Annotated in this window: 55 protein-coding genes (2 of these 55 only partly in view); 47 read left to right on the top strand and 8 right to left on the bottom strand. The window is 37.6% G+C overall.

What is annotated here, in order from left to right; all coding sequences use genetic code 11:
* Positions 1 to 759 carry the 5' portion of an A/G-specific adenine glycosylase gene (gene mutY, locus SFC32_RS01685; RefSeq protein WP_411049677.1) on the bottom strand. Its footprint begins 390 nt before the window's first position, so 759 of the gene's 1,149 nt are visible here — the first part of the coding sequence; its start codon is at positions 757 to 759; the stop codon falls past the left edge of the window.
* 1,172 nt (positions 760 to 1,931) lie between these two features.
* On the opposite strand from mutY, the gene SFC32_RS01680 reads away from it, so the two are divergent.
* The 12 genes from SFC32_RS01680 (at position 1,932) to SFC32_RS01625 (ending at position 13,241) form a co-directional block, all read left to right on the top strand.
* Positions 1,932 to 2,201: a DNA repair protein gene (locus tag SFC32_RS01680; RefSeq protein WP_093815079.1), complete on the top strand. Its 270-nt coding sequence runs from the start codon at positions 1,932 to 1,934 to the stop codon at positions 2,199 to 2,201.
* On the top strand, positions 2,188 to 2,772 hold the full coding sequence (gene lepB / locus SFC32_RS01675; RefSeq protein ID WP_074560873.1) for a signal peptidase I: 585 nt from the start codon (positions 2,188 to 2,190) through the stop codon (positions 2,770 to 2,772). Before SFC32_RS01680 ends, lepB begins: the two co-directional genes overlap by 14 nt.
* 58 nt (positions 2,773 to 2,830) lie before the next feature.
* Positions 2,831 to 7,774, top strand: a complete 4,944-nt coding sequence (locus tag SFC32_RS01670) for an InlB B-repeat-containing protein (protein ID WP_411049676.1) — start codon at positions 2,831 to 2,833, stop codon at positions 7,772 to 7,774.
* 62 nt (positions 7,775 to 7,836) lie between these two features.
* Positions 7,837 to 9,228 carry a SpaA isopeptide-forming pilin-related protein gene (locus tag SFC32_RS01665; protein ID WP_411049675.1) on the top strand — a complete coding sequence of 464 codons (1,392 nt, stop codon included), beginning with the start codon at positions 7,837 to 7,839 and terminating at the stop codon, positions 9,226 to 9,228.
* Between the two features lie 132 nt (positions 9,229 to 9,360).
* On the top strand, positions 9,361 to 10,263 hold the full coding sequence (locus tag SFC32_RS01660; RefSeq protein WP_142351880.1) for a class C sortase: 903 nt from the start codon (positions 9,361 to 9,363) through the stop codon (positions 10,261 to 10,263).
* A 172-nt stretch (positions 10,264 to 10,435) separates the two neighbouring features.
* On the top strand, positions 10,436 to 10,600 hold the full coding sequence (locus tag SFC32_RS01655) for a hypothetical protein (protein WP_020917425.1): 165 nt from the start codon (positions 10,436 to 10,438) through the stop codon (positions 10,598 to 10,600).
* Between the two features lie 205 nt (positions 10,601 to 10,805).
* Complete coding sequence (gene rpsF / locus SFC32_RS01650; protein ID WP_006531977.1) at positions 10,806 to 11,096, top strand: 30S ribosomal protein S6; 291 nt, start codon at positions 10,806 to 10,808, stop codon at positions 11,094 to 11,096.
* An 11-nt stretch (positions 11,097 to 11,107) separates the two neighbouring features.
* Entirely contained in the window at positions 11,108 to 11,614 is a 507-nt protein-coding gene (locus SFC32_RS01645; RefSeq protein ID WP_039696324.1) for a single-stranded DNA-binding protein, read from the top strand.
* Between the two features lie 60 nt (positions 11,615 to 11,674).
* Entirely contained in the window at positions 11,675 to 11,914 is a 240-nt protein-coding gene (gene rpsR, locus SFC32_RS01640; protein WP_000068664.1) for a 30S ribosomal protein S18, read from the top strand.
* A 146-nt stretch (positions 11,915 to 12,060) separates the two neighbouring features.
* Positions 12,061 to 12,585 carry a heme biosynthesis HemY N-terminal domain-containing protein gene (locus SFC32_RS01635; RefSeq protein WP_006531979.1) on the top strand — a complete coding sequence of 175 codons (525 nt, stop codon included), beginning with the start codon at positions 12,061 to 12,063 and terminating at the stop codon, positions 12,583 to 12,585.
* Position 12,586: 1 nt separating this feature from the next.
* Complete coding sequence (locus tag SFC32_RS01630; RefSeq protein WP_411049684.1) at positions 12,587 to 12,811, top strand: helix-turn-helix domain-containing protein; 225 nt, start codon at positions 12,587 to 12,589, stop codon at positions 12,809 to 12,811.
* On the top strand, positions 12,795 to 13,241 hold the full coding sequence (locus tag SFC32_RS01625) for a hypothetical protein (protein WP_411049674.1): 447 nt from the start codon (positions 12,795 to 12,797) through the stop codon (positions 13,239 to 13,241). The genes SFC32_RS01630 and SFC32_RS01625 overlap by 17 nt, the downstream gene beginning before the upstream one ends.
* 44 nt (positions 13,242 to 13,285) lie before the next feature.
* Here SFC32_RS01625 and SFC32_RS01620 read toward each other — a convergent pair whose 3' ends face one another.
* The gene (locus tag SFC32_RS01620; protein ID WP_074602836.1) at positions 13,286 to 13,942 is read right to left on the bottom strand and encodes a DUF1129 domain-containing protein; all 657 of its coding nucleotides are present in this window, start codon (positions 13,940 to 13,942) and stop codon (positions 13,286 to 13,288) included.
* A 345-nt stretch (positions 13,943 to 14,287) separates the two neighbouring features.
* Entirely contained in the window at positions 14,288 to 15,232 is a 945-nt protein-coding gene (locus SFC32_RS01615) for a magnesium transporter CorA family protein (protein WP_020917419.1), read from the bottom strand.
* Between the two features lie 296 nt (positions 15,233 to 15,528).
* Between SFC32_RS01615 and uvrA the strand changes: the two genes are divergently transcribed.
* The 4 genes from uvrA (at position 15,529) to SFC32_RS01595 (ending at position 21,405) form a co-directional block, all read left to right on the top strand.
* Positions 15,529 to 18,354: an excinuclease ABC subunit UvrA gene (uvrA, locus tag SFC32_RS01610; protein WP_411049673.1), complete on the top strand. Its 2,826-nt coding sequence runs from the start codon at positions 15,529 to 15,531 to the stop codon at positions 18,352 to 18,354.
* Positions 18,355 to 18,457: 103 nt separating this feature from the next.
* A complete protein-coding gene (locus SFC32_RS01605) occupies positions 18,458 to 19,714 on the top strand; it encodes an MATE family efflux transporter (protein ID WP_411049672.1) in 1,257 nt (418 codons plus the stop codon).
* 134 nt (positions 19,715 to 19,848) lie between these two features.
* Complete coding sequence (locus tag SFC32_RS01600; protein ID WP_411049671.1) at positions 19,849 to 20,910, top strand: M24 family metallopeptidase; 1,062 nt, start codon at positions 19,849 to 19,851, stop codon at positions 20,908 to 20,910.
* Between the two features lie 30 nt (positions 20,911 to 20,940).
* Positions 20,941 to 21,405: a deoxycytidylate deaminase gene (locus tag SFC32_RS01595; RefSeq protein ID WP_006531991.1), complete on the top strand. Its 465-nt coding sequence runs from the start codon at positions 20,941 to 20,943 to the stop codon at positions 21,403 to 21,405.
* Between the two features lie 38 nt (positions 21,406 to 21,443).
* Here the strand turns inward: SFC32_RS01595 and SFC32_RS01590 are convergent, their stop codons facing one another.
* Positions 21,444 to 21,758 carry a hypothetical protein gene (locus tag SFC32_RS01590; protein WP_411049670.1) on the bottom strand — a complete coding sequence of 105 codons (315 nt, stop codon included), beginning with the start codon at positions 21,756 to 21,758 and terminating at the stop codon, positions 21,444 to 21,446.
* A gap of 183 nt (positions 21,759 to 21,941) precedes the next feature.
* Between SFC32_RS01590 and efp the strand changes: the two genes are divergently transcribed.
* The 3 genes from efp to nusB all read left to right on the top strand — a co-directional run bounded on the left by efp (position 21,942) and on the right by nusB (position 23,392).
* Complete coding sequence (gene efp, locus SFC32_RS01585) at positions 21,942 to 22,502, top strand: elongation factor P (RefSeq protein ID WP_074560860.1); 561 nt, start codon at positions 21,942 to 21,944, stop codon at positions 22,500 to 22,502.
* Between the two features lie 79 nt (positions 22,503 to 22,581).
* Positions 22,582 to 22,971 (top strand): Asp23/Gls24 family envelope stress response protein, encoded by a 390-nt coding sequence (locus SFC32_RS01580; RefSeq protein WP_014335250.1) that lies wholly within the window; start codon positions 22,582 to 22,584, stop codon positions 22,969 to 22,971.
* Positions 22,964 to 23,392, top strand: a complete 429-nt coding sequence (nusB, locus tag SFC32_RS01575) for a transcription antitermination factor NusB (protein WP_006531995.1) — start codon at positions 22,964 to 22,966, stop codon at positions 23,390 to 23,392. Before SFC32_RS01580 ends, nusB begins: the two co-directional genes overlap by 8 nt.
* Before the next feature lie 80 nt (positions 23,393 to 23,472).
* On the opposite strand, the gene SFC32_RS01570 is transcribed toward nusB, so the two are convergent.
* Both SFC32_RS01570 and SFC32_RS01565 read right to left on the bottom strand, forming a co-directional pair.
* Positions 23,473 to 24,435 (bottom strand): LacI family DNA-binding transcriptional regulator, encoded by a 963-nt coding sequence (locus SFC32_RS01570; protein WP_074564370.1) that lies wholly within the window; start codon positions 24,433 to 24,435, stop codon positions 23,473 to 23,475.
* A gap of 1 nt (position 24,436) precedes the next feature.
* Entirely contained in the window at positions 24,437 to 25,876 is a 1,440-nt protein-coding gene (locus SFC32_RS01565) for a sucrose-6-phosphate hydrolase (RefSeq protein ID WP_411049669.1), read from the bottom strand.
* A 200-nt stretch (positions 25,877 to 26,076) separates the two neighbouring features.
* On the opposite strand from SFC32_RS01565, the gene SFC32_RS01560 reads away from it, so the two are divergent.
* The 14 genes from SFC32_RS01560 to SFC32_RS01495 all read left to right on the top strand — a co-directional run bounded on the left by SFC32_RS01560 (position 26,077) and on the right by SFC32_RS01495 (position 41,731).
* Positions 26,077 to 27,984: a sucrose-specific PTS transporter subunit IIBC gene (locus SFC32_RS01560; RefSeq protein WP_411049668.1), complete on the top strand. Its 1,908-nt coding sequence runs from the start codon at positions 26,077 to 26,079 to the stop codon at positions 27,982 to 27,984.
* Between the two features lie 154 nt (positions 27,985 to 28,138).
* Positions 28,139 to 29,020 carry a fructokinase ScrK gene (gene scrK, locus SFC32_RS01555; RefSeq protein WP_074560855.1) on the top strand — a complete coding sequence of 294 codons (882 nt, stop codon included), beginning with the start codon at positions 28,139 to 28,141 and terminating at the stop codon, positions 29,018 to 29,020.
* Between the two features lie 300 nt (positions 29,021 to 29,320).
* The gene (secA, locus tag SFC32_RS01550) at positions 29,321 to 31,843 is read left to right on the top strand and encodes a preprotein translocase subunit SecA (RefSeq protein ID WP_039696336.1); all 2,523 of its coding nucleotides are present in this window, start codon (positions 29,321 to 29,323) and stop codon (positions 31,841 to 31,843) included.
* A gap of 95 nt (positions 31,844 to 31,938) precedes the next feature.
* Positions 31,939 to 32,970 (top strand): 3-deoxy-7-phosphoheptulonate synthase, encoded by a 1,032-nt coding sequence (locus tag SFC32_RS01545; RefSeq protein WP_074564363.1) that lies wholly within the window; start codon positions 31,939 to 31,941, stop codon positions 32,968 to 32,970.
* 3 nt (positions 32,971 to 32,973) lie between these two features.
* On the top strand, positions 32,974 to 34,029 hold the full coding sequence (locus SFC32_RS01540) for a 3-deoxy-7-phosphoheptulonate synthase (protein WP_157629354.1): 1,056 nt from the start codon (positions 32,974 to 32,976) through the stop codon (positions 34,027 to 34,029).
* A 121-nt stretch (positions 34,030 to 34,150) separates the two neighbouring features.
* Positions 34,151 to 34,510: a holo-ACP synthase gene (acpS, locus tag SFC32_RS01535; protein WP_074564362.1), complete on the top strand. Its 360-nt coding sequence runs from the start codon at positions 34,151 to 34,153 to the stop codon at positions 34,508 to 34,510.
* 67 nt (positions 34,511 to 34,577) lie between these two features.
* Positions 34,578 to 35,684: an alanine racemase gene (gene alr / locus SFC32_RS01530; RefSeq protein WP_039696340.1), complete on the top strand. Its 1,107-nt coding sequence runs from the start codon at positions 34,578 to 34,580 to the stop codon at positions 35,682 to 35,684.
* An 85-nt stretch (positions 35,685 to 35,769) separates the two neighbouring features.
* Positions 35,770 to 37,785, top strand: coding sequence for an ATP-dependent DNA helicase RecG (gene recG, locus SFC32_RS01525; protein WP_411049667.1), 2,016 nt, complete (start codon positions 35,770 to 35,772; stop codon positions 37,783 to 37,785).
* Positions 37,786 to 38,287: 502 nt separating this feature from the next.
* Positions 38,288 to 38,755 carry a hypothetical protein gene (locus tag SFC32_RS01520; RefSeq protein ID WP_411049666.1) on the top strand — a complete coding sequence of 156 codons (468 nt, stop codon included), beginning with the start codon at positions 38,288 to 38,290 and terminating at the stop codon, positions 38,753 to 38,755.
* Positions 38,756 to 38,811: 56 nt separating this feature from the next.
* The gene (locus SFC32_RS01515) at positions 38,812 to 39,279 is read left to right on the top strand and encodes a hypothetical protein (RefSeq protein WP_074602805.1); all 468 of its coding nucleotides are present in this window, start codon (positions 38,812 to 38,814) and stop codon (positions 39,277 to 39,279) included.
* Between the two features lie 27 nt (positions 39,280 to 39,306).
* Positions 39,307 to 39,810: a DUF2975 domain-containing protein gene (locus SFC32_RS01510; protein ID WP_074560849.1), complete on the top strand. Its 504-nt coding sequence runs from the start codon at positions 39,307 to 39,309 to the stop codon at positions 39,808 to 39,810.
* A gap of 10 nt (positions 39,811 to 39,820) precedes the next feature.
* On the top strand, positions 39,821 to 40,030 hold the full coding sequence (locus SFC32_RS01505; protein ID WP_014335241.1) for a helix-turn-helix domain-containing protein: 210 nt from the start codon (positions 39,821 to 39,823) through the stop codon (positions 40,028 to 40,030).
* 58 nt (positions 40,031 to 40,088) lie between these two features.
* Positions 40,089 to 40,970: an ABC transporter ATP-binding protein gene (locus SFC32_RS01500; RefSeq protein ID WP_411216626.1), complete on the top strand. Its 882-nt coding sequence runs from the start codon at positions 40,089 to 40,091 to the stop codon at positions 40,968 to 40,970.
* A 2-nt stretch (positions 40,971 to 40,972) separates the two neighbouring features.
* Positions 40,973 to 41,731 (top strand): hypothetical protein, encoded by a 759-nt coding sequence (locus SFC32_RS01495; RefSeq protein ID WP_411049467.1) that lies wholly within the window; start codon positions 40,973 to 40,975, stop codon positions 41,729 to 41,731.
* A gap of 109 nt (positions 41,732 to 41,840) precedes the next feature.
* Here the strand turns inward: SFC32_RS01495 and SFC32_RS01490 are convergent, their stop codons facing one another.
* Positions 41,841 to 42,803: an asparaginase gene (locus SFC32_RS01490; RefSeq protein WP_006532010.1), complete on the bottom strand. Its 963-nt coding sequence runs from the start codon at positions 42,801 to 42,803 to the stop codon at positions 41,841 to 41,843.
* A 70-nt stretch (positions 42,804 to 42,873) separates the two neighbouring features.
* On the opposite strand from SFC32_RS01490, the gene SFC32_RS01485 reads away from it, so the two are divergent.
* Positions 42,874 to 44,277 carry a Cof-type HAD-IIB family hydrolase gene (locus tag SFC32_RS01485; RefSeq protein ID WP_411049468.1) on the top strand — a complete coding sequence of 468 codons (1,404 nt, stop codon included), beginning with the start codon at positions 42,874 to 42,876 and terminating at the stop codon, positions 44,275 to 44,277.
* A gap of 80 nt (positions 44,278 to 44,357) precedes the next feature.
* Here SFC32_RS01485 and SFC32_RS01480 read toward each other — a convergent pair whose 3' ends face one another.
* On the bottom strand, positions 44,358 to 44,810 hold the full coding sequence (locus SFC32_RS01480) for a universal stress protein (RefSeq protein WP_074560846.1): 453 nt from the start codon (positions 44,808 to 44,810) through the stop codon (positions 44,358 to 44,360).
* 319 nt (positions 44,811 to 45,129) lie between these two features.
* On the opposite strand from SFC32_RS01480, the gene SFC32_RS01475 reads away from it, so the two are divergent.
* From SFC32_RS01475 to yqeK, 13 genes are all read left to right on the top strand, one after another.
* Positions 45,130 to 46,896 carry a glycerophosphoryl diester phosphodiesterase membrane domain-containing protein gene (locus SFC32_RS01475; protein ID WP_411049469.1) on the top strand — a complete coding sequence of 589 codons (1,767 nt, stop codon included), beginning with the start codon at positions 45,130 to 45,132 and terminating at the stop codon, positions 46,894 to 46,896.
* A gap of 36 nt (positions 46,897 to 46,932) precedes the next feature.
* Positions 46,933 to 48,147 carry a pyridoxal phosphate-dependent aminotransferase gene (locus SFC32_RS01470; RefSeq protein WP_039696347.1) on the top strand — a complete coding sequence of 405 codons (1,215 nt, stop codon included), beginning with the start codon at positions 46,933 to 46,935 and terminating at the stop codon, positions 48,145 to 48,147.
* A 206-nt stretch (positions 48,148 to 48,353) separates the two neighbouring features.
* Complete coding sequence (codY, locus tag SFC32_RS01465; RefSeq protein ID WP_006532961.1) at positions 48,354 to 49,139, top strand: GTP-sensing pleiotropic transcriptional regulator CodY; 786 nt, start codon at positions 48,354 to 48,356, stop codon at positions 49,137 to 49,139.
* The gene (locus SFC32_RS01460) at positions 49,139 to 49,687 is read left to right on the top strand and encodes a cysteine hydrolase family protein (protein ID WP_199543128.1); all 549 of its coding nucleotides are present in this window, start codon (positions 49,139 to 49,141) and stop codon (positions 49,685 to 49,687) included. Before codY ends, SFC32_RS01460 begins: the two co-directional genes overlap by 1 nt.
* 177 nt (positions 49,688 to 49,864) lie before the next feature.
* Positions 49,865 to 50,167: an Asp-tRNA(Asn)/Glu-tRNA(Gln) amidotransferase subunit GatC gene (gatC, locus tag SFC32_RS01455; protein ID WP_006532958.1), complete on the top strand. Its 303-nt coding sequence runs from the start codon at positions 49,865 to 49,867 to the stop codon at positions 50,165 to 50,167.
* A complete protein-coding gene (gatA, locus tag SFC32_RS01450; protein ID WP_074602796.1) occupies positions 50,167 to 51,633 on the top strand; it encodes an Asp-tRNA(Asn)/Glu-tRNA(Gln) amidotransferase subunit GatA in 1,467 nt (488 codons plus the stop codon). The genes gatC and gatA overlap by 1 nt, the downstream gene beginning before the upstream one ends.
* The gene (gene gatB / locus SFC32_RS01445; protein WP_074560842.1) at positions 51,633 to 53,075 is read left to right on the top strand and encodes an Asp-tRNA(Asn)/Glu-tRNA(Gln) amidotransferase subunit GatB; all 1,443 of its coding nucleotides are present in this window, start codon (positions 51,633 to 51,635) and stop codon (positions 53,073 to 53,075) included. Before gatA ends, gatB begins: the two co-directional genes overlap by 1 nt.
* Positions 53,076 to 53,315: 240 nt before the next feature.
* Positions 53,316 to 54,224, top strand: a complete 909-nt coding sequence (locus SFC32_RS01440) for a DMT family transporter (protein WP_411049470.1) — start codon at positions 53,316 to 53,318, stop codon at positions 54,222 to 54,224.
* Positions 54,225 to 54,343: 119 nt separating this feature from the next.
* Entirely contained in the window at positions 54,344 to 54,871 is a 528-nt protein-coding gene (locus tag SFC32_RS01435; RefSeq protein WP_180366619.1) for a YqeG family HAD IIIA-type phosphatase, read from the top strand.
* Entirely contained in the window at positions 54,871 to 55,989 is a 1,119-nt protein-coding gene (gene yqeH / locus SFC32_RS01430) for a ribosome biogenesis GTPase YqeH (protein ID WP_411049471.1), read from the top strand. The genes SFC32_RS01435 and yqeH overlap by 1 nt, the downstream gene beginning before the upstream one ends.
* A gap of 114 nt (positions 55,990 to 56,103) precedes the next feature.
* A complete protein-coding gene (gene yhbY / locus SFC32_RS01425; protein WP_039696356.1) occupies positions 56,104 to 56,418 on the top strand; it encodes a ribosome assembly RNA-binding protein YhbY in 315 nt (104 codons plus the stop codon).
* Between the two features lie 66 nt (positions 56,419 to 56,484).
* Positions 56,485 to 57,123: a nicotinate-nucleotide adenylyltransferase gene (locus SFC32_RS01420; protein ID WP_006532948.1), complete on the top strand. Its 639-nt coding sequence runs from the start codon at positions 56,485 to 56,487 to the stop codon at positions 57,121 to 57,123.
* Positions 57,113 to 57,671, top strand: partial view of a bis(5'-nucleosyl)-tetraphosphatase (symmetrical) YqeK gene (gene yqeK / locus SFC32_RS01415; RefSeq protein WP_411049472.1) — the 5' portion only. It continues 41 nt past the right edge of the window; 559 of the gene's 600 nt are visible here — the first part of the coding sequence; its start codon is at positions 57,113 to 57,115; its stop codon lies beyond the right edge, outside the window. The genes SFC32_RS01420 and yqeK overlap by 11 nt, the downstream gene beginning before the upstream one ends.

Here is a 57,671-nt window from a genome sequence, read left to right as displayed (position 1 = left end):
ATTTCGAATGACAAACGCTTGAAGCTGTAGCGGCTTGGGCTTTTTCTTAGGCAGTTTAATTGGGTATTTGTCATAAGTGCCATGTAAATAAGCTGCGCTGAAAAAGCGAATCGGAGATTCATCAGGACGAGGATTTTTGGCGGATTCGATATCAGTCCCCAGATCCATCAGTGCTTGGTTGAAATCTCCAGGACGTTCTGGATCAATTAAGATTTCCATAATTGCCTGGAAAATCTTGCGATTTTTGGGATCACCAATATCATAGTTGACTTCAAAAAGGCGCGCCATGACTCGCATAACATTACCATCAACAGCAGGTTCAGCAAGTCCAAAAGCAATGCTTGAAATAGCACCAGCCGTATAAGGGCCGATACCTTTTAAAGAAAGAATATCCTTGTGATTATCTGGAAAAACACCATCAAATTTTTCCATGATTTCTTGAGCTGCTTTTTGCATATTACGCACACGGGAATAATAGCCAAGCCCTTCCCAAGCTTTTAGCAATTTCTCTTCAGGAGCATTTGCCAAATCTTCAATCGTCGGGAACCATTCTAAAAAGCGTTCGTAATAAGGAATTACCGTCACCACTTGCGTCTGTTGCAGCATAATTTCAGAAATCCAGATAAAATAAGGATTCTTAGCTCTGCGCCAAGGTAGGTCGCGTTTTTCATTATCATACCAATTGAGCAGGGTACGGCGAAAAGAAGCAATCTTTTCATCGTCCCACATCTCAATCCCATAATCAGTTAAATTAATCATATTTCCATTTTAGCAAAGTTCATATCTTAAGGGTAATAAAAGTTCTTGAAAAAAATTTTTAATAAAAAGCACATATCTCTTGACAAAAGGTAAGCGGTTACATTATAATAAAAGTGTAAAGAAGGATGACAAAAGAAACGAAGTAAGGAGGTAACAATTCTTATGATGAAACCACATGTCGCCCGGTATAAAAATGGTGATAAAGTCTCTAGTCGGAGTTAAGTAGGCACAGTTAACTTTACGTTATGGAGGTGGCGCTTATGTTGGAATTAAACTTAGGACGCTATAAAAATGGTGATTAGTCACTTTGATTAGCCATAAAGATTTATACCTCAAATCTCAAAAAAATTGTAACAAAAGAAACATCGGAGGAACGTCTTATGTTGATGATGAATGTAGGTCGTTACAAAAATGGAGACTAACAACTAGTTGAATTTAGGTCAATGAAGGAGTGATGTCACATTTTAGATGAAGATATTAATTGGAAGTGAACGATTAGAAATAGCTGGTGCAAGAAATAATACCGGTTGATCTTGTTGCTAGTAACAGTAGTAATCGAAAGGGCTTCTAATCATATTGCTTCCATGTTTGAAAAAAGCTTTTAATTTTTTAATGAAAGTTGTGATAGATGTGAAAGCAATCAATGTAGGCCGTTACAAAAATGGAGACTCAAAAAAGATATGGCGACGAGTCAATCGCCCTATCAAAGAAACAGAAAAAATTTGATTATTATCGTTGTTATGTGAGTATTTTCAATTAATGGAGGTATCTTATGAACGTAGCAAGATATAAAAATGGTGATACTTTAGCTAGTTGCATAAAATAGCTAAAGGAGTGATACCAATGTAAAAAAGTAGTGACTAAAAAACTCATGGAGGTATATGTACAATGCTGAAAATGAATTTAAATCGCTATAAAAACGGAGATAATAATCTAACAGCCTAACTCCTTATGAGAATGGTATGTTAGATGACATACGAAAAAATTTTTTGGAAGCTGAGACAAAGAGCTCAGCTTCTTTTTTGGCCTTTAAAAGATATTTTTTTCATAAAACCAAAATTGCCGAAATTTTTTAAGAAAATCTACAGAAAATAATTGAAAATCAAAGTCAAAAGTACTATAATAAGATTAAAGGAAAACGCTTAATAATAAGAAGAATCGAGGCGATTTATGTGAGTAGAAGTAATTTTCGAAGATTAAAACGTATCGAACTATATGAAATCATGCTAGCGCAGAGTAAAGAAATCGACCGATTAAGAGATGAATTGGCAAAAGCCAATGAAAAATTAGAAAATCAAGAGATAAAACTAGCCAACGCTGGTTCTATCGCAGAAGCTTCCCTTAGTTTGACAAAGGTTTTTGAAGAAAGCCAAAAAGCAGCAGACTTGTACCTTAAGAATGTCAAACAAATGAATGGAGAAGCGGAGTATGAAAAAGGATAACGAAATTACTCTTCCCACAACCAGTGAGATTGAAGAGTTATATAAAAAAGCGAAATACCGTAAACTTTTTACCGAGAAGATAAGAAGCACGGTTTTTATGTTAATTGTAGTAGCCGCCTTTGCGATTTTGGTAGCTATGCTTTACCTTCCAACCCTCAGGATCTATGGGAAATCCATGAAGGGGACGCTAGATAGTGGAGATGTGGTCTTGACAGTTAAAAGTAATCACTTTAGGACAGGAGACATCGTCGCTTTTTATTACAACAACAATATTTTGGTAAAACGAGTTATTGCAGAATCGGGTGATTGGGTTAACATCACCAAGGATGGAACGGTTTATGTCAATAGCAAAAAAATAAAAGAACCTTATATCGAACACAAATCTTATGGTGAGACAAACATTAAGTTTCCTTACCAAGTTCCAGAAAACCGTATCTTCGTTTTGGGAGATAACCGTAGCGTTTCGATTGATTCACGAAATACTTCTGTTGGTACAGTTTCTGATGAACAATTAGTTGGTAAACTAATTTTTAGGATTTGGCCTTTATCAGATATTGGTACTCTAAATTAAAAGTAATTGTCGACATATTTTCACTGATGTTTTAGGAGGGAAGGAGAGTGAAAAATCGATGAGAAATTTTTTTAGACGAAAAGATTTAATCAAGAATCATAAAAAACTCGCCACTTTCCTTGCCGTTATAGTAGCTCTGGTGACAGCTTATCTTTTGATTTTACCAGCTATCACTCTTGATAATGAGACTGCTTCGCAAGATCCTGGTATAGAAGTTGAACAAAGTAGTCAGTCGCCGCCATCGCTACCGGCACCACAGGATAATCAGTTAGGATCTACAACAGAAAGTTCCTCAGTTGATACGTCAAATAGCGGTGCTACACAAGCAGCAAGTGATGAGCCTGATTTGATCACACAAGCGACAACCTTGACAGCACAAAATCAAGATTACACGATTAAAGCTGATGTTGATGAAAAGGCACAGTTGCCTAAGGATACGACATTGACCGTCAAGGAAATCAAAAATGACGATGCTGCTTATCAAGCGAATTATGAAAAAGTACAAAATTCTCTAGTAGGAAAGAACATCGAAAGTGTTCTTCTCTACGATATTTCTTTTGAATCAAATGGTCAAAAGGTTGAACCAAAAGCTGACGTTAAGGTGACAATTACACCGAGCGAGGCTATGGCTGCTAAAGATAACTTTGATGTCATTCATTTCCCAGACGATGGTTCGCAAGAAAACATCACTCAAAAGGACGTCAAAGAAATTGACCATAAGATTACATCGGTTTCCTTTGAAAACAGTAAATTCTCAGCTTACGCTTTGGTCACTTCAAGCGACCCTAAAGATGACAAAGCAACTGACGATGCCAAACTTCAAGCTAAAAATACACCACGATCAGTAACTACTCACACTGTTACCTTCAAGTACACTGATAACAGCGGCATTGAACATGATATGACAACCGCTGAAGTTACCGATGGTGGAAAGATTGCAGTTTTCCCAACGCCGGTTTATCGTGAAGGTTATCGCTTTACAAGATGGAAAAACCAAGCTGATGATTCAACTGTTACAGAGGATACAACAATTACTAGTGATATGACAGTTGTTGCAGATTACTCTGAAATTAAGATTTACAATGCGACAATCCAATATTTCTATCACAATAATACGACTAACAGTGATACGGTCTTTGGTAATGATGTTCACCAAGTCGAAGCCAAAGATACACCATATCGTGTTACACCTCCACCTTCTGTAAGACCAGGTGATGATCCTAGTGTATCTCAAGATGAAGTCTACTATCCAAGCCAATCAATCGTTGAATTTGCTAACGCAGCAGATTTAGCGGCTAAGGATTCATCAGATGGTAACATTGACCAAAACATCACTATTAGAGTTGAATATGTAGCAGCAGATGCTACCTATAATGTTCACTACATGTTGAAAAATTTGAACAATGATAATTACAGTGAAATTGAAACTGTTCAAGCTCACGGTGTTATCGGTTCAACCATTAGACCGCAAGTTTTGACTTATGATTTTGCTGATTTTGAACGAACAAATTCAGTAACTCTTACCCAAGCTCAAGGTCAAGACCTATACGTTTACTACACACGTAAGACTTTTGAACTTAGCTACAATACCAACGGTGGTTATTATATCGAGCCAACAGAAGGTTTGTACGGTGAGTCTGTTGCGATTACAAGTAACGTGCCACAGAAAAAAGGTTACACCTTTGATGGCTGGTATGATAATCCAGAATTCAGTGGTAATAAGATTACAGGAAATGTCACACTTAATAATGACAAGACCTTGTACGCTAAATGGAAAGCAGATACAGTACCTTATACAATAGCTTATTATAAAGAAGTTTATGATAACGCGACAAATACCACACACTATGTTTACGATAGTGCTATCGTACGTACTGGTACGGTTGATACAACCGTAAATGCTTCAAGTGCTCCAAATCTATCTGTTGTTCCAAAAGGTTATGAACGTGAAAATGCATCTGGTGGACCAAATAGCACGTCATCTGTTGTCATAGCAGCGGATGGTTCATCTGTTTTAAATGTTTATTATAGTTTGAAACGTTACACCTTTATTTTTGACCTGAACCTCACTAGTTGGGGAAACTCATTAGGTCGTATCGATATAGGTGGACATACATATCAAGGCACTGAATATCGATTAACAAATATTGTTTTAGGTCAAGATGTGTCAAGTGTATGGCCAAGTTCAACATCAAATCCAAGAGAAGTATATTCGCTTAACTATCTTGGTCAGGTTTCAACAGAACGTTTCTTTGATTCTTGGGAAAATCAATATAAAACTAAACGTCAAGAAGTTACTCCTGAACTTTTACCAGATTCAGGAACAACAAGAACGTTCAAAGCCACTTGGACCAACCGAGGTAATACTTATACGGCTGAGTACTGGTTGCAACAACCGGATGGTTCTTATGTGAAGTCTAATAAGTATAGTCAGTCATTCATTTTTAACTCTGGTACATTTACTGCCAAGGAAATCTATGGTTATACTTACCGTACGGACCAAAGCTTTACTCAAAATGGTGTTCATTATGAAGGAACATCAACATCGGATAGGACTTATCGTTTCTACTATGACCGTGATAGTTTCCAAATTGACTACTATTATGGTAACGATGAGGTAGGTCACAAACTTAACATTCCATTTGAAGCTGATATTTCATCATCAGAGTATAATTACCAACCTAGCCGACCAGCTGGTGTTGATAGTGACTATACTTGGGGTGGTTGGTATGAGGATGCTGTGTTAACAACGCCTTATACCTTCAACACAATGCCAAACCACAATTTGGTCTTGTACGCTAAATGGAATGCTCCACGTTACAATGTGTCATTTAATTTGAATGGTGGTGAAGGAGCAACTCCACCGACACAATCTGTTGAAAAATATGTTACCGCGCAAGCTCCGGCAGATCCAACTAGAAATCACTATACCTTTGATGGTTGGTTCGACCAAAACGGTAAACGATTTGACTGGACTAAGCCAATTACATCAGATACTGTATTGACAGCTCACTGGAAATTAAATCCATTGACTTACACTGTTCAATATGTTGATGCTGATAATAACGAAAGTAAGTTAGCGCCAGATAAGGTGATAACAAGTCCTGCTCTTCAACTTGGTGATACCATTACTGAAACAGCTCTTGCTATCACTGGTTACCGTCCAGGTAATAACCAAAAATCAGTAACCCTTGGTTATGAAAATAATGTGATTACTTTCTACTATACTAGAAAACAACTTAGTGTAAATTATACCGTTCGTTACTTACTAGAAGGTACAGAGACCGCACTAAAAGATCCAGTCACTAAGACAGTTACTGGTGATACGGTTCGTGTTAAAGAAGTTGCTCCAGATGTTGGTAGTGATTATTACCCACTGGATGATACGTTAAGTTTGACATTGACTTCTAACGCGGCAAACAACGTCATTACTTTCTACTATAGTAAGAAAACAGATGGACACATTACTTTCCATTATCTTGATATGGATGGTAATCCAATCCCTGGTCAAGCACCAGTTGAAGAAACTTACCATGAAGGTGGTACTTGTAATACTCTCGACCATCATCTAGATATTTCAGGTTACACTTATCATTCAGGACAAGATGTCACAGATCATAATAATCCGACAAGTGTCAAAGATATTTACACCTTTAGAGGTGGTGAAAATATTGATATCAATCTTTATTATAAGAAAAATATTAATATCGTAGCGCATGATAAAGAAAAATCTTATGATGGTCAAGCTCTTAAGAGTAGTGGTCTATCGGATTTGACAGATGTTTATCGTCAATCCCTTCAAAGTGGTGATAAGTTAGCTTCGGTGACTTACTCAGGTTCACAAACTAACGCTGGAACAAGCAGTACAACACCAACAGCCGTTACCATTACCGATGACGATGGTAATAATCGAAATGATTACTACAATATCATCTATACTCCTGGTACCCTAACGGTTATTCCATTGTATGTTTCAGTTATCATTACTGGTGATACGATTTCTAAAGTCTATGATGGAACCTACTCAACAGTAGGCTACGAAGTGACACGTATCAGTACAAGTCTGTATTCAGAAAATAAAATTCAATTTAATGGTACTGAGTCATCTATTACTCAAAAAGATGCAGGTACTTACTTATTGAATATATCTAATAAGTTCACAAATACAGATCCTAACTTCGATGTTCACTTCCAAGTGTCAAATGGTGCTCTTACTATTTATAAGCGTGATGTTGTTTTGACATCTGCTGAAGCAACGAAGACTTACGATGGTACACCATTGACAGCGCATACCGTCACACCAAGTCCGATGACTGACACCGAAGGATTTATTTTAGGTGAAGGTGTTCAATCTTACAACTTCACTGGTAGTCAAACCTATCCTGGTACAAGTTATAACCGCTTTACTTATACTTTGTTACCAAATACTAAACCTACAAACTACAACATTTCCATTACACATGGTCACTTGATTGTTACGCCAACAATTAATTTACAAGTAACTGGAAGTGGCTGGTCACCCGCTCTTTCTGGTGGAAATTTCAAACTTGAAAAACGTGGTGCTGGTGTTTGGGAAGATATCAGTAACGAGTTTAATAGCTTTGATGTGACATCCACAGATGGTTTTAATATCAATGGATTAATGCCAGGACGTTATCGCCTCACTCAAAATTCTGCTCCAGATGGTTATAGAGTTATTAATAAATATGTTTGCTTCAATGTTCTTGAAGATCGTGATGAATTTGATAATTCTATTTATACCATGGAACTTTGTGATGAAGATGGTCACACTGTTTCTGCTGATGATAATAAGCGAATTGTGAATGGTATTGGAAATTACAACTACCGTCTTCAAGTCGTTAACCAAGCTGGTAGTGAACTACCAAGCAGCGGTGGTATCGGAACGAAGAAATTCATTATTGCAGGTATTATATTAATGGTTGTCGCTGTACTAGTTACTATCTTTAATAGATGGAAAAAAGCTATTAACGATAGTGGTTAGGAGGTGATGCCAAATGATGTCGTTTTAAAACTTTTAGGATAAAATTAGAAAGAAGGTTCACTATGAAAAAGATCAGAAATGTGATGACATTACTCCTCGCAGCTCTTGCGCTTCTTTTCACCGGAAGTCAAGTCTTTGCGGATACAACCGGAACCATTACGGTTCAAAACGCCCAAGCGGGACAAACTTATACCCTCTATAAACTTTTTAATGCCACAGTAGGTGATAATGGAGCTATTGCTTATACATTACCAGATGGTAAAACGGCAGCAGATGTTGCATCTTACTTTGATGTTGACTCTGCTGGAAACGTCACAGCAAAATCAACGACTACTCAATCTGTAGTGGGAAGTGATGCTTTTAAAACTTGGGCTGAAGGATTCGGTACTCAAGTAGGTACTCCGAAACAAGCTACTAATAACACAGTAACATTCGATGGATTAGATTTTGGTTACTACTTCATCAAATCTTCACTTGGTGCAACAATCACTGTTGATAGTACTACTCCACAAGCATACGTTGTTGATAAAAATGCTGCTGGTCCAAGTAACGCTACAAAGGATGCCAATTTAGAATCAGCAAAAATTGGTGATACTGTTAACTATACTGTTAAATACAATGCAACAAACTATGTAATGGTTGGTGGTGAAGGTAAACAAATTACTGGCTACACTATCGTCGATACTCCAACTAACTTAGCAATTAATGCTGATTCTGTTGTTGTAAAAGTAAAAAGTACTGTTACTCAAACTGAACAAACAGTTACTCCAACAACTAAAACAGTTGATTCTAACGGTAAATTGACAATTGTTATTCCTTGGGTTGATAGTGATAATAATTCAATTTATGACACTCCTTCAGAAGTAACTATTACTTACTCTGCTACTGTATTACCAGGTGCAGCAGGTGTCACTGCCCTAACAGGTCAGGCTACCAACGGTGCTAAAATCACTTATGCTTATGATGGTGGTTCAAATTATATCAACACAGAAACTGAATCTGTTAAAACTTACGGATTTACAATTATTAAAACAGATGGTACTAACACTTTGACAGGTGCTGAATTCAAAGTTTATGATTCTGAAACAAGTACAACTCCACTTAAATTTGTGAAACTTTCAGATACTATGTATCGTATTGCTGTTTCAACTGATGCTGCTTCAGATTGTGTAGAAGTTATCCCAGCTGGTATGACTTATATCTCAGGTCTAAAAGATGGCTCAAACTTCTTCCTTGAAGAAATCAAAGCACCTGCTGGTTATAATAAATTAACTAGCCGCCAAGAAGTCGTAGTTAACAAGGATAGAGGTATTGCTAGCGTTCTTAACCACAAAGGTGCTGAATTGCCATCAACTGGTTCATTTGGTACTAAAATGCTCTATGTTGTCGGTGCTTCAGCTATTCTAGTTGCTTTCGTTTACATGGTTGCAAAACGTCGTGTTAAAAATCTTTAATGATTAACCGTTAGAACATCTTCGAAAGTAGCACGAGTCTATTTTCGAAGATGATTCTTTTTAGAGAAAATTTGCCAGCAGAAAGGAGAAACAGCAGTGGCGTGGTTAAAGCAACATTGGAAATCTTTGATAATGCCCTTCGTCTTTCTCATCGGGCTGGGCTTGGTTAGTTACCCTTCATTGAGTGACTATTGGAATTCCTTTCACCAGACAAAAGGAATTATGAATTATGCTAAGAGCGTCTCAAAAATGTCTGATGAAGAATACGCTAAGATTTTAAATCGGGCAAAAGATTACAATAAGAGATTGACTAGCATGAATTGGGACATGAATGATGCGCAAAAAGCAGACTATGAATCTCAGTTAAACTTCAATCATGATGGTGCCATGGGTTACATTAGTATCCCTAAGATCAATATAAAATTAGGTGTTTATCACGGAACAGACGACAAGGTTTTGCAGACATCCATCGGACATCTGGCGGGGACATCTCTTCCAGTTGGCGGAAAAGGTACACACTGTGTCTTATCTGGTCACCGTGGATTGCCTTCAGCTAAGTTGTTTTCTGACTTAGATAAATTGCGTGAAGGAGATACCTTTACCATTCACGTTTTAAATGAAACCTTGACTTATGAAGTCGATCAGATTCGAGTGGTTGAACCAACTGATTTTAGTGACTTGACCATTGATCCAAATCAAGATTATTTAACCTTGGTGACATGTACACCTTATGGTGTTAATACCCAACGTTTGTTGGTTCGTGGGCACCGCATTCCAAATGCTGATGGCGAAGCTAAGACCACTTCCGATGCCCTTCAGCTAAATGCACTTTATATTGCACCGTTTATCGGTATTCCAATCTGCCTTGTTATCGTTATCTACATCTTTGTTGTAACAAGTAGCAGGTACCTCAAACGTCATGGTGACCGAGTTGGTAAATACCTCAGTCAAAAGGGACTTAAACGACCACAAATGAACTCTAAAAACTACCAAGAAACGATTAATCAATTAAAAAGAATTTTTAAGGATGATTAAAAAAGATTGAAGATGAGCGATAAGCTCATCTTTTTTTGTTACGCTTTCACAAAGTTTTTGTTAAGTCAATTTGAAGTTTATATTAAAAGTTAAATACAAGACTTAATTTTGCAACAATTCATAAAATTTATGCTATAATTGGAGTTATACTAGCGAAAAGCGAGGTAAGGATATGTGGGTTGTTAGGAAGATGTACTGGCGCAGTGGTCAACAGTACGTTCAAGCACAAAAGATTTTTGAAAGTCGTGAAGAAGCAAATGCTTTTAGAAAAGAATTAGATTTTGCAACGGAGATTTATGAGACAAACTTAGCCGTTTCTAATAAAGGCGATTTTTAAGCAAAGAAGCAGAGCACACCTGCTTTTTTGTTTTGGGGATTTTGGGGATATAAATTGATAAAAAAATTTAGGATAAAAACACTTTCTTTCCCGCATATCTCTTGCGCAATTTCTGAAGCTATAGTATAATAGTTTATTGTGAGTATACCTCACTTACTCGTGATTTCGGTCACGGGTCATTAGACCAAAAGGAGGAAAAATATCAATGGCTAAATACGAAATTCTTTACATTATTCGTCCAAACATTGAAGAAGAAGCTAAAAACGCTTTGGTAGCACGCTTTGACTCTATCTTGACTGACAACGGTGCAACTGTTGTTGAATCAAAAGACTGGGAAAAACGTCGTCTTGCATACGAAATCAAAGATTTCCGCGAAGGACTTTACCACGTTGTTAACGTTGAAGCAGAAGATGCTGTAGCTCTTAACGAGTTCGACCGTCTTTCAAAAATCAACGGTGACATTCTTCGTCACATGATCGTTAAACTTGACGCGTAAGAAGGTATTTTATGATTAATAATGTAGTACTTGTCGGTCGCATGACCCGCGATGCAGAACTCCGTTACACACCATCTAATCAAGCAGTTGCGACATTTACACTTGCTGTAAACCGTAACTTCAAGAATCAAAATGGTGAACGCGAAGCAGATTTTATTAACTGTGTTATTTGGCGTCAGCAAGCTGAAAACTTGGCTAACTGGGCTAAAAAAGGCACATTGGTTGGTGTTACTGGTCGTATTCAGACTCGTAACTATGAAAACCAACAAGGTCAACGTGTTTACGTAACTGAGGTCGTTGCAGATAATTTCCAAATCTTGGAAAGTCGTGCTACACGTGAAGGTCAATCAGGTGGTTCTTACAACGGTGGATTTAACAACAATTCATCATTTGGTGGATCTTCTAATGGTGGTTTCTCATCACAATCTTCACAACAAACACCTAACTTCGGTCGTGACGAAAGCCCATTTGGTAATTCAAACCCAATGGATATTTCAGATGACGATCTTCCATTCTAATGGATATGGACACCTCAAGTGTTAAACTTGAAACAACAATAATATAAAGGAGAATAAAACATGGCTCAACAACGTCGTGGCGGATTCAAACGCCGTAAAAAAGTTGATTACATCGCAGCTAACAAAATTGAATATGTTGATTACAAAGATACTGAGCTTCTTAGCCGTTTCGTTTCAGAACGTGGTAAAATTCTTCCACGTCGCGTAACTGGAACTTCAGCTAAAAACCAACGTAAAGTAACAACAGCTATCAAACGCGCTCGCGTTATGGCTCTTATGCCATTCGTAAACGAAGACTAATTCGTTGCGGTGATCAGAAAAAACGACTTCGAAAGAGGTCGTTTTTTGTGTGGAAAAATCTTTTTTGAGTTTACAAGTTGAAATTATTGTTTTATAATAATTTCAAGAATACGATTGTTGTAAAACAATAATTTAGAGGGAGACTTATGAAAGAGATTGCTTTAAAAGTTGGAAGAGAAGTTGTTAAGATAATATGTTATTTATCGATTGTAGGTATGATTTTGATGGGATTTGGTATCTTTGCAGTGTTTTTTGCTGGGCAAAATCATGGTGGCCTATTTACTTTGGATTATGGTTATCAAAGAGTTCAGGTCTCTGTTTGGATTCCGATTGTTGTCTTAATAATGGCTATGATTATTTTTTATCTTCTATTTAGGATAATGCGAGCTTTGGATAAGTTGTTGATAAATTTTCAAGATGAAGAGTATTTTTGCTCCGAAAACATCAATTTGCTTTCTAAAGTTCTTCTTTATCAGATTTTATTCACAGGAATTCAATTGCTTGTTAATATCTTGCTTAATTTTTCTAAAATAGCAGATACAAGTAGCTTATTTGATTTATCTTTTAAAGATTATCTTGTGAATATTGTTTTTATCATTATCAATGATATTGCTATTGTTGTGCTAAAACGTGGTTATGAATTGCAAAAAGATCACGATGAGATTATTTGATATGGAAGAAATAAAAGTACATTTAGATAAGGTGTTAAAATCAAGAAATATCACCTCTAAGGAGCTGGCTGAGAAAATAGGAATCACCGAGGCGAATTTGTCTATTTTGAAGACCGGGAAGGCAAAAGGGGTCAGGTTTAATACCTTGATGAGTATTTGTAGAGAGTTGGATTGTCAGCCGGGAGATATTTTAGAATATAGGAGAGATTATGATGAAGGTAATTAAGGTTTTGGGAGTGGCTTTATTATTTGGGTTGCTATCTGGCTGTGGTATTGTCTCAGAAGCTTCTTATGATACCGCTGGTGCCATTAAAGCAGAAAGTAGTAAAGCTTATCAAAGTGAAGAAGAACAACTAAATGTTAAAGATATTTTAGTAGTAAACAAAGATGAGGTTTTACCTTTAGAGAATCACTTTTCTGGGACAGTGTATGTCATATTTACAAAAGAAGATTTGAAAGAAGGTCTGAAGACTGATTTTTCACTGAATGACAAATCATTAACAAATGTTAAAGAAGATAGTCAGGATGATTTCAATATCCGCTATCATAAGAAAACATATTTCTCAGCTAAAAAAATTTCGGTTGAAAACCTTGATCAGATTAAAATGACTTCAACTTGGCCAGATGACATTGTTTTAACTTTGCGTTCTAAATAAAAAATAACCTCACTAAAACTTATGCTTAGTGAGGTTATTTATTTTTATTGTTGTGGTGTCATTGCGTTTAGGATGTTGTATTTCTTTTGTAGGAAATAACGTCCGACAAGTGATACAACACCGATGATTAACATTACGATTGGTGGTAATTGTGGATTAAGAACGGCTGGTAAGAATGCAGTTGCGGTGTATAGGAGAACCCAACCAAGCATTGCTAAACCAAGTACAAGGAAAGTTTTTTTCCAACCTGGACGTTCGCTCTTAGGTTTACCAGCGAAGCGATAGATGAAGTGGTAAGTTGCGTACATAGCAGCACCTCCACCAAAACCAAGGGCAAGAAGTGAGAAAAGTCCAGAGCTAGTTGCTGCTGAATTAAAGAATCCCATAAGGGCGTTAAGCAGAGCAACGATTCCGATGAAAAGAAGTGATGTATCTAACCACATTAACCAAGGGTTATCATTTTTCTTTTCTTGGTTTGCTTTAGCATCAGAAGCTTTTTCAGTGAAAGAAGCAGCCCAAACCGTTGGTGCACCAAGAAGGGCACGAGCAGTTAAGCCTTTTTTCTGATTTTCAATGATTGTTGGTAAAACTTCTTCCAAAATTGCTTGGATTTCTTCGTCAGATTTACCATCTTCAATCAATTGATTAGTAGCAATGTGAATAAATTCTTGGTTCTTTTTAGTAAGATTAGTTAAATCCATAAATATTCTCCTGTATAAGGTCTTATAAGATAAAGCCAGTTATTAGTTAGAGAAAACAAAACCTTTGCTTTTTCTAACTAGTAAATGCCTAAAAATTCATTAATTCATTTTCAATAAAGTCACAACGAGAGTAAAGCAATTCGATAATAATTGCTTTACGAATTAGTAAGCTGCCTAGGAAGAATCCTGATAGCTATTTAGTCGCGTAAGTAGGTGATGATTGTTACGACGAGAGAAAAGTGATTCGACATTAATCACTTTTCGAGCTAGTAAGAGAGTTAGGGAAGTCATATAAGACTTCCCGTCGTTTTAAGAGTAGCTTTAGCTACCTTAAAACGTACTCTATTAAAACCATTTCTTCCTGAAGAAGTAGAATACCACGGACAAGCTCATGGCAGCGGCGATGAAGACGATGTACCAAAAGGCATGTGGTAGACCATTTAATGGTAACCAGTTGTTTTGGAAGTTCATCCCGTAGGCAGAGAAGATAACCGTTGGAATATCAAGTGCCATGGTCATCAAAGCCAAGGTTTTCATGATAGTATTCTGGTTGTTGTTGATGATTGAAGCAGTTGTTTCAGTCATGGCATTCAAGACATTTTCGTAAATGCCAGCCATCTCAATCGCCTGTTGCGTTTCAATCAGTGTATCTTCAAGCAAGTCTTCGTCTTCGATGTATTTTTTCAAAGAGCTGGTACTACTCGAAAGTTTTTTAACGATACGTTCATTGAATTTCAATGAGGCTTTCAAGTAGACGATAGATTTTTCAAGCTCCATCATGTCGATGAGTTGTTCATTACGTGTGGCATTTTCCAATTCTGCTTCGATTCGGTCACTTTGACGGTCGATAGAACGAAGGGCTGTTAGGAATAGCTCTGCGTTACGATAAAGCAGTTGGAAAACAAAACGTGTCTTCATGAAGGTATAGAAGTTTTTCACACGACGATTGAAGAAGTTATCAAATAAGGTTAATTCTTGCAAACACGTTGTGATAACAGCATTGTCAGTGACAATGATACCGAGCGGAATGGTCACATAATAGCTTTTATTATTACGTTCTTCGTAGGTTGGGACGTCGACGATAATCAAAGTGTAATCGTCTTCGACAGAAATACGTGATGTTTCTTCAAGGTCGAGTGGCGCACGAAGGTCTGTGATATCGATATTAAATTGTTCGGCTAAACTCACAGACTCTTCCTGGGAGGGGTTAACCAAATTAATCCAAGCTCCTGGCTCGAATGTATTGATTTCTTTAAACTCTAACGCTGTTGATAGAAACATTTGTTCCATAAAAACAACCCCTCCTTTTGCGATGAGATACAAGAACTATTAAACTATGATAACTAGTTAGGACCACCAGCGATAGTGCCGTCTTTAGTTCTTGTTCAATGATTTTTTTAAGTTGTAAAATAATCTCTTTTTAGACAAAATTCTACATACTAGTCTATTATACTACAATTAGCAGTTTTTGGGGACAGAGAAAAGTAGAAAATTTGTTATAATAAAATAAGAAGAAAATGTACTCGCAAAGAAAGGATGGAAAGCTAAGCGTGGCCTAGTGTCAAGCTTAGCTTATCTCATAGATTATGCAAGATAAATTGATTATTCGTGGGGCTCGAGCCCACAATTTGAAAAATGTCAATGTTGAAATTCCTCGGGATAAGTTGGTCGTTGTGACTGGTTTGTCTGGTTCAGGAAAATCAAGTTTGGCATTTGATACGATTTACGCAGAAGGGCAACGTCGTTACGTTGAAAGCTTATCTGCTTATGCCCGCATGTTTCTTGGTAATATGGAAAAACCAGATGTGGATTCGATTGAAGGTCTTAGCCCAGCTATTTCCATTGACCAAAAAACAACAAGTAAAAACCCGCGCTCTACTGTAGGAACAACGACAGAAATCAATGATTATCTGCGCCTTTTGTACGCTCGTGTGGGGACGCCTTACTGTATTAATGGGCACGGTGCTATTACGGCATCATCTGTTGAACAGATTGTTGATAAGGTATTGGAATTGCCTGAGCGCACAAGAATGCAAATTTTAGCGCCTGTTGTGCGTCGCAAAAAAGGTCAACACAAGACGATTTTTGATCGCATTCAAAAAGATGGTTATGTACGTGTACGCGTGGATGGTGACATTTTTGATATTTCAGAAGTTCCGGAGTTGTCTAAGAGTAAAATGCACAACATCGAGATTGTCGTGGACCGTTTGATTAATAAAGAGGGCATTCGTTCACGTCTTTTTGATTCTGTGGAAGCAGCCCTTCGTTTGGCAGATGGTTATGTTATCATCGACACTATGGATGGCAATGAATTGCTTTTCTCAGAACATTATTCATGTCCGGTTTGTGGATTTACCGTTCCTGAATTGGAACCACGCTTGTTCTCGTTTAATGCGCCGTTTGGCTCATGCCCAACTTGTGATGGATTAGGAAATAAATTGGAAGTCGACTTGGATTTGGTGATTCCTGACCGTAGTAAGACTCTTCGTGAAGGTGCGCTAGCACCATGGAATCCAATCTCATCAAACTATTATCCTGCTATGCTTGAGCAAGCTATGGAAGCTTTTGGTGTTGATATGGATACACCTTTTGAAGACTTGACTGAAGAAGAGCAAAATCTTGTGCTTTACGGTTCTGGTGAGCGTGAATTCCATTTCCACTATGTCAATGATTTTGGTGGCGAACGCAATATTGACCTTCCATTTGAAGGTGTTGTCAACAATATCAATCGTCGTTACCACGAGACAAACAGTGATTTTACCCGCAATGTCATGCGCGGTTACATGAATGAATTGCCATGCCCAACTTGTCATGGTTACCGTTTGAATAATCAAGCGCTCTGCGTTCGTGTGGGTGGTGAAAATGGTTTGAATATTGGGCAAGTGTCTGATTTGTCAGTTGCTGACCATTTGGAACTCTTGAATCATCTAGAACTTTCTGAAAATGAAAAAACGATTGCCACACCAATCGTTAAGGAAATCAAAGACCGTTTGACTTTCCTTAACAATGTTGGCTTGAATTACTTGACCTTATCACGTTCTGCGGGGACTTTGTCTGGTGGTGAAAGTCAACGTATTCGCTTGGCGACACAAATTGGTTCAAACTTGTCTGGTGTCCTTTATATCCTTGATGAACCGTCAATTGGGCTTCATCAACGCGACAATGACCGTTTGATTGATAGTTTGAAGAAAATGCGTGATCTCGGAAATACCTTAATTGTCGTTGAACACGACGAAGACACTATGCGTCAAGCTGATTGGTTGATTGATGTCGGACCAGGAGCTGGTGAATTTGGTGGGCAAATCGTCGCTTCAGGAACGCCAGAAGAAGTTGCTAAGAACAAAAAATCAATCACAGGGCAATATCTATCAGGTGCCAAAGAAATTCCTGTGCCACTAGAACGTCGTAAAGGTAATGGACGTTTCCTACGTGTTCTTGGTGCTTGCGAAAACAACTTGCAAAATATTGACGTGACTTTCCCACTTGGAAAATTTATTGCAGTCACAGGTGTGTCTGGTTCTGGTAAATCAACTTTGGTTAACAGTATTTTGAAAAAAGCTGTTGCTCAAAAATTAAATCGCAATTCTGCTAAACCTGGTAAGCACAAAGCACTTGAAGGTATTGAAAACATTGAACGCTTGATTGATATTGACCAAAGTCCAATCGGTCGTACTCCACGTTCAAATCCTGCAACTTATACAGGTGTCTTTGATGACATTCGTGACCTTTTTGCTAAGACCAATGAAGCTAAGATTCGTGGTTACAAAAAAGGACGTTTCTCATTTAACGTCAAAGGCGGACGTTGTGAGGCTTGTTCTGGTGATGGTATTATCAAGATTGAAATGCACTTCTTGCCAGATGTGTATGTACCTTGTGAAGTTTGTCATGGCACACGTTATAACAGTGAAACGCTTGAAGTTCATTACAAAGATAAAAATATCGCTGAAATTCTCGATATGACAGTTAATGATGCGGTTGAATTCTTTGCACCAATCCCTAAAATCGCACGCAAATTGCAAACTATCAAAGACGTTGGACTTGGTTATGTCACACTTGGACAACCAGCAACAACCCTTTCTGGTGGTGAAGCACAGCGTATGAAATTGGCTAGTGAACTTCACAAACGCTCAACTGGTAAGAGTCTTTATATCCTTGATGAACCAACGACAGGTCTTCACACAGATGACATTGCTCGTCTGCTTAAAGTCCTTCAACGTTTCGTGGATGATGGAAATACTGTGCTTGTCATTGAACACAATCTTGATGTGATTAAGACAGCTGACTATATTATCGACCTTGGACCAGAAGGCGGTGTCGGTGGCGGACAAATCGTTGCCACAGGCACACCAGAAGAAGTCGCCAAAGTCAAAGAATCCTTCACAGGACAATATTTAAAAGATAAATTGAAATAAAATATGCCCAGGTAAGTTATCTTGCCTGGTTTTTGTGCTATAATGGAGCCAATTTATGGGGAACGGCGCAGTTTTGCTGCTGTTGAGATTTATTGGAGGATTTATGTCTTATTCAAAAGAAGTTAATCGCTATGTTTTTCCATTGATTGCGACCAATATTGCACAGCTTTTGATTAATCAATTGTCACTGCATTTTGCGGTTAATGATTCCAGTGTTGCCCTTTCTGGAATCTCGGTGATTCAAAATTTCTTATTTGCCTTTGGTGGGATTTTAGGCGCTTTTAGTTTATCGTTTAATATTAAAGGGGCGCGTGCTTTTGCAGAAAATGACAAGAAGCGTTTTAAAGATTTGTTGAAATCATCATTGCTTTTGGATATGCTAATTGGTCTTTTATTTATGGTCTTGTGTCTAGTTTTTGGAAAGCTTTTTCTCCAACTATTCTATGGCTTCACAGGTGATTTACTCGACTTATCGGCGGTTTATCTGGCGATTATGTCACCGTATATTCTTCTGACCTTGTTAACATTTTTGTTGACAAATGTTTTAAAAGTTGAAAAGAAAACCAAGCCGATTTTTTGGATTGGGCTTGTTAGCTCGCTGCTTGATGTGGTGATGAATTACTATTTGGTTCCATTTTTTGGAGTGAAGGGCGCAGCGATTTCTGCTATAACTTCTTTGTTTTTAGTGGTTTTGGCTTATTTTTATTTAGTTCATGATGTGATTTTTGAGGCTTTGAAATCTCAGTCAACTTGTAAAAAAGAGTTAATTCTTTTTGGGATTCCTTTAACCATTCAAGAAATTTTAGAAAGTGTCCTTTTTATCATGGCTTTTGATGCTTTGATGGGACGTCAAGGCCTAAAAATACTTTCTATCTATGCAGTGATTAGTCAGCTCTTTTCAATGGTGCGTTTGCCTGCTTATATGTATGCTGGTGCGGTTTCTGTCTTTTTGCCGCAGGCTAGTCAAAAGCATGAAAATAAGTCATTTATGCGCGTAATTTATCGAAATAGTTATCTAATGAGTTTTGGATTTGCTGTGATAGTGACGCTTTGTGCTAATGTTTTTGCCAATTTCCTATCAAGTCAAATCGATAGGAATATCATCCCGATGACTGCCTTCACGATGCTTGTGATGATTGCAACACCACTTTATGAAAGTTCAAAAATGCTTTTACAAAGCAGCCATGCTGAAAAATGGGTGGTCAGTATGACGACTGTGGTCAATCTGCTAAGCATCGCTGTTTTACTAATCATTCAATTTCTGGGTCTTCAAAGCTACCAATCGCTTTATTTTATTTACGGCTTAAGCCTGGTTATTCTAAGTATTTTGTTCATCAAAAAAGCAAATTTAATAACTTAAAAGAACCTGATGGTTCTTTTTTTACGATAAAATTGATTTACCAGCTAAGTATTTTGTGAAAAAACGTGAAAAAGGCGATTGTTTCAAGGATTTTCTGGTATAATTATTTTAAAAAACGAGAGAGGGAGAGGTTCATGTTAGCAAGACTGAAAAGATTTGATGCTAAGTTAGATGAAAAAGAGCTGGACGCCATGTTGGTGACTGGTCAAAATAATATTTATTATTTGACAGGTTTTTGGGGGACAGCAGCAACTGTCTTTATTTCCAAAACACGTCGTTTGTTCGTAACGGATGCTCGCTACACTTTGATTGCTAAGCAAACGGTTCAAGGATTTGATATCATCGAAAGCAGAGATGCACTTTCTGAAATTGCTAAGGCGATTGCGTCTGATGCGATTTCGACGATTGGTTTTGATAGTCAGGTGTCATTTGCTTATTATCAGATTTTGCAGGGTGTGTTTGCAGGTTATGATTTGGTAGCTACGACGAATTTCATGGAAGAATTACGCATGATTAAAGATGCTTCTGAAATTGCGACCATCCGAAAAGCTTGTTCGATTTCTGACCGTGCCTTTACAGACATGCTTGATTTCATCAAACCTGGACAAACAACAGAATTGCAAGTAGCAAACTTCCTTGATTTTCGTATGCGGGAGTACGGAGCTTCTGGGGTATCTTTTGAAACCATTGCAGCATCAGGTTACCGCTCTGCTATGCCTCACGGCGTAGCCAGTGAGAAAGTTATCCAGTCAGGCGAAACCTTGACCCTCGATTTTGGTTGCTACTACAATCATTATGTCAGCGACATGACGCGTACCATCCATATCGGTGAGACGACTGACGAAGAACGTGAGATTTATGATGTGGTTTTGCGCGCTAATCAAGCTGTGATTGATTCGGTCAAAGCTGGTATGACACGCCGTGATTATGATAAGCTAGCGCGTGATGTGATTGAAAAAGCTGGTTATGGTGAGCACTTCACACACGGAATTGGTCATGGAATTGGACTTGATATTCACGAAATCCCATTCTTTGGAAATTCTGATGAATTGGTTGAAGTCGGCATGACCATCACCGATGAACCAGGAATTTACCTTGATAACAAATACGGTGTTCGTATCGAAGATGACCTTGTGGTCACTGAAAAAGGGTGCGAGGTTCTGACCTTGGCACCGAAAGAATTGATTGTCTTGTAATAACTAAGCGTTTAGAAAAGGAGGAAAACAATGACTGAAAGACTTTCTTGGGAAGATTATTTTATGGCAAATGCGGAGTTAATTTCAAAACGCTCAACTTGTGATCGTGCCTTTGTCGGAGCTGTTTTGGTTAAAGATAATCGTATCATCGCCACTGGTTACAATGGTGGTGTTTCTGAAACTGATAACTGTAGCGAAGCAGGACATAAAATGGAAGACGGTCATTGTATCCGTACCGTTCACGCAGAAATGAATGCCCTTATCCAGTGTGCTAAGGAAGGTATCTCAACCAAAGGCACAGAAATTTACGTGACACATTTTCCGTGTATCAACTGTACCAAAGCGCTTCTTCAGGCAGGGATTAAGAAGATTACTTACAAAACAGCTTACCGCATGCATCCATTTGCTATCGAATTGATGAAACAAAAAGGTGTCGAATGCGTTCAGCACGATGTCCCAGAAGTGAGACTTGGCATGGATGATTTTGATGACTAATAAAAAGAGCACTCAAAAGAAGTGCTCTTTTAGTCTTTTTAGTTCAATTTATCTTTTAGAATTTTTTCGTCAATTTCGGAAGCTGGCGTCCAACCTTTTTTTAACAAATCATTGATGTAAAAGTTGTTGTATAAAATAGCAAAAGCAATGTTTAAGCCAAGACCGATGCTAGTATCGACATTGAGACTTAGTGAGAGCATTCCCCCTAAAATCATTGCTCCAAACATAATGCCAAGCCATTTCCAATCTTTACGAAAAAGTGGCACAAAGCAATAAAAGAATAGCGTTGTCCAGCTGAAACCAACTTTAACTTCTTTAATCTCTCCCTCTGGGCTCTCAAGTTTCGCTTTCATATTCAGTAAATCTCCCTTTTTAATAAATTTCTAGAGTTTTATTGTATCAAAATTGGATTTTTTTAACAATGAAGTCTAAAATAGTAGGAGAGGGTTATTCTTTTGAAACCCAAAAAGATTTGAGCCATAGCGTATTTTATGGTAAAATGAAGTGATAAATAATTTATAAGAGGTAATGAATAAATGATTGAAGCAAGTAAGCTTAGAGCAGGTATGACTTTCGTAACATCTGATGGAAAACTCATCAAAGTTCTCGAAGCAAGCCACCACAAACCAGGTAAAGGTAACACAGTTATGCGTATGAAACTTCGTGACGTACGTACTGGTTCAACATTCGATACAACTTACCGTCCAGAAGAAAAATTCGAACAAGCAATCATCGAAACACGTGCTGCACAATACCTTTACAAAATGGATGACACAGCATACTTCATGGATACTGAAAGCTACGAACAATATGAAATTCCAGTTGCTAACGTAGAACAAGAATTGCTTTACATTCTTGAAAACTCAGAAGTTAAAATCCAATTCTACGGAACTGAAGTTATCGGTGTAACTGTTCCTACAACTGTTGAATTGACAGTTACTGATACTCAACCATCAATCAAAGGTGCTACAGTTACTGGTTCTGGTAAACCTGCAACTCTTGAAACAGGTCTTGTTGTTAACGTACCAGACTTTATCGAAATCGGTCAAAAATTGGTAATCAATACGCAAGAAGGTACTTACGTATCACGTGCCTAAGCTTGCCAGTAGAGCGGGTAGAGAGGGTACCGCTCTCTTTACTTTTTAATCCTTAAATTTAATTAGAAAGGAAATGCTTATGACAACTGAAAATATCGGTGATATTGTTATTTCACCACGAGTACTAGAAGTTATCACAGGTATTGCTGCAACAAAAGTTGATGGCGTTCACTCACTTCGTAACAAAGCCATGACTGATACTTTCAGCAAAACAGTTTTAGGTAAAGGTGTTTACCTTCAAACAGAAGAAGATGGTACAGTTAACGCTGATATCTATGTATATCTTCAATACGGTGTCAACGTTCCTGCTGTTTCAATGGCTATCCAAAAAGCTGTTAAAGCTGCAGTTTACGAAATGGCAGAAGTGACTATTTCATCTGTCAACATTCACGTTGAAGGAATCGTTCCTGAAAAAACACCAAAACCTGATTTGAAAGCATTGTTTGACGAGGATTTCTTGGATGACTAATAACTTTACAAATTCAAGACGTGACCTTCGTGAGCGTGCCTTCCAGGCACTCTTTAGCCTCGAATTTGGTGGAGAATATTTGCAAGCAGCTGAATTTGCTTACACTTATGATAAGACTGTCGAAGAAGACGAAGAAGTTCAAGTTCCAGTATTTCTTCTAAATCTTGTTAAAGGTGTTTGTGATTTGCAATCAGAACTTGATCAACAAATCGAAGCACACTTAAAATCAGGCTGGTCACTAGAGCGTTTAACACTAACTGACAAAGCTTTACTTCGTTTAGGGCTTTACGAAGTGAAATACTTCGAAGAAACACCTGGACGTGTAGCGGTTAATGAAATCATTGAAATTGCTAAAAAGTATTCAGACGAAACATCAGCAAAATTCGTCAATGGATTGTTGAGTCAGTTTGTTACTGAATAATAAATGAAAGAGAGATGCTTGTCATCTCTCTTTTTTGTACCTAAAAAGCACAGACATAAATGCCTGTGCTTTTGTGTTTATTAGATACTGCTACCAGGAAGAAGTGAAATTGGTAGGATATAGTCTTTGCTTGTCTTTTCGCCTTTGATGCGTTTTAGGAGAATATCCACAAGTAGACTAGCGATTTCATCGATTGGTTGACGGATGGTTGTCAATTGTGGGAAGAAGTTCTCAATAAATGACGTACCATCGTACCCGATAATTTTCAAATCTTCAGGGATTTTTAAATCTAATTGTTTAGCAATTTTCATGGTTAAAATGGCTGTTAAATCATCGGAAACAAAGATACCATCAGGTCTAGTTCGTGCAATGATGGATTTGATTTCCATTTCACGGCGAATTGTGGATAAGTTGTTAGGAACTTTGAAAACTTCACCGTGAGGAATTTGAAATGTAAAACCAAGGGCACGTAATTCGGTTGGAGAATCAGTGTTATCGTGTCCAGTAATCATAATGATATTTTCGCAACCATTTTTTTGAAGGGTACGAGCAGCTAGCTTACCTCCTTCAAAGTTATCTGAAGCAATGATAGGAACATTTGGGGCCAGGTTTCTATCAAAAGCAATAATAGGTGCACTGACGCGTTCGTAATCATCGATACCAAGGTTGTGACTTGATGAAATGATACCGTCAACTTGGTTAGCTTCAAGCATCTCGATGTATTCACGTTCCTTGGCAGGGTCATTTTCACTGTTGCAGATAATCGTTTTATAACCATGTTTGAATAGTTCGATTTCAAGATATTCAATCAGTTCAGAATAAAAGATATTGCTAATATTAGGAAAGATAAGTCCGATGAGTTGGGCTGATTTTCCTTGGAGTCCACGAGCAAGGTTATTAGGCTTATAGCCTAATGTTCTCATGGCTTCTTGGACTTTTTGTTTTGTCTTTTCTGACAAATAACCTTTGTTGTTGATAACGCGTGAAACGGTTGTTGGGCTAACCCCAGCAAGTTCAGCAACGTCAGTTAATTTTGCTACCATATTAGTACTTCAAATCAAAGTATGTACCAGTAACGTCTCCAGATTTAATAGCGATGCCGTTTTGGCCAGCTTCTGGGAAGACACGGCTAGTAAATACTTTTTCTCCTTTATTGATAAAGATTTCAACGACTGAATTATCTACAAAAATATTAGCACTTGTTTCTTTTGCATTGATTGTGCATTCACGGCTTGTGCCAAATTCTGTAGCGTATTGAACACCAGCTTTACTGCGGTCAAGAATAATTTTACCGTCTTTAGTATCGACCGTCAAGCTGAGTCCATTGCCTTTGTCATCAGCAAAGAGAAGGATTTCAGATTTTTGATTTGCAGGGAAATTTAATTCTAATTCATAAGTATTAGTTGTCTCAGATTTATTAGCAAATGCTTCAGAGTCAGCACGAAGTGAAGTGATTGCTTCAACTGGGTATTGGTAAAGTTTACCATCTTTAATAGAAAGTTCTTTAACAAGACTTAGAGCACCTTGGTAATCGTATTTATCTGTTGGGTAATCAACATCAGGAAGTCCAATCCAGCTGACAACTAATGTGCGCCCGTCAGGGGCATTGAATCCTTGAGTAGCATAGGCTTCAAAACCATAGTCAAGGTTTTGAATGTCTGAAGCGCCAACTAATTTTGCATGTTCTGTGTCAAACGATTGACATACTTTATAAGTATTTGGATAAATGTTGCGGTAATCAAGTTCAGATTTATCAAGGCCTTGTGGGCAGTAAAGAAGAACTGGTTTATCATCAACAAAAACAAGGTTTGGACATTCAATCATGTACTCTGAACCAGTACCGCCGAAGTCGAGTTTGCCAACTTCTTCCCAGTTTTCAACATTGTTATCAACTGCTTTATAAAGTTTAATAAAGCCTGATTTTTCAGGGCTTTGAGCACCTACGATAGCGTAGAATTGACCTTTATAATTGAAAATTTGAGGGTCACGGAAGTGCTCTGTGGCATCTTCAGGTTGGCGGATAAGGACATTATCCATTTTTGTAATATTGTGGTCTTTATCCATCCAAGCACCGATTTGAAGTGGGTCACGTACCCAGTTTTCGTCACGAACATTTCCTGTATAGAACAAGAAGAGTTTGTCATTGATTTCATAGGCAGAACCAGAGTAAGCTCCGTGGCTATCGTTTTTAGTGTCAGGGCGAAGTTCTACATTAGTTTCATGGAAATGAACCAAGTCTTCAGATTCAGTGTGAACCCATTGTTTTAGGCCGTGAGCAGCGCCAAAAGGCCAATTTTGATAGAACAATGTATATTTGCCGTTAAAGTATGAGAAACCGTTAGGGTCATTTAATAGTCCAGTTTTAGGCTCGATGTGGTAGCTGGTATGCCAAGGTGATTTTTTCACATTTTCAGTGATTTTAGCCACCTCTTCCTCGCTCCAATCAGCGTAAGCACGGTATCGTACTTCTTGAGGTAAATTCATAATTTTCTCCTTTAGTTTATCTATCTACTATTAATATAGTAAACGTTTTCCGCCTAAAAATCAATTATTTTCCCGCAAAAAGAAAAAAATATGATAAACGCTTGACATAAAGCGTTTTTATGATAAAATGTAAATGTAGTTAAGTGAAACGCTTACAACCAAGCTTACAAAAGTAATTTTATATAAAGGAGTTTTTGCAAATGGATAACGCACAGATTGCAAAAGAGATTGTTGCTGCTTTAGGTGGCCGCGAAAACGTACGCAGTGTCGCTCACTGTGCCACACGTTTACGTGTTATGGTTGTTGATGAAGCAAAAATCGACAAAGACAAAATTGAAAATCTTGACAAAGTTCAAGGAGCTTTCTTCAACTCAGGACAATACCAAATTATCTTTGGTACTGGTCTAGTTAACAAAATGTACGATGAAGTTGTTGCTCTTGGTTTGCCAACAGCTTCAAAAGATGAACAAAAAGCAGAAGCTGCTAAACAAGGAAACTGGTTCCAACGCGCTGTCCGTTCATTCGGTGACGTATTTGTTCCATTGCTTCCAGCTATCGTAGCGACTGGTCTTTTCATGGGTATCCGCGGAGCTATCAACAATGATACAATCCTAGGACTCTTCGGAACAACTTCTGAAGCATTCTCATCTACAAACTTCTACACATACACTGTTGTATTAACAGATACAGCCTTTGCATTCTTCCCAGCTTTGATTTGCTGGTCTGCATTTAACGTATTTGGTGGAAGTCCAATCGTAGGTCTTGTTCTTGGACTTATGATGGTTAACAACTCACTTCCAAATGCTTGGGATGTTGCCTCAAAAGCTGCAGAACCAATTAACTTCTTTGGATTCATTCCAGTTGTTGGTTACCAAAACTCAGTTCTTCCAGCATTCTTCGTAGGTTTGCTTGGTGCGAAACTTGAAAAATGGTTGCACAAAAAAATTCCAGATGTGCTTGACCTCTTGTTGGTTCCATTCTTGACATTCTTGGTAATGTCAATCTTGGCACTCTTTGTCATTGGTCCAGTTTTCCATACTGTTGAAAACTATGTTCTTGCAGGAACTAAATTCTTGCTTAGCTTGCCATTTGGTCTTTCTGGTCTTATTCTTGGTGGTATTCACCAAGTTATCGTGGTTACAGGTGTTCACCACATCTTCAACTTGCTTGAATCACAATTGATTGCTGCTGATGGTAAAGACCCATTCAACGCTATCATCACAGCTGCAATGACTGCCCAAGCTGGTGCAACTCTTGCTGTTGGTGTTAAAACAAAAGATGCTAAACTTAAAGCTCTTGCTTTCCCAGCTGCTCTTTCTGCAGGACTTGGTATCACTGAACCAGCTATCTTCGGTGTAAACTTACGTTTTGGTAAACCATTTGTATTAGGTCTTGCGGCTGGTGCTTGTGGTGGTTGGTTGGCTTCAATCTTCAACCTTGCTGGTACTGGTTTTGGTATTACAATTATCCCTGGTACTCTTCTTTACTTGAATGGTCAAGTTCTTAAATATGTCATCATGGTTCTTGCAACTACAGCTCTTGCCTTTGTATTGACTTACATGTTCGGTTACGAAGATGATACAAAAGACGTTAAAGCTGCTAAAGAAGCAAAAGAAGTAGCTGAAGAAGTTACTGCACTTTCTCAAGCTGGTGTTTCTGAAGAAACAGTTGTAAGCCCACTTTCAGGCCAAGCTGTTGAACTTTCTGCAGTTAATGACCCAGTCTTCTCATCAGGTGCTATGGGTAAAGGTATCGCTATTAAACCAAACGGTGACACAGTTTACTCACCAGTTGATGGTACTGTTCAACTTGCTTTTGAAACAGGTCATGCTTATGGTTTGAAATCTGACAATGGTGCTGAAATCCTTATCCACATCGGTATTGATACTGTCTCAATGGCTGGTAAAGGATTTAACCAAAAAGTTGCTGCTAACCAAAAAGTTAAAAAAGGTGATGTTCTTGGAACATTTGACCGCGCAGCTATTGCAGGAGCAGGTCTTGATGATACAACAATGATTATCGTGACAAACACAGCTGACTACCAAGAAGTAACACCAGTTGCTCAAGGTGAACTTGCTGAAGGTGCTGCATTGCTAGATCTTAAATAAGTATATATCTATAATTTAAGAGGTTCGAAAGGACCTCTTTTTATATGGAGTTAAATATTGATACAATAGGGTTTCTGCCACTTTTGTACTTGATATATCTTTTGTTTTTTTGTATAATATTTGATAGAAAACTAGCAATTAAAAGGGAGATAACATGACTAAATTATACGGTAGTGTCGAAGCAGGTGGAACAAAATTTGTTTGTGCTGTTGGTGATGAGAATTTTCAAGTTGTAGAAAAAGTTCAATTTCCAACAACAACACCTTATGAAACAATTGATAAAACAGTAGCATTCTTCAAACGTTTTGAAGAAGATTTGGCAGGAATTGCTATTGGTTCATTTGGGCCAATTGATGTTGATGAAAATTCAAAAACTTATGGTTACATCACAACAACTCCAAAACCACATTGGGCTAATGTTGACTTGGTTGGCTTGATTTCAAAACACTTTAAAGTGCCATTTTACTTTACAACTGACGTAAATAGCTCTGCTTACGGTGAAACAATCGTCCGTAAAGGTGTTAAGAGCCTTGTTTATTACACAATCGGTACTGGTATTGGTGCTGGAGCTATTCAAAACGGTCAATTTATCGGTGGTCTTGGTCACACAGAAGCAGGTCACGTGTATGTTGCTCCACACCCACAAGATGTTGCTAAAAACTTCAACGGTGTTTGCCCATTCCACAAAGGTTGCTTGGAAGGTATGGCAGCAGGTCCGTCACTTGAAGCACGTACAGGTATCCGTGGTGAACTGATTGAACTTAACTCTGATGTTTGGGATGTTCAAGCTTACTACATTGCGCAAGCTGCTGTTCAAGCAACACTTCTTTATCGTCCAGAAGTGATTGTCTTTGGTGGTGGTGTTATGGCACAAGAGCACATGTTAAAACGTGTTCGTGATAAATTTAAAGCTTTGATGAACGATTATGTCCCAGTTCCAGATGTTACAGAATATATCGTGACACCAGGTGTTGCTGAAAATGGTTCTGCAACTCTTGGTAACTTTGCTTTGGCTAAGAAAGTTTCAGAACGTTAATCGCTTGATTAACAAAATGTTAGCGAGATTGAGGAAAAGTCCTTTTGGGACGATTCTTCAATCTTTTTTTACACTGACAAATCCTTGTGAATTACAGTGCTTTCTTGTTGTTAAGGTGAAAAAAGAGTATAATCGTAGCAGGTGAAATACTCAGAAAATACTAAGAATGATATTAATAAAAAACTAAAATATCAAGGCATTTTTATCGCTTGTAGAAGAGTGCTGCAATGGTAGCGTATTCTTGTAATAGAGCGCTTTTTATGATAAAATGTGATGATAAGTTTATCGAAAGGAATTGGGATGGCAAATATTCTACGAACTGTTATCGAAAACGATAAAGGCGAATTAAGAAAATTAGAAAAAATTGCAAAGAAAGTTGAGTCATACGCTGATGCGATGGCTGCTTTGTCTGACGAAGAATTAAAAGCAAAAACACCAGAGTTTCAACAACGATATCAAAATGGTGAAACCTTAGATCAATTATTGCCAGAAGCTTTTGCGGTTGTTCGTGAAGCGGCTAAACGTGTTCTTGGTCTTTATCCATACCGTGTCCAAATCATGGGTGGTATTGTAATGCACAATGGTGACGTGCCAGAAATGCGTACTGGTGAAGGTAAAACATTGACTGCGACTATGCCAGTTTACCTTAACGCCCTTGCTGGTGAAGGGGTTCACGTTATCACGGTTAACGAATACCTTGCAACACGTGACGCAACTGAAATGGGTGAAGTCTACAGCTGGTTGGGACTTTCCGTAGGGATCAACTTGTCTGCAAAATCACCATATGAAAAACGTGAAGCCTACAACTGTGATATCACTTATTCTACAAACTCAGAAATCGGTTTTGACTACCTTCGTGATAACATGGTTGTTCGTCAAGAAGATATGGTTCAACGTCCACTAAACTTTGCTTTGGTCGATGAAGTTGACTCAGTTTTGATTGATGAAGCGAGAACACCTTTGATTGTTTCAGGTCAAGTAACTTCAGAAACAAGCCAACTTTACGTTCGTGCTGATAAATTCGTTAAGACTCTTGAAAGTGTTGATTACGTCATCGATGTACCAACAAAGACAATCGGTCTAACTGATAGTGGTATCGACAAAGCTGAGGAATATTTCCGCTTAGAAAATCTTTACGATTTGGAAAATGTTGCCTTAACACACTACATTGACAATGCCCTTCGTGCAAACTACATTATGCTTTTGGACATTGATTATGTGGTTAGTGAAAATGGTGAAATCTTGATTGTCGATCAATTTACAGGACGTACAATGGAAGGTCGTCGCTTCTCTGATGGCTTGCACCAAGCCATTGAAGCTAAAGAAGGCGTGCGCATTCAGGAAGAATCTAAGACAAGTGCCTCAATTACTTACCAAAATATGTTCCGTATGTACAAAAAATTGGCAGGTATGACTGGTACAGCGAAAACTGAAGAAGAGGAATTCCGTGAAGTTTACAACATGCGCATTATTCCAATTCCAACAAACCGACCAGTAGCACGTATTGACCATCCAGATTTGTTGTATCCAACACTTGCTTCTAAATTCCGAGCAGTGGTGGAAGATGTTAAACGTCGTCATGCTAAAGGTCAACCTGTCTTGGTTGGTACGGTTGCCGTTGAAACATCAGACCTTATTTCTAAAAAATTGGTTGAAGCTGGTATTCCACACGAAGTTTTGAATGCTAAAAATCACTTTAAAGAAGCGCAAATTATTATGAACGCTGGTCAACGCGGTGCGGTTACAATCGCAACCAACATGGCTGGTCGTGGTACAGATATCAAACTTGGTGAAGGGGTTCGTGAACTTGGTGGCCTTTGTGTCATTGGTACAGAACGTCACGAAAGCCGCCGTATTGATAATCAGCTTCGTGGACGTGCAGGTCGTCAAGGTGACCCAGGTGAGTCACAATTCTATCTATCACTTGAAGATGATTTGATGCGTCGTTTCGGTTCAGACCGTATCAAAGCATTCCTTGATCGCATGAACCTTGATGAAGAAGAAGCTGTTATCAAATCTAAGATGTTGACACGTCAAGTGGAATCAGCTCAAAAACGTGTTGAAGGTAACAACTACGATATGCGTAAACAAGTCCTTCAATACGATGATGTGATGCGTGAACAGCGTGAAATCATTTATGCTGAACGTCACGATGTTATCACAGCAGACCGTGATTTGGCACCTGAAATTAAAGCAATGATTAAACGTACAATTAATCGTGCTGTTGATGCTCACAGCCGTGCAGACCGCGAAGAAGGTATCAAGGCTATCTTGAATTTTGCTAAATCAAACTTGGTTGCGGAAGATTCTATCAAACTAGCTGACCTTGAAAATCTAGATTTTGAAGAAATCAAAGAAGAACTTTACAAACGTGCTTTGGCAGTTTACGATGCTCAAATCGCTAAACTTCACGATGAAGAAGCTGTTAAAGAATTCCAAAAAGTTTTGATTTTGATGGTTGTGGATAACAAGTGGACAGATCACATCGATGCGCTTGATCAATTGCGTCAATCTGTTGGTTTGCGTGGATACGCTCAAAATAACCCTGTTGTTGAATACCAATCAGAAGGTTTCCGTATGTTCCAAGCTATGATTGGTGCTATTGAATTTGACGTGACACGTACAATGATGAAAGCACAAATTCACCAACAAGAACGTGAACGCTCAACTGAACGTGCGACAACTATGGCTGAAAAGAATATCTCTGCTCAACATGTTCAAGCACAATCTGATATCGATTACTCTAACGTTAAACGTAACGATTTGTGCCCATGTGGATCAGGTAAAAAATTCAAAAATTGCCACGGTCGTAAACATTTTTAAAAAAGACAACAGAAAATTCTGACAATTTATTGAAAAACCTCTTGAAAATGGTATAATAGATGAAATCTTAACTAATTTCAGGAGAGGGAAAATATATGTCATTTAAAGCAACAAGTAAAAAGATTAATTTCGATGCTCTTAAAGAAGAATCAAAATTAACTGGTGACGTTCTAGCTAAAAAAGAAGCTCGTGATCGCGAATTAGAAGCTATCATTAAAGGTGAAGATGACCGAGTTCTTTTGGTTATCGGCCCTTGCTCATCTGATAATGAAGATGCTGTGCTTGAATACGCTCGTCGTTTGGCAAAACTTCAAGAAGAAGTTAAAGACCGTGTCTTTATGGTAATGCGTGTCTACACAGCAAAACCACGTACGAATGGTGATGGTTATAAAGGTTTGATGCACCAACCTGATACATCAGAAGCACCAAGCTTGATTAACGGTATTAAAGCCGTTCGTCACCTTCACTATCGTGTGATTTCAGAGACTGGCTTAACAACAGCAGATGAAATGCTTTATCCAGAAAATCTTCCATTGGTAGATGATTTGGTTTCTTATATTGCTGTTGGTGCGCGTTCAGTTGAAGACCAACAACACCGCTTTGTTGCTTCAGGCATTAGTGTCCCAACAGGGATGAAAAATCCTACTTCAGGTAACTTGAATGTGATGTTTAACGGTATCTATGCCGCTCAAAATAAACAATCATTCTTGTTTAACGGTGAAGAAGTAGAAACATCTGGTAATCCATTTGCACATGCTATCCTTCGTGGTGCACTTAACGAATACGGTAAAAATGTACCAAACTATTACTACGATAATGTCATCGATACTATCGAACAATACGAAAAAATGGGACTTGAAAATCCATTTATCGTTATCGATACGAACCATGACAACTCAGGAAAACAATATTTAGAACAAGTTCGTATTGTCCGTCAAACATTGATTAACCGTGATTGGAATGAAAAAATCAACAAATACGTTCGTGGTTTCATGATTGAATCATACTTGGAAGACGGACGTCAAGACAAACCTGAAGTCTTTGGTAAATCAATCACAGACCCATGTCTTGGTTGGGACAATACCGAAAAACTTGTTCACGAAATTTACGATACACTAGGTAAATAATTTATGGGAATACATCAAAAGAGTGCAACAATTGATATTGCACAAGTCAAAGAACTATCAAAACTAGAAGGTGATTTTCTTGCTAAGAAAAAAGCGCGTGATGCGGAATTGGCAAAAATCATCAAAGGTGAAGATGACCGTATTCTCTTGGTCATCGGTCCATGCTCGTCTGATAATGAAGATGCTGTACTTGAATACGCTCATCGTTTAGCGAAACTTCAAGAAGAAGTGAAAGATAAGATTTTCATTGTTATGCGTGTTTATACAGCAAAACCGCGTACAAATGGTGATGGTTATAAAGGATTGATGCATCAGCCTGATACGTCAAAACTTCCAGATTTGATTAATGGTGTTGCTGCTGTTCGTCATTTGCATTATCGTGTCATCACAGAAACTGGTTTGACGACTGCAGATGAGATGTTGTATCCTGATAACCTTACCTTGGTAGATGATTTGGTGTCATATCATGCTATTGGAGCTCGTTCGGTTGAAGACCAAGAGCACCGCTTTGTTGCCTCTGGAATTGATGCCCCTGCAGGAATGAAAAATCCAACATCTGGTAATTTGAATGTGATGTTTAACGGTATTTATGCTGCACAAAATAAACAAAACTTCATCTACCATAATGCAGAAGTTGAAACTGATGGTAATCCATTGGCGCATGCGATTCTTCGTGGTGCACTAACTGAGCATGGCGAAAATGTGCCAAACTACTATTATGACGACTTGTTGAAAGCAATTGCTCATTACGAAAAAATGGGACTTGAAAATCCATTTATCGTTATCGATACGAACCATGACAATTCTGGTAAACAATATCTTGAACAAATCCGTATTGTACGTCAAACATTGATTAATCGCGACTGGAGTGATAAAATTAACAAGTATGTACGTGGATTCATGATTGAATCTTACTTGGAAGATGGTCGCCAAGATACACCAGAGGTATTTGGAAAATCGATCACAGACCCATGTCTAGGATGGGATAAAACTGAAAAATTGATTCGTGAAATCCATGCAACCTTAAGTCATGATTCTTATGAGGAATTGCTATTCTAATTAATTGAATAACCTATGGGGCTGGGGATTTTTCTCAGCTCCTTAGTTTTGGAAATCATTAAGCGATTAAGCTGATAAGAGTTTTGATTTGGTTTAAAATCGTTTTTCACAAAGGAGACGTATGATTATTGGTCATGGCATTGACTTGCAAGAAATAGATGCAATCAAGCGAGCGTATGAGAAGAATAATAGATTTGCAAAGCGCGTGCTGACAGAAAAAGAATTTCAAGTTTTTTTAGGTTTTAAGGCTGAGAAAAGGCAAATGGAATTTTTGGCAGGACGTTGGGCTGCAAAAGAAGCTTTTGCTAAGGCTATGGGAACTGGAATTGGGACACTTGGTTTTCAAGATATTGAAATCTTGAATAACCAGCTAGGTGCGCCTGAGATTACCCAGTCACCTTTTACTGGTAAATGCTTTATCTCACTTTCTCATACGGGGAATCTTGTGCAAGCCAGTGTTATCTTAGAAGATGATGAGTAACAAATTTTTTGAAAAATGAAAAGTAGGATTAATCGAGAAATTTTTTACTAGCTTTGGAGGAGAAAAAATGATTTCAAGTTTACACCGACCAACAAGAGCCTTAATTGATTTAGGGGCTATTTGTGACAATATTGAGGCGGTTAAAGCTAATATTCCAGAAGGGAAAAAAGCCTTTGCGGTTGTTAAAGCTAATGCTTATGGACATGGTGCTAAAAAGGTTGCGCAAGCAGTGCATCACTTAGTTGACGGTTTTTGTGTGTCAAATGTCGATGAAGCTCTTGAACTTCGTGAAGCAGGTATTGAAGAAACAATCTTAATCTTAGGTGTTATTATGCCTAATGAAGTTGCTCTAGCGCGTGATTATGACATTACCTTAACAGTGGCTAGTCAAGAATGGCTTGATTTGGCAAATGAGCAAGACATCAGTCTTAAAGGGGTTAACGTTCATTTGAAAGTTGATTCTGGTATGGGACGTATTGGTGTGCGTAGTCTTGAAGAAGCTGAAAGCTTAATGGCTAACTTGAAAAAAGCTGGTGCTAATGTGGAAGGTATCTTCACTCACTTTGCTACAGCCGATGAAGCTGATGACACTAAATTTAACGAACAATTGGCATTCTTCACAAATATTGTTAATAACTTGAGTGAAAAACCTGCTCTTGTTCATGCTAGTAACTCAGCAACAAGTATCTGGCACAGCGAAACAATCTTCAATATCGTTCGTCTTGGTATCGTGATGTACGGATTGAATCCAAGTGGAACAGATATTGCTCTTCCATATCCGATTAAACCAGCTCTAGGCTTGGAATCAGCTCTTGTTCACGTGAAAACAATTCCTGCTGGTGCGACTGTTGGTTACGGTGCAACTTACACTGCTCAAAAAGAAGAATATATTGCGACTGTTCCAATTGGTTATGCTGATGGATGGACTCGTGATTTGCAAGGCTTCTCAGTTCTTGTGAATGGACAATTTTGTGAAATCGTTGGGCGCGTGTCAATGGACCAAATCACTATTCGCTTACCAGAAAAATTCCCAATCGGAACTAAAGTAACTTTGATTGGTCAAGAAGGTGACAAGGTTATTTCAGCTACTGATTTGGCTCAAAAACGTGGTACTATCAATTATGAAGTGCTTTGTCTTCTAAGTGACCGTATCCCACGTTTCTATTCAAAATAAGATAAAAAGGATTCTAGATTGTCGTGATTTTCTTACGGCGATTTAGAATCTATTTTTTGTTATAATAGTAGCAAAGTGAGGTCTTATGAATTTACAATCATCAATTGAGGAATTAAAAGGCTTAGGTCCTAAGTCGGCAGAAAAATTCCATAAATTAGATATTTATACGATTGAGGATTTGCTGCTTTATTATCCTTTTCGTTATGAAGATTTTAAGAGCAAGAGTGTTTTAGATTTAGTTGACGGGGAAAAAGCTGTTATTGTCGGAACAGTGGTAACGCCAGCAAATGTCCAATATTATGGCTATAAGCGTAATCGCCTGTCTTTTAAAATCAAACAAGGCGAAGCCGTTATCGCGGTGTCTTTTTTCAATCAGCCTTATTTGGCGGATAAAGTGGAACTTGGCAGTGATGTAGCCATTTTCGGAAAATGGGATGCTCTAAAATCAGCAGTGACTGGTATGAAAATTTTAGCGCAGGTTGAAGATGATATGCAGCCTGTTTACCGTGTGGCGCAGGGTATTTCGCAAAATGCTTTGATTAAAGCTATAAAAGCCGCTTTTGCTCTAGGTGCACAAAATTGGTTGCCTGAGAATCTGCCCCAAGTTTTCTTGGACAAATACCGTTTATTAGGTCGAGCAAGAGCAACAGAAGCCATGCATTTTCCAAAGGATTTAGCAGAATACAAACAAGCCCTTCGTCGTATAAAGTTTGAAGAACTTTTTTATTTTCAAATGAATCTGCAAGCTTTGAAGGCAGATAATAAATCAGAAGCCAATGGTCTTATGATTGCTTACGATGAGCAAAAAGTGACTGATAAAATAGCGAGTCTCCCTTTTGATTTGACGGGTGGGCAAAAGCACAGCCTTAGTGATGTTTTGTCTGATATGCGCTCTGGTGGACATATGAACCGTCTTTTGCAAGGGGACGTTGGTTCTGGTAAAACAGTGGTTGCAAGTCTTGCTATGTATGCGGCTTATACGGCAGGTTATCAGTCAGCCTTGATGGTGCCAACAGAAATCTTGGCTGAACAACATTTTGAGAGTTTAACGCAGCTGTTTCCTGATTTATCCATTGCTATTTTGACATCAGGTATGAAGGCAGCTAATAAAAAAGCCGCTCTTGCTGCGATTGCGGATGGTTCTGTGGACATGATTGTGGGAACGCATGCGCTGATTCAAGATGCGGTGAGCTACCATCGTCTTGGACTTGTTATTACAGATGAGCAGCACCGTTTTGGGGTTAATCAACGTCGTATTTTCCGTGAAAAAGGCGAAAATCCTGATGTGCTTATGATGACAGCGACGCCTATTCCACGTACGCTTGCCATTACTGCTTTTGGTGAAATGGATGTTTCCATTATTGATGAATTGCCTGCAGGGCGAAAACCAATTATCACACGTTGGGTCAAGCATGAGCAGTTGGATGTTGTCCTTGACTGGGTCAAAAAAGAATTGCAAAAAGGTGCGCAAGCCTATGTTATTTCACCTTTGATTGAGGAATCTGAATCTCTTGATCTGAAAAATGCGATTGCTTTGCATGAAGATTTGTCTGAGTATTTTGCGGATTGTGCCAATGTTGCCTTGATGCACGGACGCATGAAAAATGAAGAAAAAGAAGCTATCATGCAAGACTTTAAAGCTCAAAAGAGTCAAGTTTTGGTCTCAACGACAGTGATTGAAGTTGGAGTCAATGTGCCAAATGCAACCATTATGATTATCATGGATGCTGATCGTTTTGGACTTAGTCAGCTGCATCAGCTGCGCGGACGTGTTGGGCGTGGTGATAAGCAATCTTATGCGATTTTGGTTGCTAATCCAAAGACTGAGACAGGAAAAAAACGCATGAAAATCATGACCGAAACCACAGATGGTTTTGTACTGGCTGAAGCTGACCTTAAAATGCGTGGTTCAGGTGAGATTTTCGGAACGCGTCAATCGGGAATTCCAGAATTTCAAGTAGCAGATATTGTGGAAGACTATAATATTTTAGAAGAAGCTAGGCGAGTTGCCAGCCAGATCGTTTCAAATCCAAATTGGCGCCAAGAACCACAATGGCAAATCATCACTCAAAATCTCAAAGACAAAGGTAACTTTGATTAAGGTTTATGAAAGATTTCTACAAGGAAAGCTTAAGCTTTCCTTTTTATAATGGCTTTACCAAATGAAAGATGAGGTAAGCTTATGATAATAAACGTAACTTATAAGATGACATTTGCTAAAAAAATTGACGAGAAACCAGCTTACGGAAAGTAGGCTGAAAAAAGAGGACTCTTTTTTGATAAATGCTATGGCAGTAAAATCCTCAAAAGACATAAGACCATAGTGATAATTGGCTCAGTCGAATGTGACTGGGCTTTTTTTAGTGGCATTTGTTAGGAAAAGCCCTTGATTTTGGATAAAATCGTTAAAAATTACGCAAAAAAATAAAAAAATATCGACTTTCGATAAAAAAGTGTTGCAAAACGAAAAACTTGTGCTATACTAAATATATCGAAAAACGATAAAAGATTTTCGAAAAAGAATAATTTAATATCGCAAAACGGATTTAACAATTGAGCTCAACCACAAATCCAATAGGAAAACATTTTTTAGGAGGTTTATCATGAACACAAAAACTATCGAAAACATCGTCAAAACAGTCGCTAAAGTTGCTATCAATCTTACAAATGTCGTTTTAGTCTTAACAATCCTTGCGGATTTGGTTTCACATGTTTATGGCTACGATACTAAAGCCGTTGGACAATACGGTGTGATTGAATGGGCAATCGGAAAAGATACCAACACTTGCCTAGTAACAGCACTGACAATCTTGACAAACAGTGCCATGATTTACGGATTGACAAAACTCAAACACTTCATTGCAAACTTCACTGTAAAAGAAGTACTAGCTGACAAAACATACCGCTTCTTAAAACAAGCTAGTCTCTACACATTCTTTGTATCATTTCTTCAAAACTTTTTATCAACATCAATGCATCAAGCTCAACTTGTTTTTGATTTTTCAATTTGCGCTTATTTCTGCCTTGCTTTTCTACTTGTTAAATACCTACGTGGATGTCACGTGGCCTAACCCAAGAATCATTGTCATTTTACCAATTATCAATTAACTTTAAGAGGAGATTTATCATGAACACAAAAACTATCGAAACTGCTGCTAAAACTATTGCTAAAATTGCTATCAATATTACTATTGTGAGTCTTGTTTTAATCATTCTTGCTGACTTTGCTTCACATTTTTACGGTTACGATAAAATGGCACTAGGTCAATACGGTATGATTGAGTGGGCAATTAGTAAGAGCCAACATACTTGGGGCATTACATTTTTGACTTGTCTGGTAAATGGTGCCATTATTTACGGACTTACTAAATTAAAAGCTTTCCTTTCTGATTTGACAGTTGCTGATATTCTTTCAGACCGTACTTATAGCTTTTTGAAAAAAGCAACTCTTTACACATTTGTGGTATCAGTTTTCCAAAACATCTTGACAAATGCTTCTAATACAAGTAATATGACAGTTGACTTTTCAGTTTGCGGCTTTTTGGTCCTTGCTGTTGTGATTAGTAAATGGCTTCGCACTCGTCGCTTAGCTTAACGGGAAAATAATTTTAAGGAGACAATCATGAAGAAAACAAACTATAAAGCGTTGAAAGTTGCCAATGTTGTGATTAATATTGCAATCGTCTTAATCGTTTTATCTACAGTAGTTGCTATTTCTCTTTCGTTGACACAACCACATTTGAACTTGATGAATCAAGCTGGAGATGGTTTTTCATTTGATGTTAATATTCCAGAAAAACTTTTGCATTCACCATCATTTCTTAGTTTGTTTGCTGTAAATTCATGCCTTTGGATTGCGCTCCTTGTTTTTGTGAAAATGTTTTTCAAAAATATTATCGATAATAATATTTTTACTCCAGAAAATGTAAAATTGGCACGTTATGTTGAGTACAATTTTATTGCCCTTGCATTTTTAGATAGTTGGTTCCAAAGTTTGTGTTCTGGTTCAGGAGTTTTATCTTTTGTTAACTGGGCTTATCTAGTAGCGGCATTTGTGGTTTGGGTATTTTCAATGATTTTAAGAGAAGCTAATGTCATTGCTGAAGAAAATGAATTTACAATTTAGAGGTAGTCATATGATTCAAATTAATCTTGATGTTGAATTAGCAAAACGAAAAATGAAATCAGGTGAATTAGCTGAACGTATCGGTATTACAAATGCTAATCTCTCTATCCTAAAAACAGGTAAAGCAAAAGCGGTTCGTTTAACGACACTAGATGCTATTTGTCGTGAGTTAGGCTGTCAACCTGGTGATATTTTAGAATACATTCCTGATGAAGAATAGCCGAAGAATGTTGTTTTTAAATTTTCAATTTTAAAACGTATGGTGAAGAAAAATGACAATAATTGAAGTTAAGAATTTAAGTAAAAGATATAAGAAAAATGATTTCTTCTCTTTAAAAAATGCTAATTTCACTATTGAAGAGGGAGATATAGTAGGTTTAGTTGGTAAAAATGGCTCTGGAAAAAGTACTTTACTAAAAATGTTAGCAAAATCTCAAAAGCCAACAGAAGGTACAATTCTTTTTGAAGGTAAGGATATTTTTAAAGAGAATAATATTCTAAAAGATTTTGGAATTATGATAGAACCTGTATTTTTTCCACAGATTAGTGTTGAAGAAAATTTGAAATTATATCTTAAAATTCATAAAAAAGAACAGTGTTTTAACAATATTGAAAAAACATTGAGATTGGTTGGACTTTGGGAAGCCAAGGATAGAAAGCCTATTGATTTTTCTTTTGGAATGAAACAAAGGACTGCTTTAGCATTAGCCCTTGTTACAGAACCTCAATTTGTGTTATTAGATGAACCATTTGTTGGGTTAGATCCAGTTGGTGTAAAAAATTTATTAGAAATTTTAAAACAGTGGTCTAGGGTTAATAAAACCTCAATGATAATATCTAGCCATCAATTGGCAGAATTAGAAGATTTATGTACACGATATCTTTTTATTGATTCTGGTATTGTTAACGATAAAGTAAATACAGAGCAAAAAAGTATCGTGGTGGAGCTAAATAAAGTTGTAAGAGATGAAGATAAGCAATTGATAGATTCAATTGTAAAAATTTCTGGAATAAGACGTGATGGTAATAAACTTGAGATTATCCAAGATATAAATAATGAAGATTTGAATAATGTTTTAGAGCAACTTGCATCTGCAAGATTAATTAAAAATGTTTTATCAAAAAAGGACAGTTTAGAAAGATTATTTTCGGAGGACTAAAAATGAATTACTTGACATTACCTTTTTTTAAAACGTTGTTAAAGAAAAAAGAATCAAGAATTGCTCTTGTATTTAGTCTTTTTCCAATGTTATTGATTGTTGTTGGATTATTTAATACAAACTTTATGAAGCTAAGTGCGCCAGATAATTCTTTGAGTTTCCTTGAATTTTTTAGTGCTGTTTTATCAACACAATATCAAATTACATTACCTTTAATAGTTTTTATTTACATTACAAGTACTATTTTTAGAGATGAGATTACTAGTGGTATTATGTATCTTTATAAAGATGTAAGTAAGAAGGTAATTTTAAATGCAAAATTAAGTGCTATTTTATTATTTCAATTATTATATATTTTAGTAACTTTTCTTTCGTCTTTAATTACTTATTATGTTTACCTAATTTATAAACCTTATACATCTGGTAAATTTTTACCTAATAAAGCTGATGATTTACACTATATATTAGTCAGTATTTTAGGAACTATTTTAGTGTTTTTACTATGTTTAATGGTTGCTAGTTTTGCATCAATTCTTTTGACAAATGGATTTACAATACTAATTGGAATTGTTTTTGCACTCTTCTCATTTATAGCTCCTCATCTTTCTTTACTAAAATATCTTTTTCCCAATGGTTATGTTAATGTATTAGGTCATTTATCTTTTAGTAGTAGTTTATTGCTTCTCACATTATTGTTTGTGTTTTACTATACAATTTTATATGCAATTTCTTTACGTTTGTATAATAAGCTTGAGTATTAGTATAATCGGTAGATATGGTACGAAAAAATACTGGTATTTCATGATAAATAATAAAAAAAGTCAAGTTAATGGTGTAAATTTTTTACCAGTAGCTTTGACTTTTTTTATTTTACCCTTCGATATATTCTTTTAATTCTTGTCCTTTTAGACCTGCATTTAAGGCGATAAGGAGTTTTAAGCGGGCTTTTTGGGCATTGAGTTCTTTGACGAACATAACCCCAGCATTAGCGAGTTGAACGCCGCCTCCTTCGTAGGCATAAACAGGTTCAGCAATACCGTTAAAGCAACGTGAGACAAGGACAACAGGAACTCCTTGCTTGATGAGGTCATAGATTTCTTCAGCAGCGCGTGGTGGCATGTTTCCAGCACCAAGTGCTTCGATGACCACACCTTGAACGTTGCTTGGATTAAGGAAGCTAATGATACCATCGCCACCCATACCAGCATAGGCTCTGATAATTGGAACAGTACCTGAAATATCTTGTAAGTCAAAACGAACACGTGGCTCAGCTGTTCGGAAAAAGAGGATATCGTGTTTCATGATGATGCCTAAGGGTCCATGGATTGGTGTTTTAAAGGTTGAAACGTTAGTAGTATGAGTTTTTGTCACGTATTTTGCCGCGTGAATTTCATCGTTCATGACCACTAAAACGCCTTTACCAACTGCTTTTTCGTGACTCGCAACACGAAGGGCGCTGAGGTAATTGTAAACACCGTCACTCCCTAGTTCATTTGATGAGCGCATGGCACCAGTGAGCACGATTGGGATGTTAGGAACTTCCATGGTATCAAGGAAATAAGCTGTTTCTTCAAGCGTATCAGTACCGTGAGTAATAACAACACCATCGAAATTATCAGCTTCTTCTTTAATTTTTTGGTAAAGTTTTAGCATATGTTTTGGGGTAATGTGCGGGCTAGGCACGTTAAAAAAATCAAGTGCAGTCACTTGAATGTTATCAAGATTGACACCGACATGATTCATCGGATTATCATTTTCTGGGCGGACATGGCCAGCTTCGTCAGCCTGCATTGAAATGGTTCCACCCGTGTGCAAGACAAGGATTTTTTTCATGACAATAAAACTTCCTTTTAAAAATGTGATATAATCTATTTTAACATAAAGAGGGAGGGCGAGAAACGGTTTGGCAATAAAAGCAGTATTTTTTGATATTGATGGGACACTTTTGAATGATCGTAAGAATGTGCAACAATCGACCTTGAAAGCTATTAATAGCTTGAAAAAACAAGGAATTTTTGTGGGAGTGGCAACAGGACGTGGTCCAGGTTTTGTGCAACCATATCTAGAAAATCTTGGTTTGGATTTTGCGATTTCTTATAATGGTCAGTACATTTTTACACGAGATCAGGTGCTTTATCATAATCAAATGGCTGTGTCGACAATTTATCGTCTGATTCGTTATGCCAACGATCATCGCCGTGAAATTTCTCTGGGAACAGCTTCAGGTTTGGTTGGTTCTCGCATTATCAATATGGGGACAAGTCGTTTTGGTCAAGTTGTCAGCACACTTGTTCCGAAACGTTGGGCAAAAGCGGTGGAGCGCAGTTTTAAACACTTTATCCGACGTTTCAAACCACAAAATTTAAATGGGTTATTGGCGATTATGCGTCAACCGATTTATCAAGTGGTATTTGTGGCAACTGAAGGTGAAACAGCCAATATTCAAAATGCTTTTCCTTACATTAAAGTCACACGTAGTAGCCCTTATTCAGCTGATTTGATTTCAAAAGGGCAATCCAAAGTCAAAGGCATTGAGCGAGTCGGTGAGATGTTTGGCTTTAGCCTAGATGAGGTCATGGCCTTTGGGGATTCTGATAATGATATTGAAATGTTATCTGGTGTCGGCACTGGCGTTGCCATGGGAAATGCTATTGAGTCTGTCAAGTCCGTAGCAACTTATACAACAGATACTAACAACAATGATGGTATTTCAAAAGCCTTAGCTCACTACGGTTTGATTCATGTTGAAGTTGGTGAACGCTTTGATAGTCAAGATGACAACTTCAATAAAGTCAAAGATTTCCACCATCAAATGGACGGAGAAACTTGCGAGACACCACGACTTTATGGTGTCGAAGAAGCTGACCATCGCTCAGACTTCAAGGTTGAAGAGATTGTCGAATTCTTGTATGCGACAAGTAAAGGTAATCCACAAGCTTTCCAACAGTCTGTAACCAATTTGCATGAAGCTGTTGATAAAGCTGTGACTAAGATTAAAAGTAAAGAACACCCAGAAACACCGCTTGTCGGTCAGGTGGATGCTCTGACAGATTTATTATACCTGACTTATGGTTCCTTTGTTTTAATGGGAGTTGACCCAAAACCTTTCTTTGATATTGTTCATGAATCAAATATGGGAAAAATCTTCCCTGATGGTCAAGCACACTTTGATCCAGTTACACATAAGATTTTAAAACCAGATGATTGGGAAGAAAAATTTGCACCAGAACCTGCAATTAAACGTGAGCTGGACCGACAAATTCAAAAATCATTAAATCGTAAAAAAAGAAACCAAGCTAGTCATTAGACTAACTTGGCTTTTTTCGTAATTATAGAATAGTTGATTAAAAATTATTATTATTAAAGAGAATTGATATTACTCAAGACTTAGAATGTCTTTTCGCTATCACGAACAACTAGCAAATCGACTTTTGCATGGCGCATAATGTATTCTGATGAAGAACCGATAAGAAGTCGTTCAAAGGTATTAAGACCAGTTGCTCCGACCATAATCAAATCAGCTTTTTCTTTATCAGGAATATCACGAGCTAGGAGTGTTTTTGGATTACCAAATTCAATAACTTGTTTGATTTTAGTCAATCCTTTATCGCGAGCTTGTTTTTCGTAGTCATCCAATACTTCTTTAGCTTCTTGTTCGAGTTTTTCATAGACGTAAGTATCGAAAGTAGCTACGCTTTGCAAAGCGCGTGTATCAATGACATGTGTAAGTAGTAACTCTGCGTTATTGCGAAGTGCAATGTTTACCCCTTTTTCAAAAGCCAATTCTGATTCGTAAGAACCATCAATAGCAATTAGGATTTTTTCATAATGATGTGACATAAGCTGCCTCCTTAATTATGCTAGCAAGAGCGTAAAAGTGAGCGAAAACGTAGACTGGTAAGAAATCTTGGTTTTTATCGAGAACTAAGGTTAGTTATCCGTCAGCTGTTAGTAAGTTAACAGCCTTGCGCATTCCAAACTTCCTGCCCATATCAATAATTTTAATAAGCTAGTCGGGATAAGATAATCAAACGTTAACCGCTTACAATTATCATAAGAAATATCCCTAAAATTATTATACTCTATTTGGTTGAAAAATGAAAGCGTTTAAGGAATTTTTCTGAATATTTTTGCTATAATGGTAAAAGTGAGGAAAAGTATGATTAAAGATATAAAATCGGTTTTAAAAGATTTGAATCAACACAAGTATATTTATGTCTTAAGAACAAGTATTCTCCAGTTTTTAATGACGACAATTGGCGCTTATGGATTGTCCCTTATTTTAAGAGTTATCTTGATTAGTTCAAATATTCCAGGAATGACAACGGATAATATCGTAAGCTTTTTAACGAATCATCTAACTCTAGCTGTCCTTTTTGTGTATTTTTTGTTGCTCGCATTCTTGGTTTATCTAGAATTCTCTTTATTAGTAGAAATCATTGAGTGTAAGGAAGCTAAATTAGGAGTGGGACTTTCTTATTTTAAGGAAAGAAGCTATCATTTTTTAAAATCTATTTCAGGTTGGCATTTTTTAGCTTTTCTCTTCTATTTGATATTAACAATTCCCTTTGTAGAATTTTTGGTGTCATCAGCTTTGTTAGAAAATCTTTATATTCCTAATTTTATTTCTGGAGAGCTGGTGAAGTCCACAAATGGAAAAATAATTTATTTTGGATTATATGCTATCTTTGCTTACCTCAATCTTCGTTTTATCTACGCCCTTCCTTTGGCGGTGACTAAGAAAGACAATCGCTTTGCGGTTGCATTGAAAGAATCTTGGTGGTTGACTAGGGGAACGAAAATCTTTCGAGTGTTGGGCTTTGCTTCTGTTATTTTAATTATCGTGGCTATTATCAGCCTTTTAAGTGCTGCGGGAATTGGCTTATCAGCTTTGGTTGATGGCAGTGAGAAGACTTTTTGGGTTGAGACGCTATTTTTATCATTTGTTTGGGGTGTTCTTTTTGCAGGACGTTTGGTCTTCAAGTTAGCTTTTCTTTCCTATTTATTAAAAGGTTTTGACGACGAAGCTTCTCAAAAGCTGCCGATAAAAGAAAATAAAAAGCAACATCGCATGTTAGCTTTGACTGGACTTTTACTAGTTATTGGTGGTATTAATTTTACATACAACGCTTTGAAAGCTTCTGGAGGACCTTCAAAAAACTTATCCGTTATCGGACACAGAGGCATGGTTTCTCAAGGTGTTGAAAATTCTTTAGAGTCTTTAGAAGCAGCTGCCAAGGCAGGGGCGACTTATTCAGAATTAGATATTATCTTATCAAAAGATGGCCATTTTATTGTCAGTCATGATGATAATCTTAAACGTCTGACAGGGAAAAATATTACGATTTCTCAATCTCAAGCTGAAGATATCCTTGGTTTGAAGATAAAACAAAATGGTCATGAGTCACACTTGGTTTCTTTTGAAGACTATGTGGCTAAGGCGAAACAACTAGGTATTAAGTTGTTGGTGGAGTTAAAACCAACTGGAAATGAACCTGACAATTATGAGCAACTCTTTGTGGATAAAATGAAGGAGTTGCATGTTGCCTCTTCTTATCTGGTTATGTCATCTGACTTGAAAACCATTGAGAAGGTCAAAAGGCTTGATTCTGCTATTCAGTCTGGTCACACCATTTCCTTCCAACTGGGTGATTTTACAAGTCAAAAAGTGGATTTTTATGCAATTGAAGACTTCTCTTACAATGAACTTCTAGCGCGTAAAGCTCACCAAAATGGTAAGAAAATCTACGTCTGGACAATCAATTCTAGAGACGATATTGAAAGGTACTTAGAAACGAGTACAGACGGCGTTATTACAGACTATACAGCTAGCGTTCGGAAAATTGAAAAAGAGCTGGCAGCTGATGACAGTTATCTTGATTATTTTTTACGATTAACGAACCTTTCTTGGATTGAAAAATTATAAAGGAAAGTTTATAATGTTTGAAACGAGGTAAAATCTATGAAAATATTTGATAAATCTTCAAAGCTAGAACATGTTGCATACGATATTCGTGGGCCAATTCTTGATGAAGCCAATCGTATGATTGCTAACGGTGAGAAAATTCTTCGCCTTAATACCGGAAACCCAGCTGCCTTTGGTTTTCAAGCGCCAGATGAGGTTATCCGTGACTTGATTGCTCACGCTCGTAATAGTGAAGGGTATTCTGATAGTAAAGGGATTTTTTCTGCTCGTAAAGCTATCATGCAATACTGTCAGTTAAAAGGATTTCCACATGTGGATATCGATGATATTTATCTAGGAAATGGTGTCTCTGAGCTTATCTCAATGTCACTTCAAGCCCTTCTTGATGATGGTGATGAAGTCTTGGTGCCAATGCCTGATTACCCATTATGGACAGCTTGTGTCAGCCTTGCTGGGGGAAATGCCGTGCATTACCTTTGTGATGAACAAGCTAATTGGTATCCTGATATTGATGATATCAAATCCAAAATCACATCAAATACCAAAGCCATTGTCATCATTAATCCAAATAACCCAACAGGTGCTTTGTATCCCGATGACCTTTTGAAAGAAATCGTGGAAATTGCTCGTCAAAATGACTTGATTATTTTTGCAGATGAAATCTATGACCGTTTGGTTATGGATGGCAAAAAACATACTGCCATTGCTAGCTTAGCACCAGATGTTTTCTGTGTGTCAATGAATGGTTTATCAAAATCACACCGAATTTGTGGTTTTCGTGTTGGTTGGATGGTCCTATCAGGTCCAAAACAAAACGTTAAAGGGTACATTGAAGGACTTAACATGTTAGCCAATATGCGTCTTTGCGCAAATGTCTTAGGACAAAATGTTGTTCAGACTTCTCTAGGTGGTTATCAATCAGTCGATGAACTTTTGATTCCTGGTGGTCGTATCTATGAACAACGTAACTTCATTTATAAAGCAGTAAATGAAGTCCCTGGTTTGTCTGCAGTGAAACCAGAAGCAGGACTTTACATTTTCCCTAAAATCGACCGTGACATGTATCAAATTGATGACGATGAACAGTTCTGTTTAGAACTGCTAAAACAAGAAAAAGTCATGTTGGTTCCAGGTAAAGGTTTCAACTGGAATGAACCTGACCACTTCCGAATTGTCTATTTGCCACGTGTTGAAGAATTAGCTGAGGTTCAAGAGAAGCTAACACGCGTTCTTAGTCAGTACAAACGTTAAGGATTAATTCATTAGAATGATATCGCTTTTTTAGCTTGATAAGGCTTTAAAAGCGAACGTTCTAATGAATTTTTTTAATTAAATTCAGGTTAAAAAGTATCCGCTTACAAAAATGTCAGAAGATACAGAAATTTTCTGATAATTGTTTGCAAAATAAGGGTTCCTTTGATATAATTGTAACGCAAATAACGCAAAGGAAGTAGAAAATGCCGAATTTATTAGAAAAAACACGTAAGATTACATCAATTTTGCAACGCTCTGTTGACAGCCTAGATACTGAATTGCCATATAACACAATGGCCGCTCAACTTGCTGACATTATTGATTGTAACTCTTGCATCATCAATGGGGGAGGAACCCTTCTTGGTTATGCAATGAAATACAAAACTAATACTGACCGTGTTGAGGAATTCTTTCAAGCAAAACAATTCCCAGAAAGTTATGTAAAAGCAGCTAGTCGTGTTTACGATACTGAAGCTAACTTGTCTGTAGATAATGATTTGACAATTTTCCCAGTTGAATCAAAAGATATCTATCCTGATGGATTGACAACAATCGCCCCAATTTATGGTGGTGGTATGCGCCTTGGTTCTCTTATCATCTGGCGTAACGATGAAGAATTCTCAGAAGACGATTTGATCCTTGTTGAAATCGCCTCTACAGTAGTTGGTATTCAATTGCTTAATCTTCAAACTGAAAATCTTGAAGAAACAATCCGTAAACAAACAGCCGTTAACATGGCTATCAACACACTTTCATATTCTGAAATGAAAGCTGTATCTGCTATTTTAGGTGAATTGGACGGAACTGAAGGTCGCTTGACTGCGTCAGTTATCGCTGACCGTATCGGTATCACACGTTCAGTTATCGTTAATGCCCTTCGTAAATTGGAATCAGCAGGTATCATCGAAAGTCGTTCATTGGGTATGAAAGGTACATACCTTAAAGTCATCAATGAAGGTATCTTCGACAAATTAAAGGAATATAATTAATGACAAAAGCTCTTATTTCAATTGATTATACCTACGATTTTGTAGCTGACGATGGTAAATTGACTGCTGGAAAACCAGCGCAAGCTATTGAAGATGATATTGTCCGAGTAACTAAAGAAGCGTATGAAGCTGGAGACTATATCTTCTTTGCCATTGATGCTCATGATGAGGGTGATGATTTTCATCCAGAAGCAAAATTGTTCCCGCCACATAATATCAAGGGGACAAGTGGACGTGATTTGTATGGTAAACTAGCCGACTTGTATGAAACAATCCAGTCAGATCAACGTGTCTTTTGGATGGATAAACGTCATTATTCAGCTTTTTCAGGGACTGATTTAGATATTCGACTACGTGAACGTCGTGTCACAACAGTAGTTTTGACAGGTGTTCTAACGGATATTTGTGTATTACACACAGCTATTGATGCCTATAATCTTGGGTATGATATTGAGATTCCTGCTGCGGCAGTAGCGAGCTTAACACAAGAAAATCATCAGTTTGCTTTAAATCATTTCAAAAATGTTTTAGGTGCAAAGATTATTTAAGTTGAAAGAAGTGGATGACCACTTCTTTTTTTGCTTTAGAAGAAAAGTGTGAAAAATTCTCTGGAAAGAGCTTTCTCCCTTTCTTTTACATGTTAAAGAAAAGTAAAATATGGTATAATTTTAGGGACTATGTTGTAAATTTGGTTTACGATTTAATTTAATCAAGGAGAGATAGAGATGAAAATTTCTGAAGAAGAAGTTCGTCATGTAGCAAATCTGTCAAAATTGTCATTTTCTGAAGAAGAAACAACAGAATTTGCGACAACTTTGTCTAAGATTGTCGATATGGTAGAACTCTTGAACGAAGTTGATACAGAGGGTGTCCCTGTAACAACGACAATGGCAGATCGTAAGACTGTTATGCGTGAAGATGTGGCAGTAGCTGGTGACGATCGCGATGAGCTCTTTAAAAACGTGCCTCAATCTGAAAATTACTATATTAAAGTTCCTGCTATCTTAGAAGACGGAGGAGATGCATAATGTCATTTAATACAAAATCAATTGATGAGTTGCACAATCTTCTTGTCAATAAAGAAATCTCAGCAGTTGAATTAACAAAAGCAACACTTGAAGATATTAAAGAACGTGAAGCAGCTGTTGATTCATTCATCACTGTTTCTGAAGAAGCTGCGCTTGCACAAGCAAAAGCTATCGATGAAAAAGGAATCGATGCTGATAATGTGATGTCTGGTATTCCTTTGGCTGTTAAAGATAACATTTCAACACGTGGTATTTTGACAACTGCAGCATCTAAAATGCTTTATAACTATGAACCAATTTTTGATGCGACTGCTGTTGAAAAACTTTACGGTAAAGATATGGTGGTTATCGGTAAAACAAACATGGACGAATTTGCTATGGGTGGTTCTACTGAAACATCATACTTCAAGAAAACTAAAAATGCTTGGGATCAAACTAAAGTTCCTGGTGGATCATCTGGTGGTTCTGCAACTGCAGTAGCATCAGGTCAAGTTCGTTTGTCACTTGGTTCTGATACTGGTGGTTCTATTCGCCAACCTGCAGCCTTCAATGGTGTCGTTGGTTTGAAACCAACTTACGGACGTGTTTCACGTTTTGGTTTGATTGCATTTGGTAGCTCACTTGACCAAATTGGTCCATTTGCCCAAACTGTTAAAGAAAATGCGCAATTGTTGAACGTTATTGCTGGTCATGATGCTAAAGATGCGACATCATCTAACCGTGAAGTTCCTGATTTTACTGGTAAAATCGGTCAAGATATTAAAGGCATGAAGATTGCCCTTCCAAAAGAATATCTTGGTGAAGGTATCGACCCAGAAGTTAAAGAAACAATTCTAAACGCTGCTAAACACTTTGAAAAACTTGGTGCTACTGTTGAAGAAGTTAGTCTTCCACACAGTAAATACGGTGTAGCAGTTTACTATATCATCGCGTCATCAGAAGCTTCTTCAAACTTGCAACGTTTCGATGGTATTCGTTATGGTTACCGCACTGAAAACTACAACAACCTTGAAGACATCTACGTGAACACTCGTAGTGAAGGATTTGGTGATGAAGTGAAACGTCGTATCATGCTTGGTACATTTAGCTTGTCATCAGGTTACTATGATGCTTACTTCAAAAAAGCTGGTCAAGTTCGTACATTGATTATTCGTGACTTCGAAAAAATCTTTGCTGACTACGACCTTATCTTAGGTCCAACAGCTCCAAGCGTAGCCTTTGGTTTAGATACTCTTAACCACGATCCTGTTTCTATGTATTTGGCTGATATTTTGACAATTCCTGTAAACTTGGCTGGTCTTCCAGGTATTTCAATTCCTGCAGGATTTGCTCAAGGTCTTCCAGTTGGTATGCAATTGATTGGTCCTAAATACAGCGAAGAAACAATCTATCAAGCAGCCGCTGCTTTTGAAGCAACAACTGATTATCATAAACAACAACCCGTTATTTTTGGAGGTGACAAATAATGAACTTTGAAACAGTCATCGGGCTTGAAGTCCACGTTGAGTTAAATACTAATTCAAAGATTTTTTCACCGACATCAACACATTTTGGTAACGACCAAAATACCAACACAAACGTTATCGACTGGTCATTCCCAGGTGTTCTTCCTGTTATGAATAAAGGTGTTATCGACGCTGGTATTAAAGCAGCACTAGCCCTTAACATGGACATTCACCAAAACATGCACTTTGACCGTAAAAACTATTTCTATCCTGATAATCCAAAAGCTTACCAAATTTCACAATTTGATGAACCAATTGGATACAATGGTTGGATTGAAATTGAACTTGAAGATGGTTCAACTAAGAAAATTCGTATCGAACGTGCTCACTTGGAAGAAGATGCTGGTAAAAACACTCACGGTACTGATGGTTACTCATATGTTGACCTTAACCGTCAAGGTGTGCCACTTATCGAAATCGTATCTGAAGCTGATATGCGTTCGCCAGAAGAAGCATATGCTTACCTAACTGCTCTTAAAGAAGTTATCCAATACACTGGTATTTCTGACGTTAAGATGGAAGAAGGTTCTATGCGTGTGGATGCCAACATTTCTCTTCGCCCTTATGGTCAAGAAGAATTTGGTACAAAAGCTGAGTTGAAAAACTTGAACTCATTTAACAATGTGCGTAAAGGACTTATCTACGAGCAAAAACGTCAAGCGCAAGTGCTTCGTTCAGGTGGTCAAATCCAACAAGAAACTCGCCGTTACGATGAATCAACTGGTGAAACAATCTTGATGCGTGTCAAAGAAGGTGCATCAGATTACCGTTACTTCCCAGAACCAGATCTACCACTTTACGAAGTGTCTGACGAATGGATTGAAGAAATGCGTCAAACTCTTCCAGAGTTTCCAAAAGAACGTCGTGCTAAATACATTAATGAATTTGGCTTGACAGCTTACGATGCTGCTCAATTAACTGCAACAAAAGCAACTTCTGATTTCTTTGAAAGTGCAGTAGCTCTTGGTGGTGATGCTAAACACGTTTCTAACTGGTTGCAAGGTGAAGTGGCTCAATTCCTTAACAGCGAAAACAAAACACTTTCTGAAATCTTGTTAACACCAGAAAACCTTGTTGAAATGCTTGCTATCATTGCTGATGGTACCATTTCATCAAAAATTGCCAAGAAAGTCTTTGTTCACTTGGCTAAAAATGGTGGTTCTGCGCGTGAATACGTTGAAAAAGCTGGTTTGGTTCAAATTTCTGACCCTGCAGTGCTTATTCCAATTATCCACCAAGTCTTTGAAGACAATGAAGCTGCCGTTGCTGACTTCAAATCAGGTAAACGTAATGCTGATAAAGCCTTCACTGGATTCTTGATGAAAGCCACAAAAGGTAAAGCTAACCCACAAGTTGCTCTTAAATTGTTGGCACAAGAGTTGGCAAAATTGAAAGAAGACTAAAATCATTTAAAATCATCCTTCGGGGTGATTTTTTTATTCCATATAGCATGGTTTGACAATCTAGTCGGAGAAGTATTAAAGCTATTTTTAATTTATTTTACTCCCCTTTTTAATCTCCAAAAATAATAGAATTTTTAGAAAGATTACTTTACAAAAAGTGTCATAAATGGTGTGTTTTCTAGCTGGTAAATGTGTTATACTTGGAGCTGAATTTTATTTGGTAAGGTAGATGGAGTTAAGATGAATAAGATGTTTAAGGGAACTATTATGGTTCTTATTGCAGGGATATTCTGGGGGATTTCTGGGATTTCAGGGCAATATTTGATGGCTCATGGAATGAATGTCGACTTATTGTCTTGTGTGCGTTTAATTACAGCTGGTGTGATAATGACGACTATTGCAGCACTCAATCAGCGTGAGACGTTTTTGAAGGCTGTGACGTCATTAAAAGCACTTGGTGGTATTGCCATTTTTTCACTGATTGGGCTTGTGATGAATCAGTATGCTTATCTAAGAGCAATTGAAAGCACAAATGCAGGGACAGCAACGGTTATACAGTATATGGCGCCAATTCTTGTTTTGGCCTATGTCTCTTTGAGAAAGAAACAACTGCCAAGAGGAAGTGAAATATTGGCGATTATCTTAGCGGTTTTAGGAACTTTTATCATTGCAACGCATGGGCGCCTTGATGGGCTAGCTATCACACCATGTGGCTTTGCTTGGGGATTGTTTTCAGCGGTAACTTATTCGTTTTATATTATTTTACCGGCGAAATTAATTCGTGAGTATGGTAGCTTCACAGTGATTGGTCTTGGCATGATTATGGGTGGAATTGTTTTTCCGATTTTGGTACATCCATGGCAATACACTCTGGTTCTAAATACTGGAAATTTAGTTGGATTATTTGGAATCATCATTGTCGGTACGGTTTTTGCTTATAGTCTATTTTTAAGGGGAACAGCTATCGTTGGTGCGGTTAAAGGAAGTTTGCTTGCTTGTGTAGAACCAATTTCTTCAGTTTTCTTCTCTTTGACTATTATGCATGAAGTCTTTTATCCGATGGATTTTCTAGGAATGATTTTTATTGTCGGAGCGGTTCTATTAATTTCTTTACGCGATTTGGTTGTAGTGAAAAAACAATTGCATTAACAATTTCATTAAAGAGTGGTTTTCCACTCTTTTTTATTAAATTAAGGTATTATCCAATTCGCCATATTGGTCTAAATATGTTAAAATAAATAGTAAAATATATTTTTTTGGAGAGTAATTTGAGTATAGACGATTATAGGCCGACCTTCGTGGTTGAGGCAGTTTATGATTTAAAAGCAGATGATTTGTTGCGACATGGGATTCATGCCGTTTTAGTTGACTTAGATAATACACTAATTGCATGGAATAACCCAGATGGAACACCAGAAGTTAGGGCATGGTTGGATGAAATGACCATGGCTGATATTTCTGTGGTTGTCGTATCAAACAACAGTTATTCACGTGTTGATCGTGCGGTATCACGCTTTGGTGTGGACTTTGTTAGCCGTTCAATGAAACCTTTCACACGTGGTATTAATAAAGCCATCAAGCGTTATGGATTTGACCGTGATGAAGTTATCATGGTTGGTGACCAGTTGATGACAGATATTCGCGCTGCGCATCGTGCAGAGATTCAATCTGTTTTGGTGAAACCTTTGGTTAAATCTGATGCTTGGAATACTAGAATTAATCGTTGGCGTGAACGTCGTGTTTGGGCTAAACTTGAAGAAAAATACGGAAAAATCCAATATCAAAAAGGAATTTAATGGAAGAATTATTATGTATTGGCTGCGGAGCCAAAATTCAAACAGAAGATAAAGAACAAGCAGGATACACACCGAAAGCAGCTCTTGAAAAAGGCTTAGAAACAGGTGAATTGTATTGTCAAAGATGTTTTAGATTACGTCACTACAATGAAATCACTGACGTGCACATTACTGATGACGAATTCTTGAAACTTCTTCACGAAGTTGGGGATAGTGATGCACTTGTGGTTAACGTTGTGGATATCTTTGATTTTAATGGGTCAGTTATCCCAGGTTTGTCACGTTTTGTATCTGGCAATGATGTTCTTCTTGTCGGAAATAAAAAAGACATTTTGCCAAAATCAGTTAAGACTGGTAAAGTCACTCAATGGTTGACTGAGCGTGCCCACGAAGAAGGTCTTCGTCCAGTCGATGTTATCTTGACTAGTGCGCAAAATCATCAAGCCATTAAAGATTTGATTGAAAAAATTGAAAAATTGCGCAAAGGTCGTGATGTCTACGTCGTTGGTGTTACAAACGTTGGTAAATCAACTCTTATCAATGCAATCATCAAAGAAATTACAGGTGAAAAAGACATTATCACAACATCACGTTTCCCTGGAACAACGCTTGATAAGATTGAAATTCCACTTGATGATGGTTCTTACATTTTTGACACACCAGGTATCATTCACCGTCACCAAATGGCGCACTATCTTGGCGACAAGAATCTAAAATACATCAGCCCGAAAAAAGAAATCAAACCAAAAACTTACCAACTTAATCCAGAACAAACTTTGTTCTTGGCTGGTTTGGGTCGATTTGATTTTATTTCAGGTGACAAACAAGGTTTCACAGCTTATTTTGATAATAATTTGAAATTACACCGTACTAAATTAGCTGGTGCCGATGCCTTTTACGACAAACACGTTGGTAGTCTTTTGACACCACCAAGTGATAAAGAATTGGCTGAGTTTCCAAAATTGGTCCGTCATGAATTTACCATCAAAGATAAAATGGATGTGGTTTATTCAGGACTTGGTTGGATTCGTATTAAAGCCTCACAAGCTAATCCAGTGAAGATTGCAGCTTGGGCACCAGAAGGTGTGGCTGTTATTCTTCGTAAAGCGTTGATTTAAGGAAAATAAAAAGAAAGGAAGTTCAAGTCAATTTTACTTGATTTGAGCCTGGGCTAGCAATCAGATGACTATCTAGTGACATCTGCTTTTGAGAATGCCCTTAGAGTTATAGATATGTTAACATCAAAACAACGTGCTTTTTTGAAATCACAAGCACACTCAATGAAACCAATTGTGCAAATTGGGAAAAACGGTCTTAACGACCAAATTAAAACAAGCGTCCGCAATGCATTGGATGCGCGTGAATTAATCAAAGTCACTCTTCTTCAAAATACTGATGAAGACATCCATGAAGTGGCTGAAATCTTGGAAGATGAGATTGGTTGCGATACTGTCCTTAAAATCGGACGTATCATCATTCTTTACAAAGAATCATCTAAAAAACAAAACCGTAAAATCTCACCAAAAGTAAAAGAATTGAATAAATAGTCTGTTTTTAACGGGCAATGTAGTTGAATGAGCTTGGTAGGTAATACCTAGCTCGGAGGTAGTCGTATGGCATTAGAATTAGTTACTCCATTTACCAAAGTGGAACTGGAGAAAAAAGAAAAAGATAAAAATCGTAAGCAAATTGGTATTTTGGGCGGCAATTTTAACCCTGTTCACAATGCTCACTTAGTTGTTGCTGACCAAGTCCGCCAACAATTGTGTTTGGACAAAGTTCTTCTTATGCCCGAATATGAGCCACCACATCTTGATAAAAAAGAAACGATTGATGAAAAACACCGCTTGAAAATGCTTGAGTTAGCAATTGAGGGTGTTGAAGGTCTGGATATTGAAACAATCGAATTAGAGCGTAAAGGTATCAGCTACACTTACGATACCATGAAACTTTTAATCGAAAAAAATCCAGATGTGGATTATTATTTCATTATCGGTGCTGATATGGTTGATTACCTTCCAAAATGGTATAAGATTGATGAATTGATTAAAATGGTCCAATTCGTTGGTGTGCAACGTCCTAAATACAAAGCAGGAACATCATATCCTGTCATCTGGGTAGATGTGCCAATGATGGACATCTCATCAAGTTTAGTTCGTCATCATTTTGAAATTGGTTGTCGTCCAAACTTCTTGACGCCACCTGCTGTTATCGACTACATTGAGAAAGAAGGTCTTTACCGTGACCTATGAGACATACACAGCGGGAATCGAACGTGCTGAGCTTTTAGAAAAAGTTGCATCAGCCATGAGCGAGAAACGTTTTAAACACGTCCTTGGTGTGGAAAAATCAGCGATTGAACTAGCCGAGCGTTATGGCTATGACACTGAAAAAGCTGGACTAGCTGGTTTGATTCATGATTATGCCAAGGAACTTTCTGATCAAGAATTTTTAGACTTGATTGACAAGTATAATCTTGACCCAGAACTCAAAAAATGGGGCAACAATGTCTGGCATGGCATGGTTGGTATTTACAAGATTCAAGAAGACTTGGGTGTGACAGATAAGGAAATCTTGCGTAGTATTGAAACACATACCGTTGGTTCAGGTGACATGTCACTGCTTGATAAAATTATCTATGTCGCTGATTACATCGAGCCAGGGCGTCGCTTTCCTTTGGTGGAAGAAGCGCGTGTGATTGCCAAAGAATCGCTTGATAAGGCAGTGGCTTATGAAACGGTTCATACCGTTGAGCACCTTGCACACCAAGCCTTTCCAATTTTCCCACAAACCATCGAAA

This window comes from Streptococcus sp. TATVAM-FAB8, from assembly GCF_046592795.1.
Taxonomy (GTDB): domain Bacteria; phylum Bacillota; class Bacilli; order Lactobacillales; family Streptococcaceae; genus Streptococcus; species Streptococcus ruminicola.
This window is presented reverse-complemented; position numbering and strand designations above follow the sequence as displayed.

What these genes read in the sequence shown, in the direction of transcription:
- SFC32_RS01595 (WP_006531991.1), top strand. Translation starts at nt 20,941, where the DNA reads ATGACTGAAAGACTTTCTTGGGAAGATTATTTTATGGCAAATGCGGAG.
- SFC32_RS01645 (WP_039696324.1), top strand. Translation starts at nt 11,108, where the DNA reads ATGATTAATAATGTAGTACTTGTCGGTCGCATGACCCGCGATGCAGAA.
- SFC32_RS01570 (WP_074564370.1), bottom strand. Translation starts at nt 24,435, where the DNA reads ATGGTAGCAAAATTAACTGACGTTGCTGAACTTGCTGGGGTTAGCCCA.
- SFC32_RS01490 (WP_006532010.1), bottom strand. Translation starts at nt 42,803, where the DNA reads ATGAAAAAAATCCTTGTCTTGCACACGGGTGGAACCATTTCAATGCAG.
- SFC32_RS01545 (WP_074564363.1), top strand. Translation starts at nt 31,939, where the DNA reads ATGTCATTTAAAGCAACAAGTAAAAAGATTAATTTCGATGCTCTTAAA.
- SFC32_RS01600 (WP_411049671.1), top strand. Translation starts at nt 19,849, where the DNA reads ATGTTAGCAAGACTGAAAAGATTTGATGCTAAGTTAGATGAAAAAGAG.
- rpsF (WP_006531977.1), top strand. Translation starts at nt 10,806, where the DNA reads ATGGCTAAATACGAAATTCTTTACATTATTCGTCCAAACATTGAAGAA.
- lepB (WP_074560873.1), top strand. Translation starts at nt 2,188, where the DNA reads ATGAAAAAGGATAACGAAATTACTCTTCCCACAACCAGTGAGATTGAA.
- SFC32_RS01590 (WP_411049670.1), bottom strand. Translation starts at nt 21,758, where the DNA reads ATGAAAGCGAAACTTGAGAGCCCAGAGGGAGAGATTAAAGAAGTTAAA.
- alr (WP_039696340.1), top strand. Translation starts at nt 34,578, where the DNA reads ATGATTTCAAGTTTACACCGACCAACAAGAGCCTTAATTGATTTAGGG.
- yhbY (WP_039696356.1), top strand. Translation starts at nt 56,104, where the DNA reads ATGTTAACATCAAAACAACGTGCTTTTTTGAAATCACAAGCACACTCA.
- SFC32_RS01665 (WP_411049675.1), top strand. Translation starts at nt 7,837, where the DNA reads ATGAAAAAGATCAGAAATGTGATGACATTACTCCTCGCAGCTCTTGCG.
- SFC32_RS01460 (WP_199543128.1), top strand. Translation starts at nt 49,139, where the DNA reads ATGACAAAAGCTCTTATTTCAATTGATTATACCTACGATTTTGTAGCT.
- SFC32_RS01505 (WP_014335241.1), top strand. Translation starts at nt 39,821, where the DNA reads ATGATTCAAATTAATCTTGATGTTGAATTAGCAAAACGAAAAATGAAA.
- SFC32_RS01440 (WP_411049470.1), top strand. Translation starts at nt 53,316, where the DNA reads ATGAATAAGATGTTTAAGGGAACTATTATGGTTCTTATTGCAGGGATA.
- SFC32_RS01635 (WP_006531979.1), top strand. Translation starts at nt 12,061, where the DNA reads ATGAAAGAGATTGCTTTAAAAGTTGGAAGAGAAGTTGTTAAGATAATA.
- nusB (WP_006531995.1), top strand. Translation starts at nt 22,964, where the DNA reads ATGACTAATAACTTTACAAATTCAAGACGTGACCTTCGTGAGCGTGCC.
- SFC32_RS01655 (WP_020917425.1), top strand. Translation starts at nt 10,436, where the DNA reads ATGTGGGTTGTTAGGAAGATGTACTGGCGCAGTGGTCAACAGTACGTT.
- gatA (WP_074602796.1), top strand. Translation starts at nt 50,167, where the DNA reads ATGTCATTTAATACAAAATCAATTGATGAGTTGCACAATCTTCTTGTC.
- SFC32_RS01560 (WP_411049668.1), top strand. Translation starts at nt 26,077, where the DNA reads ATGGATAACGCACAGATTGCAAAAGAGATTGTTGCTGCTTTAGGTGGC.
- efp (WP_074560860.1), top strand. Translation starts at nt 21,942, where the DNA reads ATGATTGAAGCAAGTAAGCTTAGAGCAGGTATGACTTTCGTAACATCT.
- SFC32_RS01495 (WP_411049467.1), top strand. Translation starts at nt 40,973, where the DNA reads ATGAATTACTTGACATTACCTTTTTTTAAAACGTTGTTAAAGAAAAAA.
- gatB (WP_074560842.1), top strand. Translation starts at nt 51,633, where the DNA reads ATGAACTTTGAAACAGTCATCGGGCTTGAAGTCCACGTTGAGTTAAAT.
- SFC32_RS01630 (WP_411049684.1), top strand. Translation starts at nt 12,587, where the DNA reads ATGGAAGAAATAAAAGTACATTTAGATAAGGTGTTAAAATCAAGAAAT.
- yqeH (WP_411049471.1), top strand. Translation starts at nt 54,871, where the DNA reads ATGGAAGAATTATTATGTATTGGCTGCGGAGCCAAAATTCAAACAGAA.
- SFC32_RS01615 (WP_020917419.1), bottom strand. Translation starts at nt 15,232, where the DNA reads ATGGAACAAATGTTTCTATCAACAGCGTTAGAGTTTAAAGAAATCAAT.
- uvrA (WP_411049673.1), top strand. Translation starts at nt 15,529, where the DNA reads ATGCAAGATAAATTGATTATTCGTGGGGCTCGAGCCCACAATTTGAAA.
- SFC32_RS01625 (WP_411049674.1), top strand. Translation starts at nt 12,795, where the DNA reads ATGATGAAGGTAATTAAGGTTTTGGGAGTGGCTTTATTATTTGGGTTG.
- SFC32_RS01565 (WP_411049669.1), bottom strand. Translation starts at nt 25,876, where the DNA reads ATGAATTTACCTCAAGAAGTACGATACCGTGCTTACGCTGATTGGAGC.
- SFC32_RS01540 (WP_157629354.1), top strand. Translation starts at nt 32,974, where the DNA reads ATGGGAATACATCAAAAGAGTGCAACAATTGATATTGCACAAGTCAAA.
- recG (WP_411049667.1), top strand. Translation starts at nt 35,770, where the DNA reads ATGAATTTACAATCATCAATTGAGGAATTAAAAGGCTTAGGTCCTAAG.
- SFC32_RS01470 (WP_039696347.1), top strand. Translation starts at nt 46,933, where the DNA reads ATGAAAATATTTGATAAATCTTCAAAGCTAGAACATGTTGCATACGAT.
- acpS (WP_074564362.1), top strand. Translation starts at nt 34,151, where the DNA reads ATGATTATTGGTCATGGCATTGACTTGCAAGAAATAGATGCAATCAAG.
- SFC32_RS01580 (WP_014335250.1), top strand. Translation starts at nt 22,582, where the DNA reads ATGACAACTGAAAATATCGGTGATATTGTTATTTCACCACGAGTACTA.
- SFC32_RS01515 (WP_074602805.1), top strand. Translation starts at nt 38,812, where the DNA reads ATGAACACAAAAACTATCGAAACTGCTGCTAAAACTATTGCTAAAATT.
- SFC32_RS01510 (WP_074560849.1), top strand. Translation starts at nt 39,307, where the DNA reads ATGAAGAAAACAAACTATAAAGCGTTGAAAGTTGCCAATGTTGTGATT.
- SFC32_RS01420 (WP_006532948.1), top strand. Translation starts at nt 56,485, where the DNA reads ATGGCATTAGAATTAGTTACTCCATTTACCAAAGTGGAACTGGAGAAA.
- rpsR (WP_000068664.1), top strand. Translation starts at nt 11,675, where the DNA reads ATGGCTCAACAACGTCGTGGCGGATTCAAACGCCGTAAAAAAGTTGAT.
- codY (WP_006532961.1), top strand. Translation starts at nt 48,354, where the DNA reads ATGCCGAATTTATTAGAAAAAACACGTAAGATTACATCAATTTTGCAA.
- SFC32_RS01660 (WP_142351880.1), top strand. Translation starts at nt 9,361, where the DNA reads ATGCCCTTCGTCTTTCTCATCGGGCTGGGCTTGGTTAGTTACCCTTCA.
- scrK (WP_074560855.1), top strand. Translation starts at nt 28,139, where the DNA reads ATGACTAAATTATACGGTAGTGTCGAAGCAGGTGGAACAAAATTTGTT.
- SFC32_RS01480 (WP_074560846.1), bottom strand. Translation starts at nt 44,810, where the DNA reads ATGTCACATCATTATGAAAAAATCCTAATTGCTATTGATGGTTCTTAC.
- SFC32_RS01520 (WP_411049666.1), top strand. Translation starts at nt 38,288, where the DNA reads ATGAACACAAAAACTATCGAAAACATCGTCAAAACAGTCGCTAAAGTT.
- SFC32_RS01670 (WP_411049676.1), top strand. Translation starts at nt 2,831, where the DNA reads ATGAGAAATTTTTTTAGACGAAAAGATTTAATCAAGAATCATAAAAAA.
- SFC32_RS01620 (WP_074602836.1), bottom strand. Translation starts at nt 13,942, where the DNA reads ATGGATTTAACTAATCTTACTAAAAAGAACCAAGAATTTATTCACATT.
- gatC (WP_006532958.1), top strand. Translation starts at nt 49,865, where the DNA reads ATGAAAATTTCTGAAGAAGAAGTTCGTCATGTAGCAAATCTGTCAAAA.
- SFC32_RS01605 (WP_411049672.1), top strand. Translation starts at nt 18,458, where the DNA reads ATGTCTTATTCAAAAGAAGTTAATCGCTATGTTTTTCCATTGATTGCG.
- secA (WP_039696336.1), top strand. Translation starts at nt 29,321, where the DNA reads ATGGCAAATATTCTACGAACTGTTATCGAAAACGATAAAGGCGAATTA.
- SFC32_RS01475 (WP_411049469.1), top strand. Translation starts at nt 45,130, where the DNA reads ATGATTAAAGATATAAAATCGGTTTTAAAAGATTTGAATCAACACAAG.